Source organism: Bacteroidota bacterium, from assembly GCA_039821555.1.
Classification (GTDB): domain Bacteria; phylum Bacteroidota; class Rhodothermia; order Rhodothermales; family Rubricoccaceae; genus JBCBEX01.
Genome location: JBCBNX010000023.1, coordinates 1 through 53,534 on the forward strand (window position 1 = coordinate 1; position 53,534 = coordinate 53,534).

Sequence of the window (53,534 nt, forward strand, 5' to 3'; positions counted from 1 at the left end):
ATGTCGGGCTTGGGAGAGGTAAGAAGTCCCTCAAGCTAGACGGTCGGGGTGCCTGCACCCCTTTTGGGATAGGCCCTTAGCGCCCCCAGCGCACGCCGAGCGTGAGCGCGAGGGGGCCGAATGCTCGATCCTCGTCGAACGGCAGCGAGGACGACGCGCCCGTTTCGAGCGCCCACGCTGGAACGACCGGTATGAGCAGCCGAGCCCCGAGGTCGAGGGCACTATACGTCGCCGTGCCCTCAAAGGTCTCAGCGGTTGCTTCGCCAACAAACGGCGAGGCCGGAGTCACCTCGCGCCGCGTGCGTTCGTGGTAGCGCGCGACCCCTACGGTGAAGCGGACCGGCAGCAGCATGCGGTCGAACTGGACGCCCAGCCGCGCCCCGACATAGACATGACGGAGGCTCGTGCGCACGCACCCGGCACAGGATGTCGCGGTGGCGTAGCCGGGATACAGCGCCTGCCCCCCGTAGGCACCGATGCTGAACGAAAACGCGTCCTCGGGGCCCAGGCTCAGGAGAGGGAGACCAACCTCAAGGTCGGCGACCCCGCCCGAAGCGCCATAGGAGAAGTGCTGCGCCGAGCCACCGTGGAGGCTCACGTGCTGCGCTGCTAGGGGAGCGGCCCCGAACGGGACGAGGAGGGCGAGGAAGAGGAAACGCATGGCATAAGGACAGGCAGATGGTATCGAAGAATAACGCACCAGCGTTGGCACGGCTATGCGTGTACATCTCCCTCCCCTGCATTCCTCTTCGTCCCAAATCCGCACGCCGCGTGAATCACCCGGCCGCGCGCCTAGTTGTCACCCGCTGTCCCAGGATCCGACTTGGGACCTGTGAACTACGACCCCAGACCCATGCAGCACAAGCACCTCCGCAACATCGCCATCGTCGCGCACGTCGATCACGGCAAGACCACGCTCGTGGACGCGCTCCTGTGGCAGAGCGGCACCTTCCGCGACAACCAGGAGGTCGCCGAGCGGGTCATGGACTCGATGGACCTCGAACGCGAGAAGGGCATCACGATCATGGCGAAGAACACCGCCGTGACCTATCGTGCTGAGGGGTCGAGCGACGACATCACGATCAACATCGTCGACACGCCGGGCCACGCCGACTTCGGTGGCGAGGTCGAGCGCACGCTGCGGATGGTCGACGCCGTGATGCTGCTCGTGGACGCCGCCGAGGGGCCGCTGCCGCAGACGCGCTTCGTGCTTTCTAAGGCGCTCGCGCTCGGCCTCGATCCCATCGTGGTCATCAACAAGATCGACCGCCAGGACGCCCGTCCTCAGGAGGTGCTCAACGAGGTGTTCGACCTCTTCATCGACCTCGACGCGAACGACGAGCAGCTCGAATTCCCGGTCCTCTACGCCGTTGCCAAGGACGGCCAGTGTACGCTCGACCCCGACGGCGAGCTGACCGACCTCCGCCCCATCTTCGATGCCATCGTGGAGACCGTCCCGCCGCCCGTCGGTGACCCGGACGCCACGCTCCAGGTGCTCGTCTGCGACGTCAAGCCCGACCCGTACGTCGGCGCGCTTGCCATCGGCCGCGTCGTGCAGGGCACGGCGAAGGTGCGCCAGCCCATCGCCCTCTGTCACCGCGACGGCACGCAGACGAAGGCGACCATCAGCGCGCTCTACGTCAACGACGGCCTCAGCCGCGTCGAGCGCGACGAAGTCGGGCCGGGCGACATCGTCTACGTCGCGGGCGCAGGCGGCATCGGCCTCGGTGAGTCGCTCTCGGCCGCCGAGAACCCCGTCCCGCTCAAGCCGCTCCACGTCGACGAGCCCACGCTCTCGATGGAGTTCCGCATCAACGACAGCCCGTTCTCTGGGCGCGACGGGAAGTACGTCACCTCCCGCCAACTCCGAGACCGCCTGCTCACCGAGGGCCAGAACAACCTCGCCATGCGGATCGAGGAAACCGAGACGCCCGACCGCTTCCTCGTCTTCGGGCGCGGCGAGCTCCAGATGGCGATCCTCATCGAGCAGATGCGCCGCGAGGGCTACGAGTTCGCTGTCGGCATGCCGCAGGTCATCACCAAAGAAATCGACGGTACCACCCACGAGCCCTACGAGGAGGCGACCATCGACGTGCCCGAGGAGCACATGGGCGTCGTGATCGAGAAGCTCGGGCGGCGCAAGGGGCAGATGACGAAGATGATCAACCACGGCACGGGCCGCGTCCGCCTCACGTTCGAGATCCCCGCGCGCGGCCTCATCGGCTACCGCACGGAGTTCCTCACCGACACCAAAGGCACGGGCCTCTTGACGCACCTCTTCGCGGGCTACCGTCCGTGGGCCGGGCCGATCAGCCACCGCGCGTCCGGCGCGCTCGTGGCCGACCGCAACGGCAAGGCCACTGGCTACTCGATCATCAACCTGCAGGAGCGTGGCCAGCTCTTCGTCGGGCCGGGCGACGAGGTTTACAACGGCATGATCATCGGCGAGAACAGCCGCGACCAGGACCTCGAAGCCAACATCACGAAGGAGAAGAAGCTGACCAACATGCGCGCGGCGTCGGCGGACAACTTCGAGAAGATCAACCCGCCGCGCCGGATGAGCCTGGAGGAAGCCATCGAGTTCATCCGCGACGACGAGCTCATCGAGATCACGCCGAAGGTCTACCGCGTCCGCAAGCGTCACCTCGACCCGCACAAGCGCAAGAAGGCGCTCCAAGAGCGCAAGGCGGAGATGGCGTAGCACCCCTTGGTCTCGCTTTGCTCGACCTGTCCCCCTCGATTTCGAGGGGGACAGATTGACCGCCGTTCAGGCGTGTCGATCAGGGGGTGAGCGGCGCACTGTTTGCTCGGATCCACTCGGCGAGCGCGACCTCGTCCACGCTGCCTGCGGCAACGCCTTCCATGGTCGTGACCGTTTCCAGTTGGTCTGGATTGAGTCCTCGGCCGTTCAGAAATAGGAATGCTCGCATGGCGAGCAGCGCCGCACGTTTGTTGCCGTCCAGAAACGGGTGGTTGCGCGCGATGCCGACCCCGTAGGCTGCGGCCAGTGCCGAGAGGTCGGGGGCACCGCCGTACGTGAATAGGTGCTGTGGTCGTGCGAGCGCACTCCCGAGCAGGTTTTCGTCACGCACACCATCCAGCCCGCCGAATGCCGACAGCGACTCGGCGTGAAGCACCTTGACCTGCGCTGCTGTCAGCCAACGTGGCCCGTCAGGCGGCTTCATTTCGCCAGCGCCTTGAAGGCTTCGCGGTGCGAGCGCATGAAGGCGCGGGCATCGTCCAGCATGGCCTCCGTGTCGGGGTCATGCGCGCTGAGGAGCACGCCGTCGGGCGTCTCGGTGATGAAGATCTCGTCGCCCGCTTCGAGGTGGAGGCGGTCGAGCATCGCCTTCGGGATGATGGTGGCGACGGAGCCGCCGAGCTTGCGGAGCTTGGACTTCTGCGTCATGGCTGTTGTGGATCGCGGAAGGTTCGTTGACGGATATCGACTGTTTAACTTGAGTTATAACCCAGCTCTTTCCGTTCGGTTCTATGAGCAACGGCATGCGTGCGGAAGCTTTTCACCGTGGGATCGTTCTGCGCGGGTGAGCTTCACGTTCCCCCGCGCCAACCAGCCTTAGCCGCAAACGACAACGCGCAGCGATGGCTTCCACGCACAGCCCTGACCAGGCGCTTCCGCAGCGCTTCGATCTCCGCGACCCGCGCTCGCAGGCGATGGCGGCGAGCCTCGCCGTGGCGGTGCTCATGCTGGTCGGTAAGCTCGGCGCGTACGCCGCCACGGGCTCCTCGGCCATCCTCGGCGATGCGCTTGAATCGGTCGTCCACCTCCTCGCCACGGGCGTTGCGACGTTCAGCCTGTGGTACGCCGCGCAGCCGCCGGACGCGAAGCACCCCTACGGCCACGGCAAGATCGCCTACTTCTCGTCAGGCTTCGAGGGGGCGCTCATCCTCATGGCTGCCCTCGGCATCGTGGCGATGGGCGTCGAGGCGCTCGTGACGGGGCCGGAGCTGGAACGGCTCGGGTTGGGACTCGCGGTGACGGCAGCACTCGGGCTCGTCAACCTCGGGCTCGGGCTGTGGCTCGTCCGCACGGGCCGACGCCACAACGCCGTCGTGCTCGTGGCCAACGGGCAGCACGTGCTCACCGACATGTGGACGAGCCTCGGCGTGCTCGTCGGCGTGGGCCTCGTCTGGCTGACCGGCGTGACGTGGATCGACCCCGTCGTGGCGATCCTTCTGGGGCTGAACATCGGCTGGACGGCATTCGCGCTGCTCCGCGAGGCCTACCAGGGGCTGATGGAGAGCGCCGATCCCGCCGAGACGGCCGAGTTGCGCGCCGTGCTCGACCGCGCCGAGGCTGAGAGCCACATCCTCGGCTACCACTTCCTCCGCTATCGCCGCGTCAACGACCACGTCTACGTGCAAGTACACCTGCTCTTCCCCGGCGACCTCCCCATCGAGGACGCGCACGCGCACGCGACGCAAGTCGAGGAGAGCATCCGCACGGTCTTCCCAAAGGACCACGTGGAGGTGACCACGCACCTCGAACCCGACACCCACGAGCACCCCGACGACGGTGTGCACGACCGGCTGGGCGACGCGCTGGCAGGAGATAGGACCTTGGGATAAGAAGCAGAAAGGAACCAGTATGACGACACAAAGCCGCTATCGGGGCTGTCTGCTCGGGCTCGCGGCCGGCGACGCGCTGGGCACGACGCTGGAGTTCACCCCGCCGAGCCAGGTGGTGCCGATCACTGACATGGTCGGCGGCGGACCGTTCGGGCTGGAGCCGGGGCAGTGGACCGACGACACGTCGATGGCGCTCTGCCTCGCCACGAGCCTCGTCGAACAGGGCTTCGACCCTGCCGACCAGATGGAGCGCTACGTTCGGTGGAAGCGCGAGGGCTATTGGAGCAGCACCGGACGCTGCTTCGACATCGGCAACACCGTGACGCGGGCGCTCTCGCACTTCTCGCGCACGGGTGACCCGTTTGCGGGATCGACCGATCCGTGGTCGGCAGGCAACGGCTCGCTGATGCGCCTCGCGCCCGTGCCGATGTTCTTCGCGCCGCGCTTCGAAGACGCGGTCTCGCACAGCGCCGAGATGTCGCGGACGACGCACGGGGCTACGGAGGCCGTCGATGCCTGCCGCTACTATGCCGCCCTGCTCGTCGCCGCACTCGGCGGCGCGAGCAAAGCTGACTTCCTCGCCACGCCCTTCGAGCCGACGCCTGGCTTCTGGGACGACGCGCCGCTTGCGCCGAAGGTAGCGGCCGTCGCGGCCGGGTCGTTCCTCGAAAAGGAGCCGCCTGCGATTCGCGGCACCGGTTATGTCGTCGAGGCGATGGAGGCCGCGCTGTGGGCGTTTGCCACCACGGACACGTTCGAGGCGGGTGCGCTCCGCGCCGTCAACCTCGGCGACGACGCCGACACAACGGGCGCGATCTACGGCCAACTCGCCGGGGCGCACTACGGCGAGGCCGCGATCCCCGCCGCCTGGCGCGACCGCCTCGCCTACTGCACCGACCTCGAGTTGCTCGCCGAGGCGCTCTACGAGCACAGCGACCACGCGCAGATAGACGCCGCCTAGCTGGATTACACCCGCTGCCGTCCACGACTACTCGATCCAGATCGTCTTTTCGTTGACGAACGCTCGGATGCCCTGGCGCGCGAGTTCGCGGCCGTAGCCGCTGTCGCCGATGCCGCCGAAGGGGAGGTTGGGGTGACTCCGGCTCATCTGGTTCACGAACGCGCCGCCTGCGTGCATTCGTCGGGCGACGGCCTCGCCCTTGGCGCGGTCCTCGGTGAAGACGGCGCTCGACAGCCCGAAGCGCGTCGCGTTGGCGAGCCGCACCGCGTCGTCCACGTCCTCAGCGACGCTGAGCGCCGCGACGGGACCAAACAGCTCTTCCTCGAACGGCACCATGCCCTCGGTGACGCCCGCGAGCACGGTCGGCGGGTAGAAGAAGCCGGACCGGTCGGGCACGGTGCCGCCGGTGAGCCGCGTCGCGCCCTTGGCGACAGCGCGCTCGACTTGGTCGTGGAGCCCATCGCGGAGGTCTTCGCGCGCCATCGGGCCGACATCGGTGGCAGCATCCATCGGGTCGCCGAGGGTGAGCGCCTCGACGCGTTCGACGAAGCGCTCGGTGAAGGCGTCGGCGATGGGGCGTTCGAGGATGAACCGCTTCGCCGCGATGCAGCTCTGGCCGTTGTTCTGCATCCGCGCGGTGACGGCGAGGTCGAGCGCGCGGTCGAGGTCGGCATCCCCGAGGACAATGAACGGGTCGGAGCCGCCGAGTTCGAGCACCGTAGGCTTGAGCGCCTGCCCGGCCTGGCTCGCCACGGCGCGGCCCGCGCGCTCGCTGCCGGTGAGCGTGACGGCCCGCACGCGCCGGTCTTCGATCACGCCACGCACGGCGTCTACCTCAAGGGGCAGGTTATGGAAGACGCCCTCCGCAAAGCCTGCCTCTAGGAACAGCGCTTCGATGGCCTCGGCGCAGCCCTGCACGTTCTCGGCGTGCTTGAGGAGCCCGACGTTGCCTGCCATCACTGCGGGCGCGGCGAAGCGGAAGACCTGCCAGTAGGGGTAGTTCCACGGCATCACGGCGAGCACCGGCCCGAGTGGCTCGTACGCGACGAACGCGCGGTGGGCCCCATCGATAGGGCGCGGTTCGTCGGCGAGGAAGGCCGCGGCGTGGTCGGCGTAGTAGCGGCACACCCAGGCGCACTTCTTGGCTTCAGCTTCGGCCTGCCCGACGGGCTTCCCCATCTCGCGCGTCATCGTCTCGGCGTGGCGATGAACGCTCGCCTCCAGCGCATCGGCAACACGGCGAAGCTTCATGGCACGGTCCGCGAGCGGGGTCGTGCGATGGTGCTCGGAGGCCCGCGCAGCCCGAGCAAGGCGCGCGTCGAGCGCGTCCGGCGTGAGCGCGTCGTAGGTGCGCAGGGTCTCCCCCGTGTTCGGATCGATGGAACGAAGCATGATAAGAGGCGAGGAGAAAAAGAACCGGTGAGGTGGGACCGCTCGGAACCACGGCCACACTGAGCTACGCCCCAAACGCACCCGCGCGGCCTCCGGGTTCGGAAGCCACGCGGGCACGTGCAGAGCTGAGGCGTGTCGGCGCTCCTACATCAGTTCGCCGCTCATCGGGTTGGCCTCGAAGCGCTCGCCGCCGATTTCGATCACGAGCGTGTCGTCGCCGAAGGTGACCGTGAAGGTGCGGTCCACGGCGATCGTGTCGCCGTCGATGGCGGTGAAGGTGGCCTGGTAGCGCCCAGAGATCGTGCCTGAGGCGGCGTCGCGCCAGTCCTGCCGCGACGTGGTTGGGCCGGTGACATCGGTGAAGGTGAGCTCGATGCGGTGGTCGAGCGATCGGGTGCCCGCCTCCGTGGTCGACACGTCGAGGGCGGCGCGGGTCAGCGAGCCGTTGACGGTCACCACGTCCGTGTTCAGGCCCGTGACGGTGAGGTCGCCGCCGATGTCGGTGAGCGTGTGGCTGAAGCGGGGCCGGGTCCGCGTGCCGCTCCCGCTCACGATCTCGAAGGTCGCGGCGTCGGCGTTGCTCGGGAAGAACACGGGGCTGCCGTCGCGGAGGAACTGGAGGGTCTGCGCGCGGCTGTAGCCCGCCGCATAGAGGCCGTTCTGGCTCTCCCAGGTGCAGTCGACGGCGCGGTCGTAGCGGACGGCCTCCTCGTCGAAGTCGAGGCTGAACGTGCAGCCGTTGTCAGCGGAGGCGTTAGCCGTGGTCACGTCGTCGCCGTCGATGCCGGCGCTGAAGGAGGTCGCGAACGAGGCGGCCTCGTCGAGCGCGCCGCCGCTGTCGAGCGCGACGGCGTTGGCGATGGAGGCGGCAGCCTCAGCCGTAGTCACGGGATCGGCGACGGGGTCAGTCGTGTCGTCCGTGGCGGCGTCGCAGCCGACGAAGGCGAGGAGAGCGAGGAGGCCGAGGAGGCCGAGGAGGCGTGGGTAGCGTGCAGTCATGGGTCGATGGGGTTGGAGTGCGAGCGCTGGGGAGCGACGTGCCCCCCGCGGCGTTTCGGGTGACGCTCCCAGTATCGCCTGGCGCCGCCTGCGATTTATCGCAACCCTGTCACGATTCGCTGGCAGATCCCTCGCAATCCAACGGCCTCCGCGTATGAAGGCGCGGCGCGTAAACGCGGTGTTACCGCCCCCGCAGCCGCCGGGCGAGGCGGGCCGCGTCCTCCGCCCGAGCCGCGTCCTCCGCTGTGCGGTCGTTGCCGAGCGGGGCGTCGTCATCCAGCAGAGAGTCATCCAGCAGAGAGTCATCCAGCAGCGCCGGATCGAGACGGGTGGCGGCGCGCTCCGCCTGCTCCGGCGCCGGGTCCGGCTTCAGGAGGTCGTACGTCTCCGTCGTGACGATCGCTTCGAGGTTGCGCACGCGCTCGGTGAGGCGGGCCCGCTCGCCCTCGGCCTCGTCGAGCGCTGCTGTGAGGTCCGCCATGGCCTGTTCCAGCGCCTTCGGGTCGATGGTGCCGCCGGTCTTCTTCTTGTGATCGAGGTAGATCACGAACGCGGCGAACAGGATGCCAGCGAGGGCGAGGAGAAAAACGAAGGGAGGCATGGTGAGCGATGAGCTGGATGCGACGAGGTCAGAACGACAACACAACGAAGCAAGATCGGAGTTTTGAGTGGCCTAGTGGCTTAAATCGAGCCGGGTGGGCGCCGATACCGAAGACTATCTAGCCCTCCTCCGCCCATGTCGTTCGCCGCCACCCTCGGAACGCTCCTCAGCACCCTCGGGGCCGTTCTCAGTACGCTCGCCTTTGCCGCGTGCGCGCTCGTGGTTGTCTACCTGCTCGTGTTTGCCCTGGCCAGCCGTCGCCTGCGCCCGACGCCGCCGCTGCGCGAGCCAACGCAGCGCCTCGCGGTCTTCATTCCGGCCTACAAGGAGGACGCGGTCATCGTGGACGTGGCGCGGCAGGCGCTCGACCAGTCCTATCCGCAGGAGCTCTACGAAGTCATCGTCATTGCGGACTCGCTGCAGCCCGCGACGCTCGCTGCGCTCGACGCGCTGCCCATCCAGGTCGTCGAGGTGTCGTTCGAGAAGAGCACCAAGGCGAAGGCGCTCAACGCGGCGCTGAGCCTTCTCGCGGCGCAGAAGCAGACGTTCGACGGCGCCGTGGTCCTCGACGCGGACAACGTGATGGACCGCGACGCCCTCGCGCACCTCGCGGCGTATCTCGACCCCACGCAGCCGGGCAGCGCGCGCGTGGTGCAGGGCCAGCGCGTGGCGAAGAACCTCGACACGCCGATGGCGAAGCTCGACGCGCTGAGCGAGGGCATCAACAATCAGATCTTCCGCGCCGGGCACGCCAACCTTGGCCTCTCCGCCGCTCTCATCGGCTCCGGCATGGCGTTCGACTACGAACTGTTCGACCGCTGCATGAACCGCGCGAAGGCCGTCGGCGGCTTCGACAAAGAACTGGAGCTGATGCTGCTCTACGAGGGCATCCGGATCGCGTGGGCGCCGAAGGCGGTGATCTACGACGAGAAGGTGAGCGGTGGGCAGACGTTCGAGAACCAGCGCACGCGGTGGCTCTCGGCGCAATTCCACTACCTCCGCCGCCACACCGCGCGGGGTGTTGCCGGGCTGTTCAGCGGCCGTCTCGACTATGCCGACAAGGTCTTCCAGATGGCGCTGCCGCCGCGCGCGCTGCTCATCGCGGGGGTGCCGGCGCTGACGTTGCTGGTTTTCGTGATCGGCGGCCCGATGGCAGCGCTGCCCTGGGCCGTCCTCACGGCTACGCTCGTGCTGACGCTCTTCATCGCCATCCCGGCCAACCTGCTGCGCAGCGACATCCTGAGCGCGGTGCTGCACCTGCCCGGCGGCATCTGGCGCATGACCCGCGCGCTCTTCCGCAGCCCGGGCGGCAACCGCACCTTCATCCATACGCCCCACGGGGCTGGGTCGCCGGTCACCGGTCCCGTGTCACCGGTCCGCAAGGATGCGGCGTCTGACACGGCCCGCGACCTTCGACCTTCGACCTAAGACCCACAACCGCTATGCGAATCGGCATCGAAGCCCAGCGCATCTTCCGGCGCAAGAAGCACGGCATGGACATCGTCGCGCTCGAGTCGCTGCGCCACCTCCAGAAGCTCGCTGAACAGCAGCGCCACGACCACGAGGTCGTCGTCTTCGTGAAGCCTGGCGAGGACCCGTGCCTGGCGTCGTCAGAGAACCTGTTCGTCTACGAACTCGACGCGCCGAGCTACCCCGTCTGGGAGCAGGTTGCGCTGCCGCAGGCGGCCAAGAAGGCGGGCGTGGACGTGCTCCACTGCACGAGTAACACCGCGCCGCTCAACAGTCCCGTCCCGACGGTCGTGACCGTCCACGACGTGATCTACCTCGAAGGGCGCGCCTCGGCGATCCTGCGCGGAAGCGGGACGTGGTATCAGCGCCTTGGCAACCTCTACCGCCGCCAGGTCGTCCCGAGCGTGGCGCATCGCGCGGCGAAGGTGCTCACGGTGTCGGAGTACGAGCGCCGCCGCATCCTCGACACGCTGCCGATGCCTGCCGAGAAACTGGATGTGGTTTACAACGGCGTCGGCGCGCACTTCCGCCCCGTCGAGAGCGCCGATGAGCAGCGCCGCGTCCGCCAGCGCTACGGCTTGCCCGAGGACTTCCTCTTCTTCCTCGGCAACACCGACCCGAAGAAGAATCTGCCCGGCGTCATCACGGCCTACGTCGAGTATGCCCGCAGCGTCGCTCTGGACGATAGGGCTCCCACGCCGCTCGTGATCGCCGACTATGCCCGCGAGGCGCTCGACGTGCACCTGCGCGCCCTCGACGCGCTCGACCTCGCGCCGCGCTTCATCCTGCCGGGCTACATGGCGAACACCGACCTCCCGGCGATCTACAGCCAGGCGGCGCTGTTCCTCTACCCGTCGCTGCGGGAGAGCTTCGGGATCCCGATTCTCGAAGCGATGGCCTGCGGCGCACCCGTCATCACGTCGCGCGCCGCATCGATGCCCGAGGTCGCAGGCGACGCCGCCGTGCTGATCGAGCCGACGCAGCCGTCGTCGCTTGCAAGCGCGATCCGCCACGTCCTCGCCGACGCGACGCTCCAGGCCGACCTCCGCCGCCAGGGCTTCGCCCGCGCCGAACGGTTCTCGTGGGCCCGCACCGCCGAGCGCCTCATCGAGATCTACGAGGAGGTCGCGGGCGCGCCGGTGCCTGCCGCCGTGCCGAACCCCGTCGCTGCCGAGCCCGCCTTCCGCCTCGCGGCCTAGCCTGTCTTCTGATTCCCACCCTACGTCATCCCCGTGCAGGCGGGGGCCATAGGATGCAGCGTACTACCTGATGACGTTTTGTGCCCGCCGTGTAGATCGCATGGATCCCCGATCAAGTCGGGGATGACAGAAAACTGCTTTGAGCTTGATGCCCAAGGCTTACTCATCGCCACCCACCCATGTCTCGTCTCTCCCATGTTCTGGGCGCAGCCTACCGCGTCGCCAATGCGCGCCTGCGGCTCTGGCGCTGTCGCCTCGGTCGCTTCGTGACCCTCGACGGTGCGCCGCGCGTCAACGCTGCGGGCACCATCGAGATCGGCGACCGCGTGGCCATCCGATCGCGCGTGGCGACGACGGAGCTGTCGGCCGGACCGGGCGCCACCATCCGCATCGGCGCGCACTCGTTCATCAACCACGGGGCTTCGCTCTCGGCGCGGGTCGGCATCACGATTGGCGAGAACGTCCAGATCGCGCCGCACGTCGTCGTGATGGACTCCGACTTCCACGCCGTCGGCGACCTGTCCGACTCTGGCAAGCAAGCCCCCATCGTGATCGAGGACGGGGCCTGGTTGGCGATCCGGAGCACGGTGCTCAAGGGCGTGACTGTCGGACGTGGCGCGGTCGTGGCGGCGGGTGCCGTCGTCGTCAAAGACGTGCCGCCCTACAGCGTCGTCGCGGGCGTCCCGGCGAAGGTGATCCGACAGATGAAGGCCGATGAGCAGCATCAGGACGCTGCCGCGCCACCAGGGCCTAGAGGCACCCTCATTCCGAAGGAGACCCGGGGCGACGGAGCCAGCGCGTCGGCCGCGCTCGACCCCATCATCACGGCGGCGAATCGCTAGCTGCCTTCTTCCAGCACCTGCTGATACCACCCAGCACGCCGTCTCACCCCCGCCATGCTGTCCCCCCTCGAACTCGCCTTTTGGCTGGCCGTTGCCGTCATCGTCTACACCTACGTCGGCTATGGCGTGGTGCTGTGGATGCTCGTCAAGGTGCGCGACGCGCTCGGCCTCAGCCCATGCCAGCCTGACCTCGCCGATCCCGAGGTGGCAGCGTACGAGCCCGAGGTCACGCTCGTCGTGGCGGCCTACAACGAGGAGCGCGACATCCTGCAGAAGCTCGAAAACTCGCTGGCGCAGGACTATCCGAAGGACAAGCTCAAGCTGCTGTTTGTCACGGACGGCTCGACGGACCGCACGCCGCAGCTCTTGCTCGGCTATCCGGGCGTGAAGCTGCTCCACCGCGCCGGACGCGCGGGCAAGATCGCCGCCATGAACCGCGCGATGAAGCACGTCGAGACGCCCATCGTGATCTTCTCCGACGCCAACGCGATGCTCAACCGCGAGGCGGTGCGCAACATCGTCAAGCACTACGCCGACCCGGCCGTGGGCGCGGTCTCGGGCGAGAAGCGCATCCGGGCCGCCGAGGCCGACGCCGCCTCGGGCGCGGGCGAGGGCCTCTACTGGCGCTATGAGTCCGCGCTCAAGCACCTCGATGCGCGGCTGCACACCGTCGTCGGGGCCGCGGGCGAGCTGTTCTCGCTCCGCACCGACCTCTTCCATCCCAGCGAGCCCGACACGCTGCTCGACGACTTCATGCTCACGCTGCGGGTGGCGCAGCAGGGCTACCGCGTCGCCTACGCCACCGACGCCAACGCGACCGAGCTGCCCTCGGCGACGGTCGAGGACGAGTTCAAGCGCAAGGTGCGCATCTGCGCAGGCGGCTTCCAGAGCATGGCGCGGCTGCTCAGCCTGCTCAACCCGCGTCACGGCTGGACGACGTTCCAGTACGTCTCCCACCGGGTGTTGCGTTGGGCGGTCACGCCGCCGCTGCTCCTCGTCGCGTTTGCGCTCAACTTCGTGCTCGGCCTCACGAGTCCGTTCTACGCGGCGCTCTACGGCGCGCAGACCGCGTTTTGGCTGCTCGCGCTCGCAGGCTGGCGCTGGCAGGACCGCGAGGTGAAGGTCAAGGGCTTCTTCGTGCCGTTCTACTTCGCCGTGATGAACGTGGCGGCCTTCTTTGGCTTCGCGCGGTGGCTGCGCGGCCAGCAGTCCGTCAACTGGGAGCGCGCCGCTCGCGCCACAGCTTGAACTACGGTGCGCACAACGCAACGCAGGTGCCCTCAACAAAAAAACGCCGCCGCTCGCCGGGGGGACAGGCGAACGGCGGCGCGTGGGGAGCTCAGGTGAGCTACATGTCGCTAGTGCGCGCTGAGGTGTTTAGCGTGCGAGCGTGACCCGACGCACGTCCGAGAACGTCGTGCCCTGCGCGCGGACGATGTAGAGCCCGCTCGGCAGATCCGCGGCGTCGAGCGTGAGCACGCGGGCCTGGTCAGCGGGCAGCGTCGCGTCGAAGAGCGTCGCCACGCGGCGACCGAGCGCGTCGAAGACGGCGACCTCCACGGGCTGCTCCTGGGCGACGGCGAGCGAGAACGTCGCCCGCTCCGCGAAGGGGTTCGGGTAGGCCGCCGAGAGCGTGTGTGTGCCCGCCACGCCGAGCGCAAGCTCGACCTCGGGGCTGTATGCGAACGCGCCGTCGAAGTCGACCTGGCGGAGGCGGAACGTGTAGGTGCCAGCCGGGAGGGCGTCGGTGGTGAAGCGATAGGCCTGCGCCTCCGTCGTCGTGCCGGCACCGGCGACGAAGCCGACGGTCTCAAACGAGGGGGCTGCGAAGTCGCCCGTGGTGCTGCGCAGCTCCACGTCGAAGCCCGCATTGTTGGTCTCCGAGGACGTGGCCCAGGAGAGCACGACGCGCTCGCCCGTGCGCTGCGCCTCGAAGGTGGTCAGCTCGACCGGAAGCGCGCTCGCCGTGGTGGCTTGCGTACCCGGGAGCGCCGTGAAGTCCGGCGCGTTCCCGAAGTTGGCCGAGCCGTTGCCCGGCACCTCCGGGATCACGTCGGAGGAGAAGAAGCTGCCGTCCGGGTTGGCATAGGCCGTGAAGAGCTGGAAGAGGTCCGAGGCGCTCGCGCGGCTGGTGCCCCCCGTGATGCCCAGGTCGGCCAGTTCGAACTTGATCTCAAAGCCCCGGTCGCCCGGGTTGCTGGAGAGCCCCGTCGGAACGTGCAAGTAGGCAAACGAGCCGCCTGCGAACGAGCCGCTGGCGTCGGCGTCGAAGGCGGTGCCATCGACGGCGAGCGCGCCGAGGAACACGTCGGCGGCGCTGGTGCCTGCGTAGGAGACGACGTTGATGAAGCCAGTGTCGGTCCCATCGCCCGGGTCACCGTGGGTGAGGCGGATGCCCCATTCCGTGGTCGGGAGTTCGAGCGTCGGGTTGGCTCCGTCGAAGCCACCGGACGAGGTCGGCAGTGCGGTGCCTGACGGGGTGCCCGTCGTCTGGCTGGCGATGTCGAGCCAGATGTAGAGGCTGTTGAAGTTGCTCTCGGTGGTGCCGCCGACGTAGAGGTAGAGGTCGGTGGCGTCGGCGAAGCCCTTGAGCTCGATCAGGCCCCAGTCGCCGAAGCCCTGGCTCTGGGTGTAGGTGCCGAGAAGCTCGTACTCGGGGTCGTCGCCGATGCCGTCGACGGTGGGCTGGGCGGCGAGGGGGAGCGCGAGGAAGAGCGCGAAGAGCGTGGTGGCAAGACGCATGAGCGCGGGGGAGGATGAGAGAGTGAGACTGAAAGCGCTTTCATATTACCGCTTGCAGGACGCCGGACGCAACAACGTCAGTGCGGTCTGGAACGGAGTCGTGACACCTCCTCCGGCTAATTGGATACGGCAAGGTCAGGGAACGGCCCTTTCTTGAGGCGGGCGTCTGTCCCGTGCATGCTCGCCGACTCCCCCGCGCCGCCGTCGGTCCCGGCAGGAGCGCCTTGACGCGTACAGTAGATTTCCCCGTTCCGCCTTGCCGCCGCCCATCCTGTTGGTGTGCGCGGTATGGTGCCCTCCACCTGCCCGGCTTCTCGACCTGATGCCGCTCTCTCGATTGCTTCTGACTCGCCTGCTTGCAGTCTGTGCCGTGTGCCTGGGCGCCGTGCCTGGGCTCGCAGCCCAGCCGTCCGGTGGCGCTGAGGCCTTCCGGGAGGTCGTCCTCACCGGCGACGAGGTGCCCCTCTTGCTCGGGGCCTCCCCAACTCGCATCGCCGCGTTCGCCTACGACGGCCGCTGGACGCCCATCCCCGTGCAGGTCGACGAGCGCGAACGCCTCGACCTCGGCGTGGCCTTCGACGGGCGCGGCGCGGCTCGCTGCGACGATCCTGGCACGTTCTGCTTCGAGCGCGAAGGGACCGGCGTCGAGGTCCTCGAATACACCGCGATGCCCGAGACGGCGCTGCAGACGCTCATCGGCCCTGACAGCGATCCTAGCCTTGACGCGGACGACGAGGTCGTCTTCATGGCACGCTTCGCTGGCCGCGCCGCGCCTGCCGAGGCGGCCCCCGACGGCGCCCACCTCGCCACCCGCACGTCGATCCGTATCGGAGAAGGCGCCTCCGCGCGCTACGTCTACCTCTTCGTCGTGCCCCGCGGGGCCGTGCCCCGGTCCAGCGAGCGCCTCGTAGACCTGGAGACGACGCTACTCAACGGGGCTTTTCCTGACGCGTACGACTTCCGCGGCGCGTCAGTCAGCGGCATCGAGTCGGGCGACGACCTCGGGGCCAACCCGGAGGCGACCGCCATCGAGACGGCACACTACCGGTTGGGCTTCCAGGACCGCTGGATCCACGACGACCTTCGCATCAAGCAGGGCGGCCGGCTCGGGCCTGACCTGATCGACCGCTTCAAGGTGCTGCTCGAACTGGGATCGTGCGCGCGAAACGAGTGGACGGCGTCGGCCAACCGCGGTACCATCGTGGCTGTCCGCACGGGGCCGGTGCGCGCCGTCCGCGTCGTGCGCGGCTTCAACTCGGGACCGCTCACCACCGGCACCTACACGTTCTACGAGCGCCACGCGACGTTCGCCATCGATCTGCGCGTCCACCCGATCCCGGGCGTCGTGGAGTTCATCGACTACAGCGACGCCGCGCTCGGCATGCGCTACTTCGACGCGCTCACGGGCGGCGCTGACGTCATGCTCGACGCTCGGCCGGACGGGCTCGCCCAGCAGCCGCTGCCGCCCGACACGCTCTTCTGGCAGGCGGTGAGCGGCGACGCGGGCGCGCTCGTGCACGCGTTCAAGCTGGACACGGACTGGGAGGCCGCGCCCTTCGAGCGGTTCTGGGACGAGGGCGAGGGCCTCCGCCAGTGCACCGGCGACGACCGCTCCGTCGGGGCGAGCGGCATCATCGTGCCGAGCCGCGTGCCAGCCACGGACCCGCGCCGCGACGAGGGCCAGTACGTCGATCTCCGCGCGACGCGCGCCATCTACTACAGCGCGACGCCCGTGACGCCCGCCGAGGCGCAGACGATTGCCTCGGCGATGGTGCCGTCGCTCGCTAGTGCGATCACGGAGGGCTCGCTCGGCTCCGAGCGCCAGAGCGGCGGGGCTGAGATCGAGGCGCTCTTCCCAACCGTGGTGCGGGCTGGGCAGGCCGAGGCGCAGATCGCGCTCTACGAGGCCAACCCCTACGACGTGGCCGTCTACAACGCGCTCGGGCAGCGCGTCTTCGCCCAACGCCTCACGCCCGATGCGCCGTCGCGTCTCCGGCTCACGCTCCCGCTCGACGGGCTGCCAGCGGGGCCGTACTGGCTCCAGGTGCGGAGCGAGGTCAGTGGCTTCGGCGTCTCCGAGCGGCTCACCGTGGTGCGGTAGGGACGGTCGAGACGGTGGGGCGCTCGCTCTGGCGCGTCAGGCCTATTCTGTCGTCCCACGACCTCGCCCTCACCCACCACGCGCTCCCATGCTCTTCGAGGTGCTTTTCCTCGACAACCACCTGCTCGTGGTGGCGAAGCCCGCCGGACTGCTCGCCCAGGCCGACCACACAGGCGACGACGATCTGCTCACGCTCGGCAAGGCCTTCCTGAAGGAGCGGTTCGACAAGCCGGGCAATGTGTTCCTCGGGCTCGTGCATCGGCTCGACCGGCCCGTGAGCGGGGTGATGGTGCTCGCGCGCACCTCGAAGGCGGCCTCGCGGCTCAGCCAGCAGTTCCGCGACCGGACGCCGACGAAGCGCTACCTCGCCCTGGTGGAAGGGACGCCCCCCGGCTCCTCCGGCGAGCGCGTCGACTTTCTGGCGAAGACCTACACGCCCGGGCGCGGCTCGCACGTCGAGGTGGTGCCACAGGGGCACCCCGACGGAAAGCGGGCGGCGTTGCGCTGGCAGGCGCTCGCGTCCGAGCGGGGGCGCTCGCTCGTGGAGGTCGCGTTGCTGACGGGCCGCGCGCACCAGATCCGCGTGCAGCTCGCCGCGCTCGGCACGCCCATCGTCGGCGACCTCCGCTACGGGGCCCGCACCGAACACGACGGGCAGAACCTGGCGCTGCACAGCTACGCGCTGGCCTTCGAGCATCCTGTTCGCCGCGACCCCCGTCGCTTCACGGCACCGCCGCCCGCCACGTGGACCGGGTCGCTTGCCGAGCAGGCCCGCATGCATGTCGCCGCCGAGGCAGGCTAAACAGACAACAGCGGCGGCCTCGTTGCGAAGCTACCGCTGCTGCTGACGTGGATGGGCCGAGGCTGGGGTCAATCGCCGAAGCGGACCGAGAAGGCGAGCGACACGGCCGGGTAGATCGTCATCGGGCTGAGCGCCTCCTGGATGGCCGCGGCATTCTCTGCGGTCGGCGCGAGCATCTCCGTGGCCTCCATCGTCACGGCTGGCGAGCCGGTGTAGAAGACGCCCATGTCGAGCATCATGCCGAAGCGGCCGCCTGCGAGCGGGTTGCCGAAGCCGAGGCCGATGTAGGGCTGGATCTGGGCGCTATGGCTGAGCTCGGCCTGCACGGTGCCGAGCTGCTCCGGCGTGAAGGTGCGGCCGCCCGTCGTGTAGGACTCCGCTGGAGTACCGAGGGCCGTCACCGACGAGGCGTTGTAGACGAGGCCCGTGCTGAGGCGCACGACGTTCTTGAAGGGGTAGTAGTCGATCAGGCCAGCGACGCTGAAGAGCTGGGCATCGGCCTCGTAGGAGACGTCGATGCGCTCGTCCTCCTGGAGGAAGGTGGTGGAGTAGGGCAGGAAGGTGCCTGAGGCGCGGACCTGGAGGTAGTCGTTCACGCCGAACATGGCGTCGCCGCCGATGCCGGTGGTGCCGACGCGCAGGGCGAGGCCGCCGGTCTGCGCAAGGGCCACGCTTGGCAGGACCAGCAAGGCGAGTAGGAGTAGGGAACGGATCATGGAATCGGTCGGGTAGGGTGATGGGGCGAGGGCGACCCAGGCGGCGGTGCGGACCGCCCGGGCCTCGGCGCGCTAGAGGCGCTCGCAGATCTGCTCGATGTCGATGAAGTCCTGGACCATGCGAACCCGCCCTTCGGCGTTGAGCTCACCCTCGGCCACGAAGCGGTGCTCGTAGCGCTCGTAGGTGTCGCTCTGCGTCTTGTAGTCCACGGCGACCTCGTACTCGGCGCCCATGAGGACGCCGGAGACCGTCAACTCGCCGTTCTCGACGCGGAGGTAGGACGGCTGCGTCACGCCGACCCGCTTGGCCTGGATCAGGAGCGACGGGAGCGTGGTCACGTTTTGGCTGGAGCAGACCACGTTGGAGAGGAACTCCGCCGTCACGCGGTCGGACGGCACGTTGGTCAGCTCGGCCTCCACGCGGGCGCCGCACGGGTTGTCGACGGTGACGCTGCCGACGCTGCTGTCCTCGAAGTAGAAGGCCACGTTCGCCGACGGGATGTTCGACGGGAAGCCGTCGAGGCGCAGCGTGTCGCTGAGCATGTGGACGGTGTTGGCGTAGCCGTAGCCGGGGACCGTGATCACGGCGCGCACGGGCAGGTGGTTGCGGTTGGTCAGGACGAGTTCTGCGCCGTCCGTGCAGGCCGCGGCGCTGTTGTACCAGGCGCCCGCTTTGTTCGAGAGGTGGTCCACCGCGAAGTTCAGCGGGACGAGGCCGGCCTCGGTCGGTGCGCCAACGAGGAAGCCGCCTTCGGCTGCGACAAAGCTGCTCTCCTCCGCCCAGCGGCCCGTGATCTCGTCGTAGGTCCACACCGGAATCACATCGCCCGGGGCGACCGGGGCGCCGGTGTTCGGGTTGATCACGTCGGCGGGTACGTCCATCGTCACGTCGAGGGGGGCGCTGAACTGCTCGGCGCGGCGGCCCGCCTCGTCGAAGATGTCGATGGAGACGAAGCCGACGGTCTGCATCGTGCCGCCGCGGGCGGTGCTGCCGTCGGCGCGCGTCACCGGGAGGTCGTCGAAGCCGCCCGGGAAGAGGGCCATGGCCTCGGGGCTCTGCGGGCTGTAGTAGGCCACGGTCACGTCGAGGTCGCCGCGTAGGGCACGACCGCGCGCATCCTCGATGACGACGCTCGCAGGGATGGTCACGGTGGCGCGGGCCCGGGTCTGGGGGTCTGCTGGCGTGGTGATGGTGATCGTCTCACGGAGCTGGCCCTGGTTGTTGGCCGCGCCCGCGCCCGTGTTGGCGGTCACGGTCACGCCCTCGGGCGCCTGGCCGGAAAGCGGCAGCATGCGCACCTCGAAGACATCGGCACCCGTGGAGCGGATGGCGATGGAGCGGCCGGTCGTGACATAGCCGTCGGCCCGCGCAATCACCTCGAAGCGGACAGGGGCGTCGGCGAAGACCTCGGTGCCGTCGGGCAGGGCGAGCGCGACCGTGCCGCTCTCCGTCGTAACCTCGTCGATGGGGTCGAAGAAGAGCGGATCGACGACCAGCGCCGCATCGTCGCCAGCGATGGTGAGGCGCACTTCGCCGTCGATGGGGCGCTGGGTGGTCGCGTCGATCACGGTGACGGCGAACTCGGCTGGGGGAGCGGGGACGGTCAGGCGCACGGTGGTTGCGTCTTCGAGATCGCTCTGGATGCCCGCGAAGTCGCAGGCAGCCAGGAGCAGCGCCAGAGCGCACGCAAACGTGGTCCGGAGAGGGAAGCGGAGGGATGACATTGGGACGGGGTAGGGGGTGGTCGGGTGCGGTCAGTGGCCCCCTGCTGGTCAAAGCGTGTTCCCACTTTGGAGCGAGAGACGCGACCTCGTCATGCTCGCCGAGTGCGTCTGATGGCCCCGTGGTATGCCAGCGTGCGTTGGGCTTTCTTCACGGAGGGATGGTGTTGCGGCGGTTTCACCGACGGTCCTGCTGAACGCATCGCCGATGCGGCCCCAACGCGCGCCAAAAAAATCGGACGGGCCGAAAAAAGTGAGAGGCCCCCCCGGTGGGGTCGTCGTGTCGGACTGGGGATGGGCGGCTTCGCGTCCGTAGCGGGAGAAAAGACCGGGGCAAAACGAACCGCTCGGAGGGGGCGATGGCCTCACCAGCGGCGCGCTCCGAGGCCGCCGAGCGGGGCGGCAAAGCTGTTATAAAGCGCATAGCCCCACATCCAGAGCGGCCACGCAGGCATCACGTCGGCTGTGCCGAGCGCCTCCGCCGGTTCGCGCAGCACGCCACGTTGGATGAGGAGGAGCGCCGCGAGCAGCCCGGCGCCGGTCCAACTGCCGAGCGCCCAGAAGACCGGCGCACCGAGCCACACGAGCCCGTGCGTCAGGTGGAAGCCGGTGAGCAGCGCCAGCGCCGCGCGGTCGTAAAAGCGCCCCGCTGACGTGTGCCGCTGCTTCTGGCGGAGCCACGCGCCGAGCGTCGCGGGCGGGTCCGTCGGCGCGGTCGCCTCGGCGACGAAGCGGATCGGCGCAGCGTGCTGGCGGTGGACCTCTTGGACGAGGAGGTCGTCGTCGCCGGAGAGCGAGGCAGCCTGGTGCGCGAAGCCGCCGAGGCGCTCGAAGAGCGACTTCGGGTAGGAGATCGAGCGCCCGACGGCCATATAGGGACGCCCGAGCCCGATCGCCGCCGCCGTGAGGAAGGCCGTCACCATCGTCTCGAAGCGGACGAGCGAGGCGAGCCATGCCGCGGTGTCGGGCACGGCCCGGGCGGGCCGAGTCGGCGAGGTGCCCACGAGGACGGCGTCGGGCTCGGCCGCGGCAGCTCGGGCGAAGGCCGCTAGCCAGCCCGTGACAGGTGCGCAGTCGGCGTCGGTGAACGCGAGCCGGTCGTGGCGCGCGGCGGCGATGGCGCGGCTGAGCGCGTGCTTCTTGCGGGGCAGTCCCGCAGCTTCGGCGTCCCCGTTGGCGATACGGACGACGCGCACAGGCAATCGGTCCGCATAGCCCGCAGCGATGGCCGCCGTGGCGTCCGTCGAGCCGTCATCGGCGATGAGCACCTCGCCGGGAGCATAGGTCTGCCCGACGAGCGCATCGAGGAGCGCGGGTAGACGCTCGGCTTCGTTGCGCGCCGCCACGATCACAGTGATCGGAAAGTCGACCGTGATGGGAAGGTCGAGCTGCTCCGCGGCGGCACCTACAGGCCCGTCGCGCCGTTGGCTTCGAGTGAACCCCACAGCGAGCGCGATCCAGGCGACCGCCTGGATGGCAAACACGCTGCCGAATAGGGTGACGAGCGACAACAGACGAGCGGCTACGAACGAGAGACAGCGGACCAAACACCGAGCGCCGAATTTACCCCGCCTCCCCAGGCCCTTCGCAAAATCACCCCTACCTTGTTCGGCTTGTCCTGCCACGCCTGATCGATGTCCACTGCTCCGATGTCCAACGCGCCTGACGCCTCCGGCGGCGATGCCGCTGGGGGGAGCGTGCCCGTGGAGGGTGGAGCGTCACCGCCTCGGATCCCGCCGCCGTCGCATCCGGGCTTCCCAGATCTCGGGCGCTTCTGGACGCCAGGCAACCTGCTCACGCTGAGCCGCCTCGTCCTCATCGTGCCGATCACGATGCTCGTCTACCAGGGCGGCCCGCTCGGGTGGATGTTCGGGCTGATCCTCACCGCGATCGCGACGGACTTCTTCGACGGCATGGTGGCGCGGCTGACGGGCACCGTGACCGAGTGGGGCAAGGTGCTCGACGCCACCGCCGACAAGCTTGCGGCGGCGTTCGTGACCGTCGCGCTGCTGACGCGCCCGGAGAGCGCGGGGCCGAGCCTGCCGCTGTGGTTCGTGCTGCTCGTGGTCGTGCGTGACAGCATCCTCGCCGTCGGCGGGCTCTTGCAGACGCGCCGCCTCGGCCGCTTTACGACGAGCCTTTGGACGGGCAAGCTGGCCGTGACGCTCCTCGCGCTGACGGTCCTCGCCGCACTCCTCAAGGCCGACCCCGAGGTGATGGACGCGCTCGTCTACGGCACGGCCGCCGTGATGGCGGTCTCCATCATCCGCTACACGTTGCGCTTCCGAACCATCATGCGCCTCGGGCCGTACGCCCCGCTCGATAAAAACGGCAACATCATCCGCGGCCAACTCCCTGAGGCCCGCCGCCGCGCGGGGTTGGGGTGACGCCCTGCTCCCGTCCTTGTCATCCAGAACTTGATTCAGGATCTCCACTGGTCCGATGAGATGCTGAGTTGAGTCCAGCACGACAAGGCGATTGATTTCTCACTGTTCCTGCGAAACCCACACTCTCACACCCCTAGCGATGGCCCTGTTTGGATTCGGCAAGAAGGAGAAAGAGCAGGAAAAGCTCGAAGCCGGGCTGGAGAAGACCCGCACCAGCTTCTTCGGCAAGCTCACGCGCGCCGTGGCGGGCAAGGACTCTGTGGACGACGAGGTCCTCGACGACCTCGAAGAGGTGCTCGTCACCAGCGATGTCGGCGTCAAGACGACCGTGGACATCATCCGCCGCATCGAGGCGCGGGTGGCGCGCGACAAGTACGTCTCCACGTCCGAGCTCGACGGCATCGTGCGCGAGGAGATCGCGGACTTGATGCTCTCCAGCGCGCCCGACCGCCCGGCGGACTTCGACGCGCCGCTGCCTAACCACCCGCACGTGGTGATGGTGGTCGGCGTCAACGGCGTGGGCAAGACGACTTCGATTGGCAAGATCGCGCACCGCTACAAGCAGGCGGGTCGCTCGGTGCTCCTCGGGGCTGCGGACACGTTCCGCGCCGCCGCCATCGAGCAGCTCGACATCTGGGCGCAGCGCTCCGAGGTCGAGATCATCAAGCAATACCACGGCGCCGACCCCGCCGCGGTCGCCTTCGACACCCTCGCGGCGGCCAACGCGCGCGGGTCCGACGTCGTGCTCGTGGACACGGCAGGCCGCCTGCACACCAAGCTCGGCCTCATGGACGAGCTCACCAAGGTGAAGCGCGTCATGGACCGCCAGGTGCCCGGCGCGCCGCACGAAGTGCTCCTCGTCCTCGACGCCTCGACCGGGCAGAACGCAATCCGGCAGGCCGAGGCCTTCACGCAGGCCGTCGACGTGACCGGCCTCGTCCTCACCAAGCTCGACGGCACCGCCAAGGGAGGGATCGTGATTGGCATTTCGAACGAGTTCCAGATCCCTGTAAAGTACATCGGTGTGGGCGAGGGCATCGACGACCTCCAGGTGTTCGACCGCGCCGCGTTCGTGCAGGCGCTCTTCCAGTAGACCCGCTCCTGGGAGAACGCAGGCTTCAGTCACAGAGCATGCTGCCAACAGAAAGCACAGTCCGGTCATGGATAGCGTTCGCGGCTGCGAGACGATGCCCAGAGCGTGTAGCGGGCACAAATCGGCCCCGGTAGCGCTTTCGCCGGGTACGCGCACGCCCCGGCACGCTGCCGTTCGGCCTGGCACCGAGCCCATTCGGCGCGCATGGCGGCGGCTCGCTCGCTCCCTGGGTGTTTTGCCCGTACCCCCATCGGATGTTTACGTTGCTCGCCGCATGCGAGTGCTTGCTCCCCCACGCCTCGTGCTGCACCCCACGCCGCTCTCAATTCCAGCTCCGGGCGCTCATCCTCCTTGCCACGACTCCGCCTCTCCATTCGCTATGGCTTCCTGTCGCCTGCTTGCCTGTCGCGCGCTGCTGATTGTCGCCTTGGTGCTGGCGGCGGCTCCGCTCTCTGCCCAGCGCGCCGCCTACGAGCCTGAGTTCTTCGCCGAGACGATGGTGGGGCCCGCGGAGGGCGACCAGGCCCGTCTCGATGTCTACGCCTCGGCTCCCTACAAAAACCTCCGCTTCCTCAGCCGCGACGAGGGCTTCGAGGCCACCTACACGATCACCGCAGACCTCTACCGCGCGGACGCTGACGGCAACGCGCAGACGCTCGTGGAGAGCCGCCAGTGGGAGCGCCGCGTCACCGTCCCTGACTACGACGCCACCCAGGCCGACTCGCTGCTCGACGCCACCACGCAGACGCTCGCCCTGAATGCTGGGCGGTACCTCCTCGAAATTCAGCTCGAAGACGGAGCCAGCCGCCGCGCCTTCGTCCGCGAGATCCCGGTCACGGTGCCCGACTTCACGATGGGCGTTTCGCTCGCCGGGCCGATCCTCCTGAACGCGTACGACGCAGCCACGCAGACCCTGGAGCCAAACGTCTCCAACGTCGTGGAGTCCGAGCGCGAGACGCTCACCGTCTTCTACGAGATCGTCAGCGACCGCGCCCAATCACTCACCGTCGCCTACGAGGTGATCTCGGAGGCGCGGGCCCGTGAGCTTCCGTCGGCGCGCACCTTCGCACGGGGGCTGCTTGGCATGGACACCTCCGAGGAAGACCGGGCCGACGAGGGCATCGTGCTCGACGGGATGACCCGCGTGGACGTGCAGGCAGGTGCCTCGCCCGCCACCCTCGACCTGCCGATGGATGAGATCAAGGCCGGCACCTACCGCCTACAACTCGCGCTCGTCGATGCCGAGGGCACCGTCCAGGCCAGCGCCGACAAGGCGTTCGACGTGCGCTGGACCGGCCTTGATGCCCAGATCCGCGACCTCGACGCTGCTATCTCGCAGCTCCGCTACATCGCCAAGGACCGCGACGTGCGCTCCATTCTAGACGCCGAGACGCAGGACGAGCGCCTCGCGCGCTTCATCTCTTTCTGGGAGCGCCGCGACCCGACGCCCGGGACCCGCCGCAACGAGCGCATGGAGGAGTACTACTACCGCGTCCACTTCGCCAACGAGAACTACGGCCGCTTCCGCGAGAACGGCTGGAACACCGACCGCGGCGAGGTCTTCGTCCGCTTCGGCGAGCCCGACTTCGTCGAGGAGCACCGCTTCAACTATAGCGTGGAGCCGTACGAGATCTGGTACTACAACCGCCTCGGCCGCCGCTTCATCTTCGTCGATGAGAAGGGCTTCGGCAACTACCAGCTGCTCTACCCGATCCACGACGACCGCACGCGGATGTAGAGGCGGCCAGCCGACAGCCATCCGCCCGCGCCTTCTTTACCTTGCAGGCCCCTGCGCTCAGCAGAAGCGCGGGGGTTTTTCTATGCTCGATCTCCTCCTGCCGATGGCCGCCCGCCGCCCGCCGCCCCCCTCCTTGCTTTTCATGGGCACGCCGGACTTCGCCGTGCCGTCGCTCGACGCGCTCGTGGAGGCGGGCTACCGGCCGACCGTGGTGACAGGCCCGGACAAGCCACGCGGGCGCGGGCAGAAGCGCTCGCCGACCGCCGTGAAACGTGCTGCCGAGCGCCACGGCCTCGACGTGTGGCAGCCTGTCTCGGTGAAGGACCCCGCCTTTGCGGAGCAGGTGCAGGCGCTCGCCCCGGACATCATCGTGGTGGTGGCGTTTCGCATCCTGCCACCCGCGGTCTATGAGGCGGCTCGGCTCGGTGCGTTCAACCTTCACGCGTCGCTGCTCCCTGCCTACCGCGGCGCGGCGCCGATCAACCGCGCGCTGATGGATGGTGTGACGCAGACCGGCGTGACCACGTTCTTCCTCCAGCGCCGTGTGGACACCGGCGCGATTCTCCTCCAGCGCGCCGTGCCGGTGGGGCCGGACACGACGGCGGGCGAGTTGCACGATACGCTCGCTGAGGTCGGGGCGGAGGTGGTCGTGGACACCGTGCAGCGCATCGAGGCAGGCGAAGCCGTCGGGCAGCCGCAGGACGACACGCTCGCCAGCCCGGCCCCGAAGCTGTTCAAGGAGGACGCCGAGATCGACTGGACGCAGCCCGCGGAGGCCGTCCACAACCATATCCGGGGCCTCGCGCCCTATCCCGCCGCGTGGACGACCTGCGCGGGCGAGACCTGGAAGCTCTACTGCTCGCGTGTGGCCGAGGGCGAGCCCAGCGGACAGCCAGGCGAGGTGCTCGATGTGGACGGCCGCCTGCTGATCGCCTGCGGGGCGGGCGCCGTGGAGGTGCTGGAAGTTCAGCGTCAGGGCAAGCGCCGCATGGCGACGAGTGCCTTCCTCAACGGCATCGACCTGCAGCCAGGCGTTTACCTCGGGGGCTGATCTCCAGGAGTGCTATGCGTCGTGGGGCCGTTCTTCACAACAAAGCGAAGGGCGCAGCTTGCACAACGTCCGAAGCGCACTGGTAGTTTGGACTCGTTCTTCGAGGTAGCGTGTGACGGCGGTCGCGCGCCAGGTCACCCAGCGGCGATTGCCCGATGCCCGACGTGCCCCACTCCAACGATTTGACTTCGCCTGGCGCGCAGCCAAGGACACACGCCCCGTCGGTGTCCGATCCTGAGCGCTTGCAGCGGGCGCGAGCGCGCATGGAGACGCATGCGCCTGTCCACCTCCAGGAGCTCGCGGCGCGCGCTGAGGCGAGGCTAGGCCCTGGCGCCTCGGTCGAGCGCGCTGCGCTGATGCTCGCCCTCAGTGCAGAGCACACGGACTTCTTCCCCGGCATTGGGCTGTATCTCCCACTGCCGGGTGGCGTCGCCGTGGCTGCGCGCCCTGCGTCGGAGACATCAGTCACGGTCGAAGTGCCGCGTGTGTATGGCTATACGGGTGTGGCCTCCAGTGCCCAAGAAGCCGTCGTCACGGGCGCCAGCGAGGCTGTGGCGGCGGCCGTGGTGCGCCTCGCCGCTGAGATTGCCGGGCAGCCTGTCGAGGCTAGGGTGGAGATGTCGGCGCCCGCATGCGGGGAGAGCCTCGTCGCCGCGGTTGCGGTGGCTGCCGTGCAGGCGATTGCGTCCGCATCGGGCGCGCCGCTCGGGCGCGCGGCGCGGCTTGCCCGTGCGCAGCAGGTGGCCGAGCACCACGTCAAGCGCGTGTTCGGCGTGGCCTCATGCGTAGCCGCCCTCGACGGGGCACCGCCGCAACTCCTGCTCGTTAACGGCGCGGCGCTCACCAGCGAGCCGCTCGACCCGCCCCCGCGCGACGAGTTGGTGTGGGGACTCGTCCATGTACCCCGGGCACCGGCGTCCGATGCCCCGCGTGACTTCTTCAAGCTACGCACCGCCCAGGTGCAGGCCGCCACACTGCTGCTCCAGACGAACGCGCCCCGCATCGGGCTGCCCCGTCCGGTCACCCTGCGCGACATCGAGCACCGGCACCTCAGTGATGTGCTCGGGCTGCTCCCCGATGATCACCAGCCCGTCGTGCGCCACCTCGTGGGCGAGGGGAAGCGCATCGCGCGGCTCCTGATGGCGCTGCGCCGCCGCGATGGCCAGGTCCTCGGCGCGACACTGCTCGTCTCCCACGCCTCCCTACGTGAGGACTGGGGCTTGGACACCTGGGGACGTACGGCAGAAGCCGTTGCGTTTCTGCTGGAACAAGGGTCGGGCTTTGAAGGCATCTACGGCATGCGGCAGACGGGGACGGGCGGCTGCGTGCTCGTCGTCGGGCGGCCCTACCTGCTGCCGGCGTTCCTCGACACGCTCGCTGGGCGCTACGAGGCCGCCTACGGCGAAGCGCTCCACACGCTGGTGCTCTAGGCTGCCCCGTGGCTGACAGCTTAAGCGCGTGAATGTGCGTCGCGCGGGACAGGCAGGAGCAGACCGCTGATAGTCGATGGCCTAGCCCGTACTTTCTGCGGTCTACCCACCCACAACCCTGTCATTCCCTATGGCTTCCTCGCCGCAAGACGCGCCCTCGCCGCAGCCTCCTGAAAAGCAGGCAGGTCTGATCAACCGCCTGCTCGGTGGCATCGAGACGGTCGGCAACAAGCTGCCCGACCCAGCGATGCTCTTCCTCGCGTCGCTGATCATCGTCTGGATCCTATCGGCCCTGCTCTCGCCCATCGAGTTCGCAGACATCAACCCGCGCACGGGCGAGCCGCTCCGCGTAGACAACCTGCTCACCGGCACCGCGCTGACGACGTTTCTCTCGCAGATGGTGACCATCTTCACGAGCTTCGCGCCGCTCGGTGTCGTCCTCGTGGCAATGCTCGGTGTGGGCGTCGCCGACGAGGCAGGCTACTTCAACACGAGCATCAAGCTGCTGCTCGGGCGGACCGCGAAGAGCCTGCTCACCCCGATGGTGATCTTCGTGGGCCTCATCAGCCACAGCGCCATCGATGCGGGCTACGTGCTCGTGATTCCGCTCGGTGGCATCATCTTCTACGCGGTCGGCCGGCACCCGCTCGCGGGTATCGCAGCGGCCTTCGCAGGCGTCTCTGGCGGTTTCAGCGCGAACCCGGTGCCGTCGGCCCTCGACCCGCTCCTGCAGGGCTTTACGCAGCCCGCCGCGCAGATCATCGACGCGGACATCCTCGTCAACCCACTCAACAACTACTTCTTCACGGCGACCTCGAGCATCCTCATCATCGCGCTCGGGTGGGCCATCACGGACAAGATCGTCGAGCCGCGCCTGAACGCGACCGCGCCGGTGGACGACGACGCGGAGGAGGCGCCCGACATGAGCACCATCAGCCCGACCGAGAAGCGCGCCTTCTGGGCCTCGACGGCGGCGCTCGTGATCGGGATGGGACTGCTCGTCCTCTCGCTGCTGCCCGAGAACTCAGCCTTCCGCGACGCCAACGGCTCGCTGAACTCGTTCCAGGCGCCGATCATGCAGTCGATCGTGCCGCTGATCTTCCTGCTGTTCCTGATCCCGGGCGTGGTCTACGGCATCGTGGCGGGCGTCTTCAAAACGTCGAAGGATGTCGTGGACGCGATGACGAAGGCGATGGAGGGCATGGCCTACTACGTCGTGATGGCGTTCTTCTGCGCGCTGTTCGTGCACGCGTTCAACGTGTCCAACATCGGTGCGCTGCTCGCGGTGAAGGGCGCGGGCGTACTTAAGGCGCTCTCGCTGCCAGGCGGGTTGACCATCTTCGGCATCGTCTTCCTGACGGCGTTCGTGAACCTGTTCGTCGGCTCGGCGAGCGCGAAGTGGGCGCTCCTCGCCCCGATCTTCGTGCCGATCCTGATGGAAGTCGGCATCTCGCCGGACCTCACGCAGGCCGCCTACCGCGTGGGCGACTCGTCGTCGAACATCATCACGCCGCTGATGCCCTACTTCCCGCTCGTGGTGGTCTACTGCCAGCGCTACGTGAAGTCGACCGGCATCGGCACGCTGACGTCGATCATGCTGCCCTACAGCGCGGTCTTCCTCGTTGCGTGGTCGCTGTTCCTGCTCGCCTACTGGATGCTTGGCCTCCCGCTCGGCCTGCAGGCGTCGTACACGTTCCCGGCCACACCGTAGCGACCGGCGCACGTCGCACAGGCTCGGCACGATTAACGAGAAGCGGGCCGGAGACATGCTCTCCGGCCCGCTTCTGTGTTTTACTGTGTTTTCTATCTAGCGCGGCCTACTGCCTAGCGCGGCGGCGCGATGTCTTCCCAGTGCGTCTCGACGTGGAGGCCGCGGCGCTCCAGGTCCTCGAAGAAGCGGTCCTTGGGGATGAGGCGCTCCGGCGGGGCGGCGCCGCCCTCCTTCGGCACCGCGCCCTGCGCGATCAGCGTGGCGATGGTGGCCGTGGCAAAGGCCGTGCAGCGGCGCATCGCCGAGAGGTCCGTATGCTCGTCGTAGCGCGCGACCATCTCGTAGGTGAGGCGCTTCCACGCATCGCCCTGGCGGCCCGTGATCTTGATGCGCAGCAGAACGGCGTCCTCGTAGGTGCCGCCGAGGCGCTTACGGATCTGCCGGGTGAGCACGTCGCGGTAGGTGAGGTGCGTCCGCACATCGATGGAGCGGTCCTCGGCGAAGCCCAGCCCCACGAGCACGCGCATCGCGTCGGCGTGGCCGGGGTAGCGCAGCAGCTTCGCGTCGAGGGTGCGCACGCGGCCCTGGAGGTCCTGCGGGAGCGTCGAGAGCATGCCCGACGTGTAGAACGCCTCCAGTTCGCCGAACGGCTCGGGGAAGTCCACCCGCTCGATGTCGGAGAGCGGCTCGACGTGCGTGAGGTGGCCGTCGCGGATGATCGTCGCGGGGTGCGTATAGTCGCTGAGGAGCTTGTCGGCCGAGTGCGCGAGGCGGTAGTTGAAGGGCGGCTCCGGGTTGACCGGCACGTCGCCGCCGCGGATGATGGCGCTGTCGACCTCGTCGAAGAACTCGATCCCGCGCATCGTGAGGATGTTGCTCAGGCCCGGCGCGAGGCCGCAGTTGGGGACCACCCACCGGGCACGGTTCTGCGCTTCTTCGCTGAGCGCGAGCAGCTGCTGCGCGATGGTTTCGTTGCCGCCAAGCTCGCAGAAGTGCGCGCCGTTGCGGATCGAGAGCTCGGCCAGCATCGGGTTCAGCTCCGGGGCCACGCACGAGATGACGACGTCGCTGTTGGCCACGATGTTGTCGAGCGTCTGCGCGTCGCGGGCGTCGACTTGGTAGCAGCGGGTCTTGTCGCCGGGGAGCGCTTCGCGGATACGGCGGAGAACGCCGGGGCGCGATTCGCAGACGCGCACACGGGTGACATCAGGACGGCGGGTGAGGTCGAACGCGATGGCGGAGCCAATGGCGCCAGCCCCGATGACCGTAATACGCATGGAGGAAGGGCGGGTACCGAAGCGGGAATTCTGGGAGATCCAGCCGGTCGTCCTCGGAAGCGAGCGGACGGTGGTGGACATAGGGCCGAAAAGATACGGGTGGTGGGGGACGCGCTCGCGCGAACGGCGAAAAAGACGCAGGTTAAGCGCTTACATGGCAACATACGACGCACGGACCCGAATGCTCCAGCCCCTTCGCTCATCGCACAACGGTTACATTCAGGGACCGGGAAAATGGCGAGACGTGGAGACAGCGACGCTGTGGCCGCCTCAAGCCCTCTCCTCCCTGCCTCCCCTTTCTCCGTCTCTCCGGCTCGTAACCCATGACGCTCACGGTTCTCCACGCCGACCCGGCCACGCTCGAAGCGGACCTGCTCATCGTCCCTGACGATCCCAGCGAGGCCGAGCTGCCGCTGCGCGCCGCCTTCGGCGACGCCTATGCCCGCGCGGCCGACGATGCCGATCGCGGCACCGAGCCCGTTGTGTTCTATCCGCCCGCGCGGTCCGCCGACCGGATCGTGCTCTGCGGCCTGGGCCAGCCAGGCACCACCGGGACGGGGAGCGGCGCAGACACCGGCGATGAACTCGAGCGTCTCCGCCGGGCGGCCGGACGGGGCGGCAAGCTGGCGCGGAACTACAAGGCCACGCGCGTCGGCATCGTGCTGCCGCCGGGGCGCGGCTCCGAGGAAGCGGCAGCCCTCATCGAAGGCTTCGTGCTCGGGAGCTACCGCTACGAGCGCTACCGCACCACCGGCGAGCCCGTCCCCGAGATCGAGACGCTCACGCTCGTCACCGAGCGCGAAGACGAGCCGGTCCGCCACGCCGCCGAGCGTGCCCTCGCCACCGCCCAGGCCACGTGCGCGGCGCGCGACCTCGTCAACACGGTCGCCGCTGATCTCACCGCCACGACGCTCGGCGAGGAGACGAAGGCGCTGGGCAAGGCGCATGGCTTCTCGGTGGACGTGTGGAGCACGAAGCAGATCGAGGACGAGGGCATGGGCGGGCTGCTTGCCGTCAACCGCGGCAGCCTCGACGACCCGGCGTTCATCGTGCTGGAGCACAAGCCGGAGGACGCGCACAACGAGCGCCCCATCGTGCTCGTCGGCAAAGCGGTCACTTACGACACGGGCGGGCTCTCGCTCAAGCCTACGAAGAACTCGATGGACAAGATGAAGGCCGACATGGCGGGCGGGGCCGCGGTGATCGGGGCCGTGGCGGCGGCCACGCAACTCGGCCTGCCGCTGCACATCATCGGGCTCGTGCCGTCCACGGACAACCGGCCGGGCGGCCGCGCCTACGTCCCCGGCGACGTGGTGACGATGCACGACGGCTCGACCGTGGAGGTGCTCAACACCGACGCCGAGGGCCGCATGCTCCTCGCCGACGCGCTGAGCTACGCCAAGCGCTACGATCCCGCGTTCTGCGTCTCCGTGGCCACGCTCACGGGCGCAGCCGTCGTCGCGCTCGGCACGAAGGTCGGCGCCGTCCTCACGAGCGCGACCGACGGGGCCGCCAACCGCCTCGATGCGTTCGTAGAGGCGGGACGCCGCACCGGCGACCTCGTCGCCCCGCTGCCGATGTACGACCTCTACGCGGAGCAACTCAAGAGCGACGTCGCCGACCGCACGAACGTCGGCGGGCGCGAGGCAGGCACCGTGACTGCGGCCAAGTTCCTGGAGCACTTCACGGGGTACCCCGAGGGCTATCCGTGGGTCCACCTCGACATCGCCGGTCCAGCGTTCATCGGCGAGCACCGGCCCTATGCCCCGAAGGGTGGCACCGGCTTCGGCGTGCGCCTGCTCGTGGATGTGCTCCGGCACTATGACCCGTCACTCGGCTTCGAGCTGTAAACGGTATGGACGTGTCTGCGTGTGAGGGTGTGAAAGCGCAAAGTTCTTGCCCGGGTCTGCGTCCGCACGTCCGGACGTCTACACGTTCACACATGCGGCGCATCGCGACGTTGATGGGGTTGCTGGTCGTCACGGCTGCGCCCGCGACCTCGCAGGACGCTGCGGGCTGGGCCTTCGCGCCGCCCCCGGTGCAGCACGAGGCGATGGCGCTGCCGGTTGCGCGCGGCAACGCCATCGACGGGACGGCGCTGCTGTTTGCCGTGAGCGTGCCCTACCCGCGCCTCGCGTTCGCCCAGCGCGCCGACGGGCGCTACGAGGCCGATGTCAACGTCATCGCTACCGTCCAGGGTTCGGTCGCAACGGCCCCGGGAGGGCGCCTCTACCTCACCACCCTCACCGACGACTACGCCGCTACGCAAGACCCCCGGCAGCGGCACATCTCGCTCTTCGGCGTGCCGTGGGGCGCTGGCGTCTTCCCGAAGTACTTCCTGACGATCCAGCTTGCGCGCGGCAGCGACAGCCGCGACGTGGAGGGTACGCTCGGGCACGTGCCCGACTTCGAGCAGCCCGCCATCGGGCACCCGGTCGTGGTCGAGCGGCCGTCGTCGCAAGAGCGGTCGGCGCTGACGTTTCGGCTGGCGGCGGCGGGGCGTGCGGTGCCCTTCGACCGGCCAGCCGCCCTCCTCGTCCCGATGCACCTCCCAAGCACGGCAACGACGGTGCGCTTCACCCTGCGCGACGATAGCGGACAGACGCTGCGCTCCGACACGCAGCCCATGGCCACCCTGCCAGCTACGTTCGGCCTCGACCTCGGCAAGCTTGGCGCGGCGCCGGGCCAGATCGCGTTTGCCCTCGCGCCGTCGGGGACGCCGCTGCGCCTGGGCGTCTTCGACGTGTCAGCGCTGGACGAAGGCAGCTATACGGTCGAGATCGCGCTGCCCGGCACCGGTCTCGATCCGGTCAGAGAGACGCTGGCCGTCGTCTGGCCGACGAAGCCCCGCTCGATGCAGGACGAGGATGTCGCGTTCGAGGCTCTACGTGCCATCGCTGTGGACGACGAGATCCGGGAGATCAAGCGCGGGCGGGGGAACCGGAAGTGGGAGCGGCTGGCTGCGTTCTGGGACGAGCGCGACCCGTCGCCCGGAACGCCCTTCAACGAGCTCATGGCCGAGTTCTACGCGCGCGTGGACGAGGCCGCCGTCCGTTTTCGCACCACGCCGAACGGCCCACTCGACGGCTATGCGACCGAGCAGGGCCGCATGTGGCTACGCCAGGGGCCGCCTGCCAACATCGACCGCACGCTGCCCACGGGTGGCGGCCCGCGCGAGGTGTGGACCTATGCCGACGGGCGGCGCTACACCTTCGAGGCAACCGCCCCCGGCGAGCCGCTCCAGCGTGTAGACTGACCACCGAACGCGATCCCCGCCACACGCCCCATCACGCTCCATCATGGTCGAGCCGTCCCACCTATCCGGAAGCAGCGTGCGCCCTCGTCTTGTCTTTTCGTCGGGCGACCCCAACGGCATCGGGCCGGAGGTGGTGCTAAAGACGCTCGCCGACCCCGCGCTGCGAGGGCAGGTCCGGCCTGCCGTGGCCGGGTCGATCACGGCGCTGCGGGCCCACGCAGAGCGCATCGTTGCGAACCCCGACAACTTCGACCTCACGCTGCCCAGTCTCGTGCCGGTGAGCGAGACAGACCTCCCAGAGTTGCTCGCGGCCCCGCTGGACGCCGAGGCTCCGGTGCCAGTCCTCGAACTGCGGCCCGGCTCGGCGCCCGCGCCCGAGTTTGGCGCGACGACCGCCGGGGGCGGGGCGCTGGCGATGGAGGCCGTCGCGGCGGGCATCGATCTGTGTCAGCGCGGCGCGGCCGATGCCCTCGTGACGGCGCCGATCTCGAAGGAGGCGATCGCCCTGGCGGGTTTTGCCGTCCCCGGCCACACCGAGTTCCTCGCGGAGCGCACGGGCACCGATGCGGTGCTGATGATCCTCTGCACAGAGCGCGACGCGTTGGCCGAGCACCCGCTGCGTGTGGCGCTCGTGACGGCGCATGTCCCCGTCGCCGAGGTTGCCACACGGCTCACCGTCGACCTGCTGCGGACTAAGCTCGCGCTGTTCGCAGAGAGCCTCCGACGCGATTTCGGCATCGCGCGCCCCACCATCGCGGTCTTCGGCCTCAACCCGCATGCGGGCGACGGCGGCGTCCTCGGGCGCGAGGAGATCGACACGATCCGCCCCGTCCTGGACGCGCTCGCCGCCGACCCAGGCGCTGACCCAGACGCCGACTTCGACGCGGTTGGCCCGTATGCCGCCGACGGGTTCTTCGGGCAGCGCGGCTGGACCCGCTGCGACGGCATCCTGGCGATGTACCACGACCAGGGCCTCGCGCCGTTCAAGGCGCTCGCGATGGGTGGCGGGGTGAACGTGACAGCGGGACTTCGCATCGTGCGGACCTCGCCCGACCACGGCACGGGGTTCGACATCGCTGGACGCGGCGTCGCGCGGGCGGGGAGCATGCTGGAAGCCGCCCGGCTGGCCGCCGCGATTGCACAGCGCAGGGCGAGGGGTTCGGCGTGAAGAGTAGACAATCCGCTTGACGGCCCGTGAAGGGCTCGGCACCTTTCGACCCTCGACCCTCGACCCTCGACCCTCGACCCTCGACCCTCGACCCTCGACCCTCAGACCACCCGTGCAGACCGATCCTTACTCCGCGCTCGCGGCTGGCTACGATGTCGTGATGGCGCACGTCGACTATGACGACTGGGCGGCGTACGTCGAGGACTTGATCCAGGCCCACGCGCCGCACGCCGAGGCGGTGCTCGAACTCGGCTGCGGGACAGGGTCGCTCGCGTTCGCGCTCCAGCCCTACGGCCTCTACCGCTTCCTCGCCACCGACGGTGCCTCCGCCATGGTGCGCGTCGCCCAGGCCAAGCGACCGCTGCACCCCGAGGCCCACGTCCGCTTCCGTGTCGCCGACTTCGCCGCGCTCGACCCCATCGCCCTCGGCGCGCCGTTCGACGTGGTGCTTCTGCTCTACGACGGCCTGAACTACCTCCTCGACGAGGCCGACGTGGCGCGGCTCTTCGCCGACGTGGCGCGCCTGCTTGCCGAGGACGGCGTGTTTGTCGTGGATCAGAGCACGCCTGCCAACTCGCTCAACAACGCGGACTATTTCCACGACGAGGGCGAGGCGGACGAGTTTGCCTACGTCCGCACGAGCGCCTACGATGCCGAGGCCCGGTTGCACACGAACGCCTTCCGGCTCACCGTGCAGGGCGAGGTCTACGAGGAGTCGCATGTGCAGCGCGCCTTCACGTTGGCCGAGATGCGGGCGCTGATCTCAGCGTCGCCCTTGCGAGAGGTTGCGGCGTACGATGGGTTCTCTGTAGATCCCGCCGCAGGCGAGACCGAGCGCATACACTGGGTGCTGAAACGGTAGGGTGGCGGGGGCAGAAGTTGCGCTGCCTAGGGTCAAGCCAGATAGGGTGCGAAAGGAGTGGGGAATGGGCTGATTTCTATCACGATGTCAGGCGGTTTGGTTTTTTCGTTCCTGACGCGAAGATTAAGGGCGCTGGAATCCTCTCTTTCTCCTGGGCCTTTGACCAATCTCGTACCCGTGGATGAGCACTACACCCCCGACGAGATCCGGGAGGCGGTCGCGCGCAACTGGGACGACCCGGCTCGGTGGGGAGCGCGCCTACTCGCGATAGCTGAAACGATGCTGCGAGGCAAAGCGGGCTCACGTCGCCACCTTGTAGAGTCCGCTGAAGGCCTCGTCCACGAAGCCATCCGAAAGCTGTTGGAGCCCGAGAACAAGCGCGAGGTAGGCTACCGGAACATCAAGCGGCGGTATTTAGGACCGGATTCTGCGGAGCGGGACCGCGAGCTGTATTACGGAATCATCCAGGCTATCAGTTCAGAGGCGAGCAACGTGGCGAGGAAAGCCGTAGCTAACAGTGCTGACCTGTCACGCGAGCCTCCCACCCCAGAAGCATCACCGGAAGCGCAGATGATCGAGGACGAGCGCTGGCAGCGGATCTACAGCGCGTTCGAAGATGACGAGTTGGTGCTGCAGATCCTGCGACTGCGGCGCCAAGACCCCGACCTGCCGCCGCGCGACCTCGCCCACCTCCTCCACTGTCCCGTCGACCCTGACATCTACAGAGCCATTGAGCGAATGAAGGCCGGGGTACGTCGCTTGGACCGCGCCACGCAATGACTGAGCGTCTGTTGCGTTGGACAGAAGGTCCGCCGCGGTGGACGGCGTGTTCCTTTCACCTTCCCCCTCTGCGCCGATAAACCAGCCATATGCGTCGATGGTCACATCTTTGATGATATACCCTAGTGTCGTTATTTAGGGTCTGCGGAGTGTGTCCGACTCTTTCCAGGCCGTCTTCGGTATCTAACCTCTTTCGCCATGTCTGCTCCCAAAGCCTCTAGCCAGCAGGCCGCGCGCCTGTTGCGGCAGCACATCGATGCCTTGGAGCAGGATCTCGAGGCAGGAAAAGTCGCGGACCTCTCCGACGCCGAACTGGACGCCGCTCTGTCTGAGATGAACCTGCCGACGGCCCCGGCGCGTCCGCCCTTCCTACAGGCCCCTGAGGAGCGAAACGAAGATCCGCCTCCGGTATCGCATCGGCCTCACCCGGTTCAGTCTCCCAGGCACACCTATCAGAAAGCAGCACGCTTCAGGCGATGGAAAGCATGGGCGGGCGTCCTCGTGCTCGTAGCCGTCCTCGGAACCGCGGGGGTTGTGCAACTCCGCCACGAGGGGGCGACGCAGTACCTGGCGCTCAGCCCGGTGGCCAACCTCGTGGAGATCGCGCGTACGTCGCTGAACCGAGGGCCGGACACAGAGACGGCCGGGGCGTTCGACAGCGCAGTAGGGCTGTTGGAGGAGGCATCCTCGGCAGGCATCGCGTCGAACTCAGCAGGCGTGGACGACGCCATCGAGCAGCTTCGGTCGATCTACGCGGCGTTGGAGAGCCAGACTGGAGGGCCCGATCCAGCGGTGGAGCTGCGCCAGGTGCAAGGGGTCGTCGCGCTGCTGCTGGCCAAGGCAGCCCTCTCGGAGGGCGACGAGGATAGCGCCCGCGAGTGGCTAGAGGCCGCGCGGACCGTCGGAGACGCCGAGACCCGAGCGCAGGCGGAGGAGTTGGCCGACTCAGCCGAGTTCTAGCACCGCACGGACCATCGGGTCGTCGAACTCCTCGGGGCGCACGATCGTGAAGCCGACCTTCTCCGAGGCGCGCTGCATGCCCCGGTTGGTGCGCAGGATGTCGGCGGTGATGCGCTCGGCCCCTTCGTCCCGACCGACCTGCACGAGGCGTCGCAGTAGCTCCGTGCCGAGGCCCTGCCCCTGGAACTCGTCCTTGACGAGCATGCCGTATTCGCGCTCCGTCGTGCGGGGGATGCGCGTGAGCCGCCCGATGCCAACGATCTCGGGGCGTTCGCGGCCGTCCACGTCTCGCTCAGCGACCAGCGCCATCTCGCGGTCGTAGTCGATGAAGCACTTGCGCGCGAGGCGGTCGTGGGCGATGCGCTCCGACAGCTTCACCGTGCCCGCATAGCGCAGGTAGACGCTTTGCTCGTCGAGGTCCTGGTGGAACGCCACGACCTCGGGCTCGTCCTCGGGGCGGATGGGCCGGATCGTGACCGCGCTGCCGTTTTTGAGCGTGTAGGTCTCGACGTAGTGGCGCGGATAGGGCCGGATGGCCGGATGGGGGAGGGCCTCGTCGGAGACGGTGGCCGGGTGCAGGCGGACGCGGGCGTCGAGCACGGTGAAGCCGGCCGCCGAGGCGCGAAGCGGATTCAGATCGATCTCGTGCACGCGGGGCTGCTCGGCGACGAGTTGAGCGAAGCGGACCACGAGTTCTTCGAGCACGGCGAGGTCGACCTGGCCCAGCGCGAGGTCCGCGTGCTGGGCCTCGTCGCGGAGGGCGGCGTGGACGCGCGTCTGCTCCATCATGCGGCGCGCGAGGGTGGTGTTGAGGGGCGGTAGGCCTAGGGCTGCATCCTGCATCACCGCGGCGAACGAGCCGCCCGCGCCGAAGCGGATGACCGGCCCGAAGACTGGATCGAGCGTCGCCTGCAGCCGCAACTCGACGCCGCGTTGGCGAATCATCGGCTGCACGGTGACGCCTGCGAACGGAAGCACTGCGTCGGCCCGTTCAGCGGTGTCCGAGGCATAGATGCCCTCGATCTGGGCGAAGGCTTCGCGCACCTCGTTCTCGGTGTGGAGGTCCAGGAAGACCCCCCCGGCGGCGCCCCGGTTGGAGACGGTGTGCGTATGGAGCTTCACCACGACGCGCCCGCCTGTATCGAAGAGGGGCTGCGCGAGGGCAACGGCCTCGTCGGGCGTGTGCGCCACCGTAGGCATAGCCGCGGCAAACCCATAGCACGCCAGGAGCGCCTTGGACTCGACCTCGTCGAGCGCGGTCCGCCCGTCAGCTAGGGCCGTGTCGATCAAGGCCGCTGCGCGCTCACGGTTGGGGAGGCCGTCTTCGTCGGCGGGCAGGGCTGGCGTCTCGTAGAGCGCGCGGAGGTTGTAGCTGTAGCGCCAGAGGTAGCCGAAGACCCGCGCCGCCGTGTCGGGATAGGCAAAGGTGGGGATCCCGGCGTCGTTCAACAGCGCGGTGGCGTCTGCCACGTCGTCGGCGCCCATGAAGCTGGCGATGAGCGGCTTCGGGCTGCGGGCCTGTTCGCGCAAACGTGCGGCGACGGCCTCGGGGTCGGTAAGTGCCTGCGGGGTTAAGATCGTGAGTACCCCGTCCGTCGCTTCGTCGTAGAGAGCGGCTTCGAGCGCGTCGGCATAGCGCTGAGGCGTGGCGTCGTGCTGCAGGTCGATGGGGTTGGTCGCGGTCGACTCGGCAGGGAGGACCTCGGCGAGGCGGCTGCGCGCTGCGTCCGAGAGCGTTGCCACCGTTCCACCGTTCTCGACGAGGGCGTCGGCGGCGAGCAAGCCTGGACCGCCTGCGTTGGTGAGAATGGTGAGCCGGGGGCCAGCCGGTCGGGTCTGCTTGGCGAGGACCTCGGCGGCGTGGAAGAGACCGGCCATGGAAGGGACACGGAGGACGCCCGTGCGCCGAAAGGCCGCGTCGAGGACCGCATCGTCGAGTGCGACATCGTCGGGACCGCGCCGGCTGGCCTTGACGACGATGATCGGTTTCTGCAGGGCAACCTCGCGCGCCGCCGACAGGAGCGCCCGCGCGTCGTCGATGGTTTCGAGGTAGAGCAGGATGCTGCGCGTGCGCGGGTCGTCGCCCAGGAACGTGATGGCCTCGCCCCACCCAATGTCGAGCATCGTCCCGAGCGACAGGACCGTGGAGAAGCCGACGTTCTCCCGGCGGCTCCAGTCCAGGACCGCGGTGAGGAGCGCCCCGCTCTGGCTCACGAAGCCGACGCTGCCGTCCGGCGGGAGGTGCCGCGCGAAGGTGGCGTTGAGCTGAGTCCGCGGTCGAATGAGGCCGAGCCCGTTCGGGCCGAGGAGGCGGGTCTGGCTGTCGCCGAGCGCGGCCCGTAGTTGTTGCTCCAGCCGGGTACCTTCCGCCCCGGCTTCGCTGAAGCCAGCCGCAAACACGACCACGCCCGTGACGCCCGCCTCCACGCACTGCCGCACCAAATCCGGCGTCGACGCGGCGGGCGTGCAGATGAGCGCAACGTCAACCTGCGCGGGCACGTCGGCGACGGTCGGGTAGGCCTTTACGCCGAGCACGCTTGCCCGGTTGGGGTTGACGGGGTAGACCGTCCCGCCGAACGGATGCGTGAGCAGATTCCAGAGCGCCTGGCGGCCGACGCTCTGTGGCGCATCGGTCGCACCGATCACAGCGATGTGACGGGGCGAGAGAAAGGCGTCGAGACCGGGACGGCGTGCGCGTAGGGCAGCACGCGGCAGCATGGGGGTGTCAGGCATGTGCGCAGCAGAGAGAGTGGGCTCGCTGTACGTCTGACGGGAGTGTCCGTGCCTCGAAAACAGAGTGGGCGGACCAAAAAAAGTCCCGCAACGCCGGAGCGTCGCGGGACTGAGGTGCCCAGGACTGGAGTCGAACCAGCACGCCTTTGCAGGCACTGCCCCCTCAAGACAGCGTGTCTACCAATTCCACCACCTGGGCAGGGGGGCGACGCGCAAGAGCGTGCGCGCCGACACAAAGAACAGTGACCCCGGTAGGGCTCGAACCTACGACCCGCTGGTTAAAAGCCAGCTGCTCTGCCAACTGAGCTACGGAGTCAGGTGCGAATGCACGCCACGTATCGGACGGGCAAGGCTTCATAACATAGGGCGATTTCGTCGGGGGCGCAACGGAGCCGTGTCAAGCGTCGGCGAAGAGCAGGGCGGTGTGGAAAAATGGCTCACCAAACAAACGTAACAGCTAAGTAATACAGGATCTGGTTGCATTTTCAGAAAAGCTGAACGATCTTTTGCCAGGTAGCAGAAGAGTACAGCGCTTCGCCGCACGGCAGAGGTGCCTCTCTCCTGCTTTCCCGGTGGACGCGCACCGCGCTAGGGGATACACGCACGGTCTGCGCGACGCGCTCAGGAGCACCAGCGTCGCGCTCGCCACCGAGCGGTCTACGTTTCGACGTTCCGCGTCTAGACGAGGTCGCGAAGACATGGTCGGGGGCTGGGCTGCTTGTGGTGGGGCGGCTCAGTCCCCGCATGTCACTCTGACGGGGCTCAAGGCTGCCGTTCGTTGAGGTTGCCGTCCGTTGAGGCGGACTGCCCTTAAGCGGACCACCCGTGTCGCGCTCGCATTACCGAGTGAGCCCCTGACACCTGTTTCGAAGATTTGAGCAGGTTGCTTGACGCTAGGACGATGTAAGCGCTTTCTTTAGCGCTCTTGTTGCTCTCGCTGTCTAGCATTCCCTCCAATGCGTCTGCTCTTTGTCTTGCTTCTGGGTCTCGGCCTGACCCTCCCCGCTGCAGCGCAGCAGCCCACCCCCGCCGACCCGGACGTGCTCCTCCAAGGCTTCTACTGGAACGTCCACCCCGGCGACGCCGCACAGAACAACGACGGCATCTGGTGGGACTCGCTCCGCACCCAGGCCCAAACCTTCGTCGACGCAGGCGTGCAGACGATCTGGCTCCCGTCGCCCTTCAAGGGCCTCGCTGGGCGCTGGAGCATGGGCTACGATATCTACGACTACTACGACCTCGGTGCCTTCGAGAACAAGTTCACGCGCCGGACCCGCTTCGGCACCGTCGAGGAGTTTCAGGCCATGATGGGCGAGTTCGACCGCGTCGGCCTGCGGAAGATGGTCGACGCCGTTCTCAACCACCGCGACGGGGCCGACGCCCAGAGCCGCGTCGACTGCTGGTATGGGGCTGGCCAGGGCCCGCTGCGTTTCAACGTCTTCAACCCCAACAGCGGGCGCTTCCCCGCCACGGCGCGCAACTTCCACCCCAATGGCGACGAGTGCAACGAGGATGCGCCCTACAACGACCCCGTCTTCGCCCAGGACCAGGCCTACTTCACCGACCTCAACACGACGCTCGACCCCGGCGCGCCGAACGACGGCTGGTTCTACGGCCCGCACCGCCTCGGCTTCAATGCGGACTCGCTCGTAGCGTGGGGCCGCTACCTCTTCGACGACCTCGAGTTTGACGAGGTGCGCGTGGACGCGATCAAGCACATCGACCCGGCCTTCCTCGCGCCGTGGCTCGTCGAGGTGCGCGACGGGAGCCAGCCCTACGCCGTCGGCGAGTTCTTTGGGTCGAACCCCGAGATCCAGAACTACATCGGGCAGGTCAACCGCTTCAACTCGTCGTTCCCCGAGCCGGGCGCGCCGGGCCGCGACGCCAACCTCGCTGGCTTCGACTTCGGCCTCCGGTTCGCGCTCAAGGACATGGCCAACAGTGGCGGCTTCTACGACATGCGCAACCTGAACTCGGTCGGGCTGCACTTCAACGGGGTTGATCCCTTCCGCGTTGCCACGTTTGTGGACAACCACGACTTCGACCGCATCGGCTACGTCGGTGCCGACTGCAACGACCCCGACGCGATTCGCTTCGGGCTCACCTGCCTCAAGTTCAGCATCGACAGTGGCCACGACCCCGTCATCAGCCGCAAGAACCTCGGCTACGCCTACATCATGGCCGCCGAAGGCCGCCCCACGGTCTTCTACAAGGACTTTGTCTGGTTCGGTCTGGAGAAAGAACTCACCTGGCTGATGGCCATGCGTCGCACCTTCGCCCAGGGCGAATCGACGCCGCTCGGGAGCCTGAATCCGAACCCCGAGCTGCCGCAGGCCGACGTGTTCGTACTGCGCCGCGAGGGCTTCGGCACGCCGCGCTACGGCAGCCTCATGGTCATCAACGACAACGGCAACGCCAAGCTCGGCGGCTTCGTGGACAGCCCGCACGTCAACTTCGAGTTCAAGGACTACACCGACTCGTTCCTCTTCACGACCACGCAGGTCTTCGCCGACAGCCGCGTGCGCGTGGAGGCCGAGCCGAGCAACTACGCCTGGTATGCGCCGACCGGCCTCTACCCGCGAGCGCCCGGTATGGCCGCCCCGTCGTTCGAGGTCGAGTCCGCGCCGGGCGGGAAGCTGCACTTCGTCGCGCTGCGCGCTGAGGACGCGGCCAGCCTCCAGGTCAACGGTGCACCGATCCAGCCGGGTGACGAGGTTGCCGTGATGGGACCGTCGGCCGATCCGATGAAGGCCGCCGGGCTCGGGCGTGTCGGCCTGGCGACGCAGTGGGACGGCGTGCACGACATGGTGATCGAGGTGCTCGGGGAAGACGTCTCCAGCCGTCTCGCTTCGGGCGCTCCGCTGCGCCTCGTCGTCCACGACGCCAGCGCAGGCACCTACGTGGAGGCTGGCGAGGTCACATGGGCACCCGTAGGCACCGGATTCACCTTCAACCCCGACCGGCCCGCGTCGCGCGGGGGCGCGTTCCCGCTCACGGCCAACGCCGACGCAGGCGCCTACGCAGCGGGCGCGATCTCGTACGTGACGGCGTTCTCCGCGGGCGAGGGCGGCGGCGGTGGTGTCCAGGGACCCGACCTGGGCGTGACGGCCTCCTTCAACTTTAGCGGGGCCGACAGCGGCACGATCACCGCCATCGTGACCAACCTTGGCACTGTACCCTTCGAGCGAGTACGAGTGCTGCTGAATCCAATCACCGACGTCGAGACGGACGACGACCGCACGCTCGTGGGCGTGCTGGCTCCTGGCGAGTCCAAACCCGCCACCTTCGCCTTCACGAACGCGGGATCAGATGCGTTCACCATCGTCCGTGCCAAAGACCTCGACACACGCTTGCGCGACGAGGTGAACGACGACAACAACAACGTTTCGCTCGCGCTCGAACCGAACAGCGGAACTGACGAGACCCCGCCGCGCATCACGGGCTCCATCAAGAAGAACAAGTACGAGGGCACGGCCTCGGACGGTGGCTCAGGTGTCGCCTCGATCACGCTCGGTGGCGATGCAACCAACATCGAACTCGTCGTTGAGCCGTTCTCGCCGGGTGCGCCCTCCGTTGGGTTCGACGTGAAGCTGATCAACCGCCGCGAGCGCGGGTTCGGGACGATTCAGGTCACCGATGGGGCGGGCAACGCCGAGACGCTCTTCGTGGACAGCGGCGAGCGCTTCGGCCCGGGCTCGCTCGCGGCGTTGCAGATCATGGAGCCGGAGATTGAGACGGCGTTGCTGGGCAACCATCCCAACCCCTTCAACCCGGCTACGCTGCTTCGCTTTACGCTCGCTGAAGCGATGCCTGTCACGTTAGTGGTGTACGACGTGCTCGGCCGTGAGGTCGCTGTGCTGGCCGAAGGCGAGCATCAGGCAGGCCTCCACGAGGTGTCGTTCGATGCGACCGCGCTGCCGAGTGGTGTGTACTTCTACCGCCTCGATACGCCCGAGATGACCGACTCCAAACGCATGTTGTTGCTGAAGTAGGGTCCTGCAAAGGCCGCTGTATAAAAATAGTCACGTTTTTGTGTAACGAAGCCTTTACGTTTCGGCCTTCAATCTTTACTTTAACCCTATCTCGGTCGCCCACCGTGATGTTGCGCTTCTGGAGGGGAAGCTCAGCGTCGCAGGGCGACCGATTTTTTTGCCCCTGCGAGAAGGAGTGTCGTGCTCGAACGAACGATCCAGGTCATCGGGCTCCTGGGTCTGTTGCTGGGCGTCGGTTGCCAGGCGATGCGTCCCGCAGCCGACCCGTCATCCCGTCTTGACCAGCTGGCGGCTCAGCTGACAGGCAGCTTCAGCAGCACTGCCCAAGCCGAGGCCGATTCGACCTATTTCGACATCCGGCTGCAGGCCGCGCCTATCTGGACGGAGCGCTCAGACGGGCCGTGGCTCTACGTCGAGCAGGCCGCCGCGTCAGCGCTGAGTCGTCCTTACCGGCAGCGGGTCTACCACCTGTCGGCACGCGCCGACGGTACGCTCGTGAGCGCGGTGTACGAACTCCCCGGGCAGGCACTCGCCTACGCGGGAGCCTGGCAAACCCCCACACAGTTCAATACGCTTGAGCCAAGCCAACTGGTCGAGCGAACCGGATGTGCGGTGCTGTTGCGCCCTGATCAACAAGACCGCTTCATAGGCGCAACGCACGAAGACGACTGCCAGAGTTCGCTGCGCGGGGCGACCTACGCCACCAGCGAGGTCGAGATTGGCCCAGAGGGCATGACGAGTTGGGACCGAGGGTATGCCGCTGATGGTACCCAGGTCTGGGGTGCTGTGACGGGGCCGTATCGGTTTGACCGCATCGACGGCTAGCTTCTGGTCGCGCTATGGACGCTCGCAAGGTCTGCGCGAAGAGCGCAGGCAGACGGGATCCAACGCCCCCGGCCGCGCTTACGGGCACCCGTATACCCAGCCAATAATCCTTGACGACCATGCTCACCCGGATCTTTGCAGCCCTGCTTCTCCTCGTGCTCGTGGCCCCTGCCGCGGCCGCGCAAGACGCGCTCGCGTTCAACGCGACGACGCACGACTTCGGCGAGATCATGGAGGGTGACGTGGCGACGACCACCTTCACCTTCACCAACGAGAGCACGGCGCCGGTTCGACTCCTGGAGGTCCGCCCGTCATGTGGTTGTACGGCGCCGGACTGGTCACGCGAGCCCGTGGCCCCAGGCGAAGCAGGAAGCGTCACCGTGGCCTACGACTCAAGTGGACGCCCGGGCGCCTTCTCGCGAGACGTAACCGTACGTGCAGAGACCGTCGGCGAGGACGGAAGCACGGCACTCGCCCCGGTCTCCCTCACCGTCACGGGCACCGTCGCCGTGACCACGCTCGCGGGCGGGCCGCAGCAGGGCAGCCTGATGCTCAGCGCCGATGCGCACGACTTCGGCACTGTCTCACCCGGGCGCGTGGTGCACACCTTCCTGGTTCAGAATAAAGGTGACCGCCCTGTGCGTCTCCAGGGCGCGGCCGTGTACGGTGGCGAGGTCGAGGTGGTGCTTCCCGACACGCCGCTCTTCGTCGGCGACCTCGCCGAGGTCTTCGTGGCGGTGAACACCGATGCCGTCGAGGGCAAGGCGTTCGACATCGCCGTGGTGCTTGACACGACGGACGAGACGCAGCCGAAGAAGTCGCTGCGGCTCACCGGACGGATGGCATCGGGCGAATAGACGGTGTCTCGGCGGCGGATTGAAGACGGCCGCGAGCCCGTCGCCTCACGCCACGGTCAGGGCTTGGTCGAGGTCGGCGAGGAGGTCGGCCTCGTCTTCCACGCCGACCGACAGGCGGATGAGCGAGTCGGGGAGGCCCGCCGCGCGGCGCACCTCGGCGGGGATCGAGCCGTGCGTCATCGAGGCCGGGTGCGAGATGAGGCTCTCGACACCGCCTAGGCTCTCCGCCAGGCTGAAGACGCGCGTGGCTGCCATCACGTCCATCGCCACGTCCAGCGCGTCGTTGACCAACTCGAACGACACCATCCCGCCGAACGCAGGCGTCCCTGCCGGGGTCTGCATCTGCCGAGCGGCAATGGCATGACCGGGGTGGTCGTCGAAGCCGGGAAAGCGTACGCGGGCGACCTTCGGGTGGTCGCGCAGGAAGCGGGCCACGGCGTCCGCGTTGGCGCAGTGGCGCTCCATGCGCAGGTGCAGCGTCTTCGTCGCGCGGAGGACGAGGAAGCAGTCCATCGGGCCGGGCGCCGCGCCGGTCGCCTTGATCTGAAACCGCAGCTTCTCGGCCCACCCCTCGTTGCTCGTGAGCACGGCCCCGCCGACCACGTCGGAGTGCCCGCCGAGGTACTTCGTCGTCGAGTGGAGCACGAGGTCGGCACCGTGTTCGAGGGGGCGCTGGAGGTAGGGTGACGAGAAGGTGTTGTCCACGACTACGATGGCGTCGGGGCTAACCGCCTTGGTGCGCTCGGCGAGGGCGGCGATGTCATAGATCCGCAGCAGCGGGTTTGTCGGCGTCTCAATCCAGACGAGCTTGGTCGACGGCTCCAGCATCGCCTCGAACGCGTCGAGGTCGGTGAGGTCGCCGAAGGAAAAGCGGAGGCCGAACGGCTCGTAGACCTGGCGGAAGAGGCGGTAGGTGCCCCCATAGAGGTCGTTCGTCGAGACGATGTGGTCGCCGGGGCGGAGGCTCTTGCACAGCGCGTCGATGGCGGCGACGCCCGAGGCAAACGCGATGCCGTGCGCGGCTCCTTCGAGCGCAGCGAGGTTGCCTTCGAGCGCGGTGCGCGTCGGGTTGGTGACGCGGGCGTACTCGTGCCCCTGGTGCTCGCCAGGCCGCGCCTGCACGTAGGTCGAGGTCTGGAAGATCGGCGTCATGATCGCGCCGGTCGCAGGGTCTGGAGCCTGGCCCGCATGCACGGCGCGGGTGCCAAAACCGAGGGGGGCAGAGCCGAGGGCATCGGGGGAAGTAGCCATCGAAGCAGAAAGAAGCAGGTAAAGAGAAGGGGCGTGGCCTGAGAAGCCACGCCCCAACGAACAGACAGAAACGCGCGGGTGATCCGGCGCGGGTCTAGATCGGCTAGTTCAGGTCGATCCCAGCGCACTCGGCGGCGTCGCGTGCTTGCTCGTCCATGCGGAGCTGCGCGTAGACCTGGAAGAGCGCGTTGCAGACCTGCGAGGCGTCGTCGCCGTTGGCTTCGTTGAGCTCGCGGGCAGCCTCATAGTGCGGGAGCGCCGTCTCGAATAGCTCGGTGCGCTGGGCCTCGAGTTGCTCGATCTCGGCGGCGTCCGCATTGGTGTCCATCTCCTCGATCTGGTCGTAGAGATCGACCGCCTCGTTCTGGAAGGAGGCCCCGAGGTTGAAGAGCGCGCGAGCACTTGGTTCGCCTTGCGCCTCATATAGCTCGACGGCCTTCATGAGCTGCATCTGGGCTTCCTCGTAGCGGTTGGCCTGGAGGAGCAGCGAGCCGTAGTTGTAGACATACTGCGCGTTGTCCGGGTTCGCCGCGATGATGCCCTCGTAGGTGGCCATGGCGCGGTCCATCTCGCCGGCACGCTGGAGGGCATTGAGCAGCTCGATCTGGAGGCCCTCGTCGCCAGGGTAGGCGGCGACGCCTGCTTCGAGCGTGGCCGAGGCCTTGCTGTTCATCTCGGCGGCCTTCTCCGTCATCTCGGCGGCTTCGGCGTTGGCGGCCTGCTCGACGTAGACGCGGGCGAGGTAGGTGTAGGCGTCGGCGTCGGCGTCGCCATTGGCAATGGCCATTTCAAGCGGCTCGACGGCGCTCTCGGAGCTCCCCGCGGCAATGAAGGCCAGCCCAGCGTTGAAGTGCCCGTCGGTCGAATCCGGCAGGACCATCCCAGCGTTCTTAAACGACTCGGCGGCAGCCATGTAGGCCGACTGGTCTTCGGCACCGCGCTGGAACGAGCGCGAGCCGGCCTGCATCTCGTTGATCCAGAGCGTGGTGACGGCATTCTGGACGTCGGCGTCTGGCTCGGGCGTCAGCTCCTGCGCGCGGTTGAGGGCCATCAGCGCCTCCTCGACGAGCGGGCGACGGGCGACGGCGTCGCGCTCGTCGTTGGCGATCTGCGTGAGGGCCTGGCCCTTGATGATGAGCGCCTGAACGTTGTCCGGGTTGGTTTCGAGGGCGAGGTTGACGAGCTCGAGCGCGCGGGCGTGGTCGTTGTTGCGCATCTCGAGCTTGGCGCCCTCGACGTTGGGGTCGCTGGCGCAACCATCGGCCCCGACGAGCAGGAGCGTAGCCAGCGCGAGCGCGGGCACGAGGAGAAGGCGGGGGAACGTACGGGTCATGATCTGGCGGGCTGTGTGGTACGAGTGACGAGGCCGCTGCGGTGGGCGACATGCGCTGCGACACTGCCGGGCGGCGCAGGAGACCAAGGCGGTTGGCTCGGGTCGACGGCGCACGGAATAGGGTAGCTGGATTGCGCCTCAAGGGCGTTGAGGCACAGCCTGTAAAAGCTACGCTGTGCCTCGCTGATCAACAATGCAGCGCACCGACCAACGCCTCAGCCTATGCACGACTTGCCAGCTTTTTCGTGCGAAGCGCGTAGGTACACAGGGTCAGGGGGCCTCGTGCGGCCGCGTTCAGGCCATGTAGGGCGGGTGGAAGGGCTGGGGTGCCGAGTGCTGGATAGGCTCGTGATCTGCGCGCGTCTGCAGGAGTTTGTGGAGCGACTAGCTGTCACAAAGCGAAGGACTTGGGAGGAGAGGCAGATCGTTTTCCACAGCCGGATGTGGGAATGTGCAAAACCTTTTGGTACCCCTCCAAAACGCGGTTATATTCGCCCCCGGTCGCATGCGGATACGACGAACGTGGACCGTCAACGACGGTCGCCCCGAACCCCGACGGACGCAGCCCCGTGCCTCGCCCTCATGCGGCGGCGCCGTGCTCCACCCGTCGAGCCGCGAAGCAGGCCCTCACCCCACCGTCCCCGTGCTCGATCCTCTATGCGCCTGGATACCGCCCCCGCCGCGTTCCGGCACACTATCGCCCCGATGAAGCTGACGGATTTCGTCTACGACTATCCGAAGGCCGCCATCGCGAAGTATCCAGCCGAGCCGCGCCAGACGGCCCGCCTGATGGTGATCGACCGTCAGAGCCGGACCGTGGAGCACCGAACCGTCGCCGACCTGCCCGACTACTTTGGGCCAGGCGATGTCATCGTGGGCAACGACACCGCCGTGTTTCCGGCGCGACTTTACGGGCGCAAGGAGAAGACCGGTGCGAAGATCGAGGTCTTCCTGCTGCGCGAACTCAACCCGGAGACGCGGCTCTGGGACGTGATCGTCGACCCCGCGCGCAAGATCCGCGTGGGCAACAAGCTGTACTTCGACGGCGACCTCGTCGCCGAGGTGATCGACAACACGACGAGCCGGGGACGGACCATCCGCTTCTGCTTCGAGGGGTCGCCCCAGGACCTCTACGACCTCATCGACCGCCACGGCACTACGCCGATCCCGCACTACTGCCGCCGGCCTGCGGAGCCAGAGGACCGCGAACGCTACCAGTCGCCCTTCGCCCGGCACCGCGGCGCAGTCGCAGCGCCGGCCGCCTGTCTCCATTTCGAGGACGCGCTGCTGCGTCGACTTGACGAGAAAGGCGTGGAGGTCCACTGCGTGACACTGCACACGGGACTGGGCACGTTCCGCCCCGTAGAGGTCGAAGACCTCTCCAAGCACCGCATGGACGTGGAGTACTTCCGCGTGCCCCACGAGACAGCCGAGGCAGTCAACCGCGCGCTCTCGTCGCCAGCGAACACGGTCACGCTCGCTAGCACGACGTCCGTGCGTGCGGTCGAGTCGAGCCTCTCCGCGCGGCGCCAACTCAAAGGAGGACAGGGCTGGACGGACAAGTTCATCTATCCGCCCTACGACTTCCTCATTACCGAGCGGCTGCTGACCAACTTCCACATGCCGCGCTCGACGCTGCTCATGCTCACGGCTGCCTTCTGCGGGCACGACCTGCTCATGCAGGCCTACAACGAGGCCAAGAAGGAGCAGTATCGCCTTTTCGCCTTCGGCGATGCCATGCTGATTTTGTAGAGCAAGCGCCTCCAGCTGGATCGCGCTCGGCATCTGCACGCCCTTCGGCCCGGCACGTACCACCGGTAAGGAGCACCACCGGAAGAGAAGTCAACCGTGCACAGTCGTGTCTCCGTGATCGTCCCAGCTGCGGGTGCTGGGCTCCGCATGGGCGGCGACACCCGCAAGCAGTTTCGCGTGCTCGGCGACGCGCCGGTGCTCGTGCAGACGCTCCGCGCGTTCGAAGTCCACGACAACGTGGATGCTCTCGCAATCGTCGTGCCTCCGGAGGAAGTCGAGCCGGTGTCGGCGCTGCTCGACGTGCACGCCCTCACGAAGCTCGTCGCGGTCGTGGCAGGCGGGGCGACGCGTCAGGCTTCCGTCGGACAGGGTCTCGATGCGGTGGTGGCACACGGAACTGAAGAAGAAGATCTCGTGCTCGTTCACGACGGCGTCCGCCCGTTCATCGATGGGGACGCGACCACGCGAGTGATCGCTGCGGCGCGGTCGCACGGGGCGGCAGCCTTGGCCCTGGCCGTCGCCGATACGCTGCGGCGCGGCGACGCCGACACGTTTGGCGATACCGTTCCGCGCGACGGACTCTGGCGGATGCAGACGCCTCAGGCGTTCCAGACGTCGCTCCTCGTCGAGGCGCATGCGGCCGCGCGCCGCGACGCCTTCGCTGGCACCGACGAGGTCGCGCTCGTCCAGCGGATCGGTCATGCCGTCCAGATCGTGCCGGGTAGTGCGTTCAACGTTAAGCTGACCCGGCCGAGCGACTGGGCGTTCGCCGAGGCGGTGTGGCCGGTGTGGCTAAAGCAGCAGGGGCGCAACGGAACAGCTGCACCGCCCGTCTGATCTTCTCATCTCGGTGCTGCGTTCCGTACCGGCGCTTTCCTCTCTTCCGGTCTCCTCTATGATTCGCATCGGCCTCGGCTACGACGTGCACCGGCTCGTGGAAGATCGTGCGCTCATCCTCGGCGGCGTGACGATCCCGCACACGCACGGGCTGCTCGGCCACTCCGACGCCGACGTGCTCGCCCACGCCATCACCGACGCGCTGCTCGGTGCGGCCTCGCTCGGCGACATCGGCGCGCACTTCCCCGACACCGATCCGCAGTGGAAGGGCGCGGACAGCCTCAAGCTGCTCGCCGCCTCCGTCGCGCTCGTGGCGGTAGCAGGCTTTGCGGTCGGCAACGTGGACGCGACCGTCGTGATGCAGCGTCCGAAGCTGCGTCCACACATCGACGCGATGCGGACCAACCTGGCGCGAGTGCTGGGCGTCGACATGGCGCAGGTGTCGGTCAAGGCAACGACCAACGAGACGATGGGCTTCGTCGGCCGCGAGGAGGGCGTCGCCGTGCACGCCGTCGCGCTGTTGGTGGGACGAGACGACTAGGCCGTGCTCGAACTGCTCAACGAGGTCGTCGAATGGATGCGGGCGTTGCCGCCAGTAGGCGTGTATGCCGTCGTCTTCGTCGTGGCCTACCTCGAAAACCTCGTCCCGCCGATCTGGGGCGACTCAGTGGTCGTGTTCGGCGGCTACCTTGTCGGCCTCGGCAGCGTGGGCTTCGTACCGACGGTCGTGGTGTCAACCCTCGGTGGGGCGCTCGGGTTTATGACGATGTATGGCCTTGGCTGGCGCTTCGACGAGCGGGTGTGGGAGGAGGGGCGCCTCGCCTGGATCCCGCGCGGTCCGGTCGAGCGGGTGCAGAAGTGGATGCGGCGATGGGGCTATGGGCTGGTGCTGGCAAACCGCTTCGTGAGCGGAGCACGGAGCGTGGTGCCGCTCGTCGTTGGCAGCGCCCGGATGCCCGTCGGCCCGACGGCGGCGTGCGCCACGGTGAGCGCCTTCGTCTGGTGTCTGTTGCTTGTGTGGGGTGGCTACGTCCTCGGCGACCAGTGGGAGCGGGTCGGCGACTACCTCCAGGCGTACGGCCAGGTGATATCCGGCCTCGTCGTCGCGCTTGGCGTGGCGTGGGGTGGGCGCTGGCTCTGGCGTCGGCGCGAGGGGCGTCGGCGCAGGGGGAAACCAGAGCGGGGTCAAGAATCGGCAAAGGACCAGCCCTAGCGTCCGGCGTCGTTGACAGCGCTGCCACAGCGCCGTACTTTAGTCACCCTTGTGCAACGTCAAAAGCCTGCCCCTAAGGTAGGCTCTCTTGTTTGCAGGCGTTCCGCTGGCGTAGCTCAGTTGGTAGAGCAGCTGATTTGTAATCAGCAGGTCGGGGGTTCGAGTCCCTCCGCCAGCTCTGCTCGCCGCGCGCCCGCATGCCGTGACAACGGCACGCCGCTGTTCTTTCTGCGATTGCACACCCGGGCAGGTGGCCGAGTGGTTAAAGGCGACAGACTGTAAATCTGTTCTCGTAAGAGTACGGAGGTTCGAATCCTTCCCTGCCCACACTTCAGAAGTGCGAAGTAAGAAGTGCGAAGTCCGAAGTGTTGCTTCGGTGTTTCCATTTCGCCTCTCGCCCTTCGCCTGCGGGAGTAGCTCAGTTGGTAGAGCATCAGCCTTCCAAGCTGAGGGTCGCGGGTTCGAGTCCCGTCTCCCGCTCAAGGCACTAGCGGTTTGTAATTTTTGATTTTCGGTTGGGTGGCAACTCGATCCTGAACAATCGAAAATCAGAAATCATCAATCCAACATCCATTGCCTCCTTAGCTCAGTGGTAGAGCACTTCCATGGTAAGGAAGGGGTCCCCGGTTCAAATCCGGGAGGAGGCTCTCTGGTGCACATCGCCTGATGCACATCAGGGCTCGCCCGCGCGCTCATCGGGCCGCGCGCGGAGCGCGAGCACCGGCTCAGCTTGAGCCGATCCGGCAGCCTTGTGCTGCCCCAGGCCCTCCCCCCTTGACCCGATTCTCGGACCCCGAACTCTCGGACAACGACGCTCCAGTTATGGCTAAGGAAACGTTCCAGCGCACCAAGCCCCACGTCAACGTCGGCACCATCGGCCACGTCGACCAC

General features: G+C 67.9%; 42 protein-coding genes and 6 tRNA genes. 32 read left to right on the plus strand and 16 right to left on the minus strand.

The genetic code is table 11. The features are described from left to right. Positions 1-76: 76 nt before the first annotated feature. Positions 77-661 (minus strand): hypothetical protein, encoded by a 585-nt coding sequence (locus AAFU51_16855; protein MEO1572929.1) that lies wholly within the window; start codon positions 659-661, stop codon positions 77-79. 192 nt (positions 662-853) lie between these two features. Between AAFU51_16855 and typA the strand changes: the two genes are divergently transcribed. Beyond that, entirely contained in the window at positions 854-2,701 is a 1,848-nt protein-coding gene (typA, locus tag AAFU51_16860; GenBank protein MEO1572930.1) for a translational GTPase TypA, read from the plus strand. A 79-nt stretch (positions 2,702-2,780) separates the two neighbouring features. On the opposite strand, the gene AAFU51_16865 is transcribed toward typA, so the two are convergent. Together AAFU51_16865 and AAFU51_16870 are read right to left on the minus strand one after the other, a co-directional pair. Then, a complete protein-coding gene (locus AAFU51_16865; protein ID MEO1572931.1) occupies positions 2,781-3,185 on the minus strand; it encodes a type II toxin-antitoxin system death-on-curing family toxin in 405 nt (134 codons plus the stop codon). Then, positions 3,182-3,409, minus strand: coding sequence for an AbrB/MazE/SpoVT family DNA-binding domain-containing protein (locus tag AAFU51_16870; protein ID MEO1572932.1), 228 nt, complete (start codon positions 3,407-3,409; stop codon positions 3,182-3,184). The genes AAFU51_16865 and AAFU51_16870 overlap by 4 nt, the downstream gene beginning before the upstream one ends. Positions 3,410-3,603: 194 nt before the next feature. Here AAFU51_16870 and AAFU51_16875 point away from each other — a divergent pair, with 194 nt between their 5' ends. Further along, positions 3,604-4,590, plus strand: coding sequence for a cation diffusion facilitator family transporter (locus AAFU51_16875; protein ID MEO1572933.1), 987 nt, complete (start codon positions 3,604-3,606; stop codon positions 4,588-4,590). Between the two features lie 19 nt (positions 4,591-4,609). Continuing rightward, a complete protein-coding gene (locus tag AAFU51_16880) occupies positions 4,610-5,551 on the plus strand; it encodes an ADP-ribosylglycohydrolase family protein (protein ID MEO1572934.1) in 942 nt (313 codons plus the stop codon). Positions 5,552-5,578: 27 nt separating this feature from the next. On the opposite strand, the gene AAFU51_16885 is transcribed toward AAFU51_16880, so the two are convergent. From AAFU51_16885 to AAFU51_16895, 3 genes are all read right to left on the minus strand, one after another. Further along, positions 5,579-6,943 (minus strand): NAD-dependent succinate-semialdehyde dehydrogenase, encoded by a 1,365-nt coding sequence (locus AAFU51_16885; GenBank protein MEO1572935.1) that lies wholly within the window; start codon positions 6,941-6,943, stop codon positions 5,579-5,581. A 144-nt stretch (positions 6,944-7,087) separates the two neighbouring features. Next, positions 7,088-7,942: a hypothetical protein gene (locus AAFU51_16890; protein ID MEO1572936.1), complete on the minus strand. Its 855-nt coding sequence runs from the start codon at positions 7,940-7,942 to the stop codon at positions 7,088-7,090. Positions 7,943-8,123: 181 nt separating this feature from the next. After that, positions 8,124-8,543 (minus strand): hypothetical protein, encoded by a 420-nt coding sequence (locus AAFU51_16895; GenBank protein MEO1572937.1) that lies wholly within the window; start codon positions 8,541-8,543, stop codon positions 8,124-8,126. A 135-nt stretch (positions 8,544-8,678) separates the two neighbouring features. Between AAFU51_16895 and AAFU51_16900 the strand changes: the two genes are divergently transcribed. The 4 genes from AAFU51_16900 to AAFU51_16915 all read left to right on the plus strand — a co-directional run bounded on the left by AAFU51_16900 (position 8,679) and on the right by AAFU51_16915 (position 13,302). Beyond that, positions 8,679-9,971, plus strand: a complete 1,293-nt coding sequence (locus tag AAFU51_16900) for a glycosyltransferase family 2 protein (protein MEO1572938.1) — start codon at positions 8,679-8,681, stop codon at positions 9,969-9,971. Between the two features lie 14 nt (positions 9,972-9,985). Further along, positions 9,986-11,212, plus strand: a complete 1,227-nt coding sequence (locus tag AAFU51_16905; protein ID MEO1572939.1) for a glycosyltransferase family 1 protein — start codon at positions 9,986-9,988, stop codon at positions 11,210-11,212. Positions 11,213-11,391: 179 nt separating this feature from the next. Next, a complete protein-coding gene (locus tag AAFU51_16910; protein ID MEO1572940.1) occupies positions 11,392-12,054 on the plus strand; it encodes an acyltransferase in 663 nt (220 codons plus the stop codon). 54 nt (positions 12,055-12,108) lie between these two features. Continuing rightward, positions 12,109-13,302, plus strand: a complete 1,194-nt coding sequence (locus AAFU51_16915; protein MEO1572941.1) for a glycosyltransferase family 2 protein — start codon at positions 12,109-12,111, stop codon at positions 13,300-13,302. Between the two features lie 129 nt (positions 13,303-13,431). Here the strand turns inward: AAFU51_16915 and AAFU51_16920 are convergent, their stop codons facing one another. Further along, positions 13,432-14,796 (minus strand): T9SS type A sorting domain-containing protein, encoded by a 1,365-nt coding sequence (locus AAFU51_16920; protein ID MEO1572942.1) that lies wholly within the window; start codon positions 14,794-14,796, stop codon positions 13,432-13,434. Positions 14,797-15,118: 322 nt separating this feature from the next. Between AAFU51_16920 and AAFU51_16925 the strand changes: the two genes are divergently transcribed. Together AAFU51_16925 and AAFU51_16930 are read left to right on the plus strand one after the other, a co-directional pair. Beyond that, the gene (locus AAFU51_16925; protein ID MEO1572943.1) at positions 15,119-16,897 is read left to right on the plus strand and encodes a hypothetical protein; all 1,779 of its coding nucleotides are present in this window, start codon (positions 15,119-15,121) and stop codon (positions 16,895-16,897) included. 88 nt (positions 16,898-16,985) lie between these two features. Further along, a complete protein-coding gene (locus AAFU51_16930; GenBank protein ID MEO1572944.1) occupies positions 16,986-17,699 on the plus strand; it encodes an RNA pseudouridine synthase in 714 nt (237 codons plus the stop codon). A 68-nt stretch (positions 17,700-17,767) separates the two neighbouring features. Here AAFU51_16930 and AAFU51_16935 read toward each other — a convergent pair whose 3' ends face one another. The 3 genes from AAFU51_16935 to AAFU51_16945 all read right to left on the minus strand — a co-directional run bounded on the left by AAFU51_16935 (position 17,768) and on the right by AAFU51_16945 (position 21,648). Beyond that, positions 17,768-18,415, minus strand: a complete 648-nt coding sequence (locus AAFU51_16935) for a hypothetical protein (protein ID MEO1572945.1) — start codon at positions 18,413-18,415, stop codon at positions 17,768-17,770. Between the two features lie 72 nt (positions 18,416-18,487). Continuing rightward, a complete protein-coding gene (locus tag AAFU51_16940) occupies positions 18,488-20,140 on the minus strand; it encodes a hypothetical protein (GenBank protein ID MEO1572946.1) in 1,653 nt (550 codons plus the stop codon). Between the two features lie 362 nt (positions 20,141-20,502). Further along, positions 20,503-21,648 (minus strand): glycosyltransferase, encoded by a 1,146-nt coding sequence (locus tag AAFU51_16945; protein MEO1572947.1) that lies wholly within the window; start codon positions 21,646-21,648, stop codon positions 20,503-20,505. Positions 21,649-21,771: 123 nt separating this feature from the next. Between AAFU51_16945 and AAFU51_16950 the strand changes: the two genes are divergently transcribed. The 6 genes from AAFU51_16950 to AAFU51_16975 all read left to right on the plus strand — a co-directional run bounded on the left by AAFU51_16950 (position 21,772) and on the right by AAFU51_16975 (position 29,547). Beyond that, complete coding sequence (locus AAFU51_16950) at positions 21,772-22,524, plus strand: CDP-alcohol phosphatidyltransferase family protein (GenBank protein ID MEO1572948.1); 753 nt, start codon at positions 21,772-21,774, stop codon at positions 22,522-22,524. A gap of 139 nt (positions 22,525-22,663) precedes the next feature. Further along, positions 22,664-23,617, plus strand: coding sequence for a signal recognition particle-docking protein FtsY (ftsY, locus tag AAFU51_16955; protein MEO1572949.1), 954 nt, complete (start codon positions 22,664-22,666; stop codon positions 23,615-23,617). A 379-nt stretch (positions 23,618-23,996) separates the two neighbouring features. After that, the gene (locus tag AAFU51_16960) at positions 23,997-25,355 is read left to right on the plus strand and encodes a GWxTD domain-containing protein (protein ID MEO1572950.1); all 1,359 of its coding nucleotides are present in this window, start codon (positions 23,997-23,999) and stop codon (positions 25,353-25,355) included. Between the two features lie 82 nt (positions 25,356-25,437). Then, positions 25,438-26,406, plus strand: coding sequence for a methionyl-tRNA formyltransferase (gene fmt / locus AAFU51_16965; protein ID MEO1572951.1), 969 nt, complete (start codon positions 25,438-25,440; stop codon positions 26,404-26,406). 155 nt (positions 26,407-26,561) lie between these two features. Further along, the gene (locus tag AAFU51_16970; GenBank protein ID MEO1572952.1) at positions 26,562-27,836 is read left to right on the plus strand and encodes a hypothetical protein; all 1,275 of its coding nucleotides are present in this window, start codon (positions 26,562-26,564) and stop codon (positions 27,834-27,836) included. Positions 27,837-27,966: 130 nt separating this feature from the next. Beyond that, complete coding sequence (locus AAFU51_16975; GenBank protein MEO1572953.1) at positions 27,967-29,547, plus strand: AbgT family transporter; 1,581 nt, start codon at positions 27,967-27,969, stop codon at positions 29,545-29,547. A gap of 113 nt (positions 29,548-29,660) precedes the next feature. Here AAFU51_16975 and AAFU51_16980 read toward each other — a convergent pair whose 3' ends face one another. Next, positions 29,661-30,905, minus strand: a complete 1,245-nt coding sequence (locus AAFU51_16980) for a saccharopine dehydrogenase C-terminal domain-containing protein (protein MEO1572954.1) — start codon at positions 30,903-30,905, stop codon at positions 29,661-29,663. Between the two features lie 242 nt (positions 30,906-31,147). Here AAFU51_16980 and AAFU51_16985 point away from each other — a divergent pair, with 242 nt between their 5' ends. The 6 genes from AAFU51_16985 (at position 31,148) to AAFU51_17010 (ending at position 37,850) form a co-directional block, all read left to right on the plus strand. Then, positions 31,148-32,674, plus strand: coding sequence for a leucyl aminopeptidase (locus tag AAFU51_16985; GenBank protein ID MEO1572955.1), 1,527 nt, complete (start codon positions 31,148-31,150; stop codon positions 32,672-32,674). A 92-nt stretch (positions 32,675-32,766) separates the two neighbouring features. Then, positions 32,767-34,080, plus strand: a complete 1,314-nt coding sequence (locus AAFU51_16990; GenBank protein MEO1572956.1) for a GWxTD domain-containing protein — start codon at positions 32,767-32,769, stop codon at positions 34,078-34,080. A 76-nt stretch (positions 34,081-34,156) separates the two neighbouring features. After that, positions 34,157-35,248: a 4-hydroxythreonine-4-phosphate dehydrogenase PdxA gene (gene pdxA / locus AAFU51_16995; GenBank protein ID MEO1572957.1), complete on the plus strand. Its 1,092-nt coding sequence runs from the start codon at positions 34,157-34,159 to the stop codon at positions 35,246-35,248. Between the two features lie 112 nt (positions 35,249-35,360). Further along, positions 35,361-36,110 carry a class I SAM-dependent methyltransferase gene (locus AAFU51_17000; protein MEO1572958.1) on the plus strand — a complete coding sequence of 250 codons (750 nt, stop codon included), beginning with the start codon at positions 35,361-35,363 and terminating at the stop codon, positions 36,108-36,110. A gap of 159 nt (positions 36,111-36,269) precedes the next feature. Next, on the plus strand, positions 36,270-36,890 hold the full coding sequence (locus tag AAFU51_17005; protein ID MEO1572959.1) for a hypothetical protein: 621 nt from the start codon (positions 36,270-36,272) through the stop codon (positions 36,888-36,890). Between the two features lie 198 nt (positions 36,891-37,088). Beyond that, positions 37,089-37,850 carry a hypothetical protein gene (locus tag AAFU51_17010; GenBank protein MEO1572960.1) on the plus strand — a complete coding sequence of 254 codons (762 nt, stop codon included), beginning with the start codon at positions 37,089-37,091 and terminating at the stop codon, positions 37,848-37,850. Here AAFU51_17010 and AAFU51_17015 read toward each other — a convergent pair. The 3 genes from AAFU51_17015 to AAFU51_17025 all read right to left on the minus strand — a co-directional run bounded on the left by AAFU51_17015 (position 37,836) and on the right by AAFU51_17025 (position 40,899). After that, positions 37,836-40,583, minus strand: coding sequence for a bifunctional acetate--CoA ligase family protein/GNAT family N-acetyltransferase (locus tag AAFU51_17015; GenBank protein ID MEO1572961.1), 2,748 nt, complete (start codon positions 40,581-40,583; stop codon positions 37,836-37,838). The two genes, AAFU51_17010 and AAFU51_17015, sit on opposite strands and share 15 nt — an antisense overlap. A gap of 115 nt (positions 40,584-40,698) precedes the next feature. Beyond that, positions 40,699-40,782, minus strand: a tRNA-Leu gene (locus AAFU51_17020). Between the two features lie 44 nt (positions 40,783-40,826). After that, a tRNA-Lys gene (locus AAFU51_17025) sits at positions 40,827-40,899 on the minus strand. A gap of 640 nt (positions 40,900-41,539) precedes the next feature. Here AAFU51_17025 and AAFU51_17030 point away from each other — a divergent pair. From AAFU51_17030 to AAFU51_17040, 3 genes are all read left to right on the plus strand, one after another. Continuing rightward, a complete protein-coding gene (locus AAFU51_17030; GenBank protein ID MEO1572962.1) occupies positions 41,540-44,575 on the plus strand; it encodes an alpha-amylase family glycosyl hydrolase in 3,036 nt (1,011 codons plus the stop codon). Positions 44,576-44,755: 180 nt separating this feature from the next. Continuing rightward, complete coding sequence (locus tag AAFU51_17035; GenBank protein MEO1572963.1) at positions 44,756-45,400, plus strand: chromophore lyase CpcT/CpeT; 645 nt, start codon at positions 44,756-44,758, stop codon at positions 45,398-45,400. Between the two features lie 119 nt (positions 45,401-45,519). Continuing rightward, positions 45,520-46,257, plus strand: coding sequence for a DUF1573 domain-containing protein (locus AAFU51_17040; GenBank protein ID MEO1572964.1), 738 nt, complete (start codon positions 45,520-45,522; stop codon positions 46,255-46,257). Positions 46,258-46,302: 45 nt separating this feature from the next. Here AAFU51_17040 and AAFU51_17045 read toward each other — a convergent pair whose 3' ends face one another. Together AAFU51_17045 and AAFU51_17050 are read right to left on the minus strand one after the other, a co-directional pair. Continuing rightward, the gene (locus AAFU51_17045; protein MEO1572965.1) at positions 46,303-47,508 is read right to left on the minus strand and encodes a PLP-dependent transferase; all 1,206 of its coding nucleotides are present in this window, start codon (positions 47,506-47,508) and stop codon (positions 46,303-46,305) included. 103 nt (positions 47,509-47,611) lie between these two features. Further along, positions 47,612-48,841: a tetratricopeptide repeat protein gene (locus AAFU51_17050; protein ID MEO1572966.1), complete on the minus strand. Its 1,230-nt coding sequence runs from the start codon at positions 48,839-48,841 to the stop codon at positions 47,612-47,614. Positions 48,842-49,546: 705 nt separating this feature from the next. Here AAFU51_17050 and queA point away from each other — a divergent pair. From queA to AAFU51_17090, 8 genes are all read left to right on the plus strand, one after another. Next, complete coding sequence (gene queA / locus AAFU51_17055; protein ID MEO1572967.1) at positions 49,547-50,593, plus strand: tRNA preQ1(34) S-adenosylmethionine ribosyltransferase-isomerase QueA; 1,047 nt, start codon at positions 49,547-49,549, stop codon at positions 50,591-50,593. 114 nt (positions 50,594-50,707) lie between these two features. Beyond that, the gene (gene ispD, locus AAFU51_17060) at positions 50,708-51,430 is read left to right on the plus strand and encodes a 2-C-methyl-D-erythritol 4-phosphate cytidylyltransferase (protein ID MEO1572968.1); all 723 of its coding nucleotides are present in this window, start codon (positions 50,708-50,710) and stop codon (positions 51,428-51,430) included. Between the two features lie 61 nt (positions 51,431-51,491). Then, entirely contained in the window at positions 51,492-51,971 is a 480-nt protein-coding gene (gene ispF / locus AAFU51_17065; protein ID MEO1572969.1) for a 2-C-methyl-D-erythritol 2,4-cyclodiphosphate synthase, read from the plus strand. A 3-nt stretch (positions 51,972-51,974) separates the two neighbouring features. Then, positions 51,975-52,643, plus strand: coding sequence for a DedA family protein (locus AAFU51_17070; GenBank protein ID MEO1572970.1), 669 nt, complete (start codon positions 51,975-51,977; stop codon positions 52,641-52,643). A gap of 105 nt (positions 52,644-52,748) precedes the next feature. After that, a tRNA-Thr gene (locus tag AAFU51_17075) sits at positions 52,749-52,821 on the plus strand. 66 nt (positions 52,822-52,887) lie between these two features. Then, positions 52,888-52,970 (plus strand) — tRNA-Tyr (locus AAFU51_17080). A gap of 80 nt (positions 52,971-53,050) precedes the next feature. Further along, positions 53,051-53,123, plus strand: a tRNA-Gly gene (locus tag AAFU51_17085). Positions 53,124-53,218: 95 nt separating this feature from the next. Then, positions 53,219-53,290 (plus strand) — tRNA-Thr (locus AAFU51_17090). Positions 53,291-53,534: the final 244 nt, after the last annotated feature.

Bases quoted from the DNA above. Each gene is read 5' to 3' on its own strand.
- AAFU51_16855 (MEO1572929.1), bottom strand. From the start codon at position 661: ATGCGTTTCCTCTTCCTCGCCCTCCTCGTCCCGTTCGGGGCCGCTCCC.
- typA (MEO1572930.1), top strand. From the start codon at position 854: ATGCAGCACAAGCACCTCCGCAACATCGCCATCGTCGCGCACGTCGAT.
- AAFU51_16865 (MEO1572931.1), bottom strand. From the start codon at position 3,185: ATGAAGCCGCCTGACGGGCCACGTTGGCTGACAGCAGCGCAGGTCAAG.
- AAFU51_16870 (MEO1572932.1), bottom strand. From the start codon at position 3,409: ATGACGCAGAAGTCCAAGCTCCGCAAGCTCGGCGGCTCCGTCGCCACC.
- AAFU51_16875 (MEO1572933.1), top strand. From the start codon at position 3,604: ATGGCTTCCACGCACAGCCCTGACCAGGCGCTTCCGCAGCGCTTCGAT.
- AAFU51_16880 (MEO1572934.1), top strand. From the start codon at position 4,610: ATGACGACACAAAGCCGCTATCGGGGCTGTCTGCTCGGGCTCGCGGCC.
- AAFU51_16885 (MEO1572935.1), bottom strand. From the start codon at position 6,943: ATGCTTCGTTCCATCGATCCGAACACGGGGGAGACCCTGCGCACCTAC.
- AAFU51_16890 (MEO1572936.1), bottom strand. From the start codon at position 7,942: ATGACTGCACGCTACCCACGCCTCCTCGGCCTCCTCGGCCTCCTCGCT.
- AAFU51_16895 (MEO1572937.1), bottom strand. From the start codon at position 8,543: ATGCCTCCCTTCGTTTTTCTCCTCGCCCTCGCTGGCATCCTGTTCGCC.
- AAFU51_16900 (MEO1572938.1), top strand. From the start codon at position 8,679: ATGTCGTTCGCCGCCACCCTCGGAACGCTCCTCAGCACCCTCGGGGCC.
- AAFU51_16905 (MEO1572939.1), top strand. From the start codon at position 9,986: ATGCGAATCGGCATCGAAGCCCAGCGCATCTTCCGGCGCAAGAAGCAC.
- AAFU51_16910 (MEO1572940.1), top strand. From the start codon at position 11,392: ATGTCTCGTCTCTCCCATGTTCTGGGCGCAGCCTACCGCGTCGCCAAT.
- AAFU51_16915 (MEO1572941.1), top strand. From the start codon at position 12,109: ATGCTGTCCCCCCTCGAACTCGCCTTTTGGCTGGCCGTTGCCGTCATC.
- AAFU51_16920 (MEO1572942.1), bottom strand. From the start codon at position 14,796: ATGCGTCTTGCCACCACGCTCTTCGCGCTCTTCCTCGCGCTCCCCCTC.
- AAFU51_16925 (MEO1572943.1), top strand. From the start codon at position 15,119: ATGCCGCTCTCTCGATTGCTTCTGACTCGCCTGCTTGCAGTCTGTGCC.
- AAFU51_16930 (MEO1572944.1), top strand. From the start codon at position 16,986: ATGCTCTTCGAGGTGCTTTTCCTCGACAACCACCTGCTCGTGGTGGCG.
- AAFU51_16935 (MEO1572945.1), bottom strand. From the start codon at position 18,415: ATGATCCGTTCCCTACTCCTACTCGCCTTGCTGGTCCTGCCAAGCGTG.
- AAFU51_16940 (MEO1572946.1), bottom strand. From the start codon at position 20,140: ATGTCATCCCTCCGCTTCCCTCTCCGGACCACGTTTGCGTGCGCTCTG.
- AAFU51_16950 (MEO1572948.1), top strand. From the start codon at position 21,772: ATGTCCACTGCTCCGATGTCCAACGCGCCTGACGCCTCCGGCGGCGAT.
- ftsY (MEO1572949.1), top strand. From the start codon at position 22,664: ATGGCCCTGTTTGGATTCGGCAAGAAGGAGAAAGAGCAGGAAAAGCTC.
- AAFU51_16960 (MEO1572950.1), top strand. From the start codon at position 23,997: ATGGCTTCCTGTCGCCTGCTTGCCTGTCGCGCGCTGCTGATTGTCGCC.
- fmt (MEO1572951.1), top strand. From the start codon at position 25,438: ATGCTCGATCTCCTCCTGCCGATGGCCGCCCGCCGCCCGCCGCCCCCC.
- AAFU51_16970 (MEO1572952.1), top strand. From the start codon at position 26,562: ATGCCCGACGTGCCCCACTCCAACGATTTGACTTCGCCTGGCGCGCAG.
- AAFU51_16975 (MEO1572953.1), top strand. From the start codon at position 27,967: ATGGCTTCCTCGCCGCAAGACGCGCCCTCGCCGCAGCCTCCTGAAAAG.
- AAFU51_16980 (MEO1572954.1), bottom strand. From the start codon at position 30,905: ATGTCCACCACCGTCCGCTCGCTTCCGAGGACGACCGGCTGGATCTCC.
- AAFU51_16985 (MEO1572955.1), top strand. From the start codon at position 31,148: ATGACGCTCACGGTTCTCCACGCCGACCCGGCCACGCTCGAAGCGGAC.
- AAFU51_16990 (MEO1572956.1), top strand. From the start codon at position 32,767: ATGCGGCGCATCGCGACGTTGATGGGGTTGCTGGTCGTCACGGCTGCG.
- AAFU51_17010 (MEO1572960.1), top strand. From the start codon at position 37,089: ATGTCTGCTCCCAAAGCCTCTAGCCAGCAGGCCGCGCGCCTGTTGCGG.
- AAFU51_17015 (MEO1572961.1), bottom strand. From the start codon at position 40,583: ATGCCTGACACCCCCATGCTGCCGCGTGCTGCCCTACGCGCACGCCGT.
- AAFU51_17030 (MEO1572962.1), top strand. From the start codon at position 41,540: ATGCGTCTGCTCTTTGTCTTGCTTCTGGGTCTCGGCCTGACCCTCCCC.
- AAFU51_17040 (MEO1572964.1), top strand. From the start codon at position 45,520: ATGCTCACCCGGATCTTTGCAGCCCTGCTTCTCCTCGTGCTCGTGGCC.
- AAFU51_17045 (MEO1572965.1), bottom strand. From the start codon at position 47,508: ATGGCTACTTCCCCCGATGCCCTCGGCTCTGCCCCCCTCGGTTTTGGC.
- AAFU51_17050 (MEO1572966.1), bottom strand. From the start codon at position 48,841: ATGACCCGTACGTTCCCCCGCCTTCTCCTCGTGCCCGCGCTCGCGCTG.
- queA (MEO1572967.1), top strand. From the start codon at position 49,547: ATGAAGCTGACGGATTTCGTCTACGACTATCCGAAGGCCGCCATCGCG.